Source organism: Sphingobium jiangsuense (assembly GCF_014196495.1).
Taxonomy (GTDB): Bacteria; Pseudomonadota; Alphaproteobacteria; order Sphingomonadales; family Sphingomonadaceae; genus Sphingobium; species Sphingobium jiangsuense.
Window position 1 is genome coordinate 1 of sequence record NZ_JACIDT010000006.1, and the last position, 54426, is coordinate 54426.

Here is a 54426-nt window from a genome sequence, read left to right on the forward strand (position 1 = left end):
AGGTGGCGGAGCTGCGGTTCGCGTTGATTGATGACATTCTTGCTGCCCGTGAATGGAGACGCAAATGACCGATGACCTGAAAGCGCGGCTGCGGGAGATCGCGCGCGAACATGGTGTTGCTGGGTTCGGCAGAAGTCATGCGATCCTCGAAGCCGCCGACCGCATCGAGGCCCTTGAGGCAGCGGTAACACTCGCCCTGCCTGTCATAGAGCGCGAACTTTTCGTCATGCTCGATTCCTGCTGTGCAAAGGATGACGCGGGCCGACTGATCCGCTCGACGCTGGAATACCCCAGCGATGATGTCACCCAGATGGAGGCAGCGATAGCCGCCTGCCGCAATGCGCTCGCAGGAGGTGGGGATGAGTAAAATCCACGACGATTGCTATATCGTCATGTCTCAATACGGCATCCAGCGCATGACAAAGCGCCCTGGAAAACTCGCGCGAGGCGAGGTGTCCGTGCGTGTCCGCCTCACATTGCCTGAATCTGTGTTCGACGAACCTGCGTTCAGCGCTCATGTCAGCGTGCCGGAAAGCGCCGTAATCAAGCGCGAGGCTGACGTTGAGGTCGTAGCGCCAGATGGAGGTGGGGATGAGTGAGAAGCGCTATGAATGCATGATCTACGACTGCGATTTTCCTACGCAAACCGCGCGCTTTCGGATGCCGTCAGATTTTCTTGTCGCTGGCGGCATTTATGAAATCCGGCGACTCAGATCATCGACTGATGATGATCGCGCGGTTTGGGCTGGATTACCGGACCCGCCAGAATATGAGGAGGGCCGCCCCGATGCAGATTGACCGGGAAATATGGCGTGACCGCTGTCACCCGGCAGATGGTGGGCAGGTCCGATATATGGCGCAATCAGGAGGCTATGTGATGGTCCGGCGACCGCGCGCCATGCCGTTCGTCATGCCGGAGAAGAAATGGCGCAACCTGCCTCTATGGATCGACGCCGGAAAGGGGGATGGATAGCATGGGCATTCAGTTCAGCACATGGCCGCGTCTCATGAAGCGGCAGACCGCCTGCGCTTATGTGGACATGTCCGCCGCTGAATTCGAGCGCGAGATTGCAGCCGGTCGCTTGCCCATGCCTGTAGACATGGGGCGCGGGCCGCGTTGGAGCCGGGAAGAGATAGACCGCTTCATCGAGCGGCTGACCGGGGAGGCCGATGTCACGACAGCCAACGATTGGCGGGCACAAACAAAGCTATACGGCAATGGCTAGAATCATCCAATATGTGAAGCGGACGAAGGCAAAAGGCCGCTTCTACTATTATTTCGACACCGGGCAGGTGGATGAGAAAGGCAAGCGCATCTGGAAGCGCCTGCCCGATCCGTCCGACCGCTCCTTTGGGAGCATCTATGCTGCGCTACTGGGACACCGCAGCCGCCGCGAAAATGTCGAGGCGCTGCTGACGGTCAAGAAACTGGTCGACCTGTATTTTGCCAGCCCGCAGTTCAATGACCGGAAACCCGCGACCCAGAAAATCTATCGGATCTACCTTGCCGAATTTGTGGACCAACTTGGCGTGGCCCCAGCCGAACAGATCGAACGTAAAGATATCGTCCTGCTGCTGGACAAGATGGCTGACCGGCCAGCCGCAGCGAACATGGTCCTGAAGTCATCCCGCGCCTGTTATGCATGGGCGAGGAAGCGCGGCCATATCACCAACAATCCCTTTCAGGATATAACGCCGTTTGATTTGGGCGAGCATCAGCCGTGGCCGGAGGAAGCGTTGCAGGCTGCGTTAAGCACTGATGATGCTCTTGTGAGGCTCGCCACACATCTGCTCTATTATACAGCGCAGCGGATCGGCGATGTCTGCCGCCTAACGTGGCGCGACGTAGGCGGTGACGATATTATCCTCACGCAGGAAAAAACGGGTGCCACATTGCGCATCCCGATCCACGAATCCTTAGCCGCCGAACTGGCGCAGCACCCGAAGAGTCTTGGCTGCATTCTGGATAATGGGCCGGAGCGGTCGAGGGTCGATCGCGTGCGGAAAGCCCTGCAGGCATTTTGCATCCAAAATGGGGTTAAAATCGTGCCGCATGGCCTGCGCAAAAACGCGGTCAATGCGCTCCTAGAAGCAGGATGCAGCGCAGCCGAGACGGCGGCCATCAGCGGCCAATCCTTGCAGATGGTCGAGCACTACGCGCGCCGCCGGAGCCAATCGAAATTGGGTAAAGCCGCCATCCTGAAATGGCAGGGGAACAGCAAATGAACTTTCAAACTTTGGAAAACTTCGCCTGCACACCGCAGAAAACCGCGCCTATATATAACGTGGCGTTAAATCTTTTCGGGCAAAGCACGGCCGGTCATGACGCGTATCTTGCACATTCTCGATCACAGCCTGCCGCTGCACAGCGGCTACACCTTCCGCACCCGCGCGATATTGCGGGCGCAGGTCGCCAAGGGGTGGGAGGTCCGGGGCATTACCGGCCACCGCCACACCGCGCCGGGGCCGGAGGAGGAGAGCATCGACGGCCTCACCTTCCATCGCACCACGGCCGCGCGTCGCGGCGGCATGGCGGCGCTGCGCGAATGGCGGGAAATCGCCGATCATGAGGCGGCGATCGAGGCGCTGGTGCGGCGCTGGCGGCCCGATATCCTCCACGCCCATTCCCCGGTGCTCAACGCGATCGCCGCGCAGCGGGTCGCCCGGCGGCACGGCATTCCGCTGCTCTACGAGATCCGCGCCTTCTGGGAGGATGCGGCGGTCGGCAACGGCACCGGCACGGAAGGCGACCTGCGCTATCGCGCGACGCGGTGGCTGGAAAGCCGGGCGGTGCGGCGGGCCGATGCGGTGGCGGTGATCTGCGAGGGGCTGAAGGGCGATCTGGTCGCGCGCGGCGTCGATCCGGCGAAGATCGTCGTTTCCCCCAATGGCGTCGACATGGAGATGTTCGGCACCCCCGTTCCGCCCGATCCCGCGCTGCGCGCGCAACTGGATCTGGACGAGGATGTCGAGGTGATCGGCTTCATCGGCAGTTTTTACGATTATGAAGGGCTGGACGACCTGATCGCCGCCATGCCGATGCTCGCCGCCCGGCGTCCGCGCGCGCGGCTGCTGCTGGTGGGCGGCGGCCCGCGCGAGCAGGATCTGCGCGCGCAGGCGGCGGCGTCCCCGGCGGCGGGCGCGATCCGCTTCGTCGGGCGGGTGCCGCACGATCAGGTGGAGTGCTATTACAGCCTGATCGACATATTGGCCTATCCCCGCAAATCCATGCGCCTGACCGATCTGGTCACGCCGCTGAAGCCGCTGGAGGCGATGGCGCAGGGGCGGCTGGTGGCGGCGTCCTCGGTCGGCGGTCATCGCGAGTTGATAGAGGACGGCGTCACGGCTACCCTGTTCGCGCCGGATGACCCGGCCTCCATCGCGGAGGCGCTCGGCCGCCTGCTGGACGACCGCGGCATCTGGGACGAGCGCCGGTCGGCGGCGCGGGCTTTTGTCGAGCGGGAGCGGAACTGGGCATCCAACATCAGGCGTTATGAACCTGTTTACCAAAATCTGCTTGAAAGGGCGCATGGTACGAAAAAATCCGGTGGATGAGAAATAGGATTGTTCAGGTGAAAAGACGCGATGCCAATCTGATATTGATCGCGCTTGCCGCCCTCGGCGGCGGGATCGTGGCCTATATCCTTCCGCTTTCGCTGTTCGAACTGGCGCTGGCGACCAGCGGCCTTTCCGAACGGTTCCCGGCCTTTGCCCCGCCGCTGGGCGACACGGCGCGGCTGCTGCTGACGCTGGCCGCGGCCAGCGCCTGCGCGGTGGTGATCGCGCTGGTCCTGCCCTGGGGCGCCGCTGGCGGCCGGTCGGCGGGCAGGCGCCGGGAAAGGGGCGCGAGTTTCCTTTTCGCCCGGCTGGCGTCGCTGACCAGGGGAAAGAAGGCGGAGGCGCCCGCCAGCCTGGAACATCGGCTCGACACGCCGCTGCTGACCGACGCGCCGGTGTTGCGCCGGTCCGATTCCCATCCCGATGCGCCCGCGCGGCAGCCCCTGTTCGCGCGTCGCGATCTGGGCGAGGAGGCGCTGCCTTCGGTCGAGGAGGCCGCCATGGCTGCCCCGCAGCAGGAGGAACCGGCGCCGGAAGCGGAGCCGCCCGTTGCGCCGATCCGCCCGGACGCGTGGCGGCGGCCGGAGGGTGAAGAGGAGGAGCAGGCGGACATCGCCCCGCCGCGCGCGCCCGAACCGCTGCCGTGGAACCTCATCGAGCAGGAAATGAGCCGCATCCTGAACGGCGGACGCCCCCGCGCCGAAAGCCCGGAGGCAGACGAGGAAGACGCGCCCGCCGCGACCGCCATCTATGCCGGCGACGACGAGGCGGAATTCCCGCCTTCTGCTCCGCCCGCGTCGCTGCCGACCATCCAGCAACTGGTGGACCGGCTGGAGCGCGGACTGCATCGCAAGAAGCTGGCGCGGGCGGGCGAGGGACGGCAAGGCGGCGAGCAGGCGGGGCATGACGGTTCGTCCGTTGGGTCGGGGCCGGCAGCGGGGCCGGCGGGCGAGGATTTGCAGCGTGCGCTGGCGGCGCTGCGGGCCGCCGCCAGAGCCGGCTGATCCCTACCAGTCCTCGATGGTGAGGATGGACAGCCGCATCACGGTTTCCGAGCCATCGGCGGCGGGGCGACGCTCGTCGGCGCAGGCATCGGCGACGATGTGACCGGTGATCGAGAATTCCGCGTCCGGCAGGCGGCCGGCCAGCGTCGCGGCGCGCGCGGCGTTGTCCGGTCCCTTCAGCCTCAGCACGACGACATGCCGCGCGCCCACGAAAGTGGCGCTGGCCCATGGGCGGGAGGATGTGGCGATAACGGATGAATCTGTCCCGGCGAGGTCCAGAAGCTGTGCTATCACCCTTGTATGCGGGTCTTTCCTCGGCGGCCGGGGCCATTCGCGCGACCGCAATCTGTGGCGCTGGCGGGTGGCGGGGACCGTGACGGCGTTGCTTGGTTTCGGGTGGGTCATTGGCTGATGGCTCCGCGTTGGAAGATGGACATGAAATGTTCCAGCCTGCGAATCATCCGGGCGCTCGGTTCCCTGCCGTTTCTGATGTCGAACACCAGGCGCGGGTCGCGCGCGGCGTCCCGCCCGAACCGGGTAGGAGCCATGCCGGTGTCTCTCAGAAATTTTTCGATTCGCCTCAAAATTGACATGCGGAACACTCCTTCAGGGTCTTGGGGTGAGGAAGGAAATAGGAAGAACGGGATAGGAATAATCCTATATTTCCTCCGAAATCCTACATGTCGAGGAGAAGTCCTATCATTGTGGAGCAGATATGGATGAGGATTCCCCGCGTGAAATTCTCGCGAGCCTGATTGCGGAGCATGGCACCAACTATGGCGCCCTTTCCCGCTTGCTGGGAAGAAATTCCGCTTATATTCAACAGTTTATAAAGCGCGGTACGCCGCGCAGGCTCGATGAGCGCGACCGGCGGGTGCTGGCGGAGTTTTTCGGCGTGGACGAAGGCCTGCTCGGCGCGCCGGAGCGGCGGAGCGCTGTCGCTCCCTCCCGCGCAAGGGCCCCGGAAAGGCCGGTTTCCGCCGCCACCGCGCAGGTTCCGAAGCTGGCGCTGGAAGCCTCGGCGGGCACCGGCGCGATCGCCGGGGAAGAGTGGCCGTCCGATGTGATCGGCTTCGACCGGCAATGGCTGAAACGGCTGGGCCTGCACCCGGAAAATCTCTCCATTATCGATGTAAAAGGCGAATCCATGGCGCCGACGCTCAACAATGGCGACACGATCATGGTCGATCGCGGCGACGGCGTGGACCGGCTGCGCGACGGCATCTACGTGCTGCGGCTCGACACCATGCTGATGGTCAAGCGCGTCGCCCTTTCCCCGCGCAAGGGGCGCAAGGCGCTCACCATTTCCAGCGACAACCCGCATTTCCCGTCCTGGGAGGATGTCGACCGCAAGCTGGTCGATATCGTCGGGCGCGTGGTCTGGGCCTCGCGCGTGCTTTCCTGAACGCGCTGCCTCTTGCAAGGCGCGCGCCGCTCCTCCACATCAGCGCGCATGAGCAACGACCAGACCGCCCCTGTCCCTCCGTCCGTCCCCCCGCTGCGCGCCGCCATCATCCCGGTGACCCCGCTCCAGCAGAATTGCACGCTTTTCTGGTGCACCAGCACCGGCAAGGGCGCCTTCGTCGATCCCGGCGGCGATCTCGACCGGCTGAAGAAGGCGGCGGCCGACCAAGGCGTGACGATCGAGAAGATACTCGTCACCCACGGCCATATCGACCATTGCGGGCAGGCCGGGATATTGGCCGGGGAACTCGGCGTGCCGATCGAAGGGCCGCAGGAGGACGACCGCTTCTGGATCGCCCGGCTGGAGGATGACGGCCGCCGCTACGGCATCGAGGGCCGCCCGTTCGAGCCGCAGCGCTGGCTGCACGACGGCGACACGGTGACGGTGGGCGACCTGGTGCTGGACGTGATCCACTGCCCCGGCCACACGCCCGGCCATGTCGTCTTCCATCATGCGCCCTCGCGGCTAGCGATCGTCGGCGACGTGCTGTTCCAGGGATCGATCGGCCGCACCGATTTCCCGCTCGGCAATCATCAGGACCTGATCGACGCGATCACGCAGAAGCTGTGGCCGCTGGGCGACGACGTCGCCTTTGTGCCCGGCCACGGCCCGATGAGCAATTTCGGCCATGAACGCGCGAGCAATCCGTTCGTCGGCGACAGGGCGCTCGCGTCCGGGCAATGATCGGGCGGCCAGTGATCGGGCAAGCCGCCGGCGGTCGAAGAGAAAGGCCAAGGAAAGACTTGCTTGTCCGCGAAAAAGCGCTATAGGCGCAGGACTTCGCGATAACCGGGACGTTCCGATGGAGCATGCGGTTTGCGTTGGCGCCCGCCGCTCATGTCGGGGCCAGCGTCGGGCCGGTCCGAATATCGTTTTGGGTTTGATTTTATTTAACGGATACAGGTGCCGAGATGGCTGTTCCCAAGCGGAAAACGACTCCCTCCAAGCGCGGCATGCGCCGCAGCCACGATTCGCTGAAGGTCGAGGCCTATCAGGAATGCTCCAACTGCGGCGAACTGAAGCGCCCGCATCACCTGTGCAATGCCTGCGGCCACTATAATGGCCGTGAAGTCATCGCCGTCGGGGCCTGATCGACTTCTATACATAGGGGAACAGGGTGAACAGCAGGCCGCATATCGCCATTGACGCGATGGGCGGCGACGAGGGCGTGCGCGTGATGATGGCGGGCATCGCGGAAGCTCGTCGTCGCCATGATGGCCTGCGCTTCAAGCTGTTCGGAGACGAGGCGCGGATCAAGGCCGCGCTCGACAACCACCCCAATCTGCGCGCCGCTTCGGAGATCCTCCATTGCGACGGAGTGGTCGACGGCAATGAAAAGCCGGCGGTCGCGATCCGCAAGGCCAAGTCCACATCGATGGGTCTTGCCATTCAGGCGGTCAAGAAAGGCGACGCCGGCGCCGCTGTTTCGGCGGGCAATACCGGCGCGCTGATGGCGATGGCCAAGCTGGCGCTGCGCACCATGCCGGGCATCGACCGGCCCGCGCTCGCCGCGCTGCTGCCGACGCTGGGCGCCAATGACGTGGTGATGCTCGATCTGGGCGCCAACACCGAATGCGACACCCGCAACCTCGTCCAGTTCGCCGTCATGGGGGCGGCCTATGCGCGCGTCGCGATGGACCTTGAACGGCCGCGCGTGCGCCTGCTCAACATCGGCACCGAAGAGTTGAAGGGCACCGACGAGATCCGCGAGGCCGCCGCGATCCTGCGCGGCCATGCCGATCTGGCGATGAGCTTCGACGGCTTCACCGAGGGCGACAAGCTGGCGAGCGGCGAGGCGGACGTGATCGTCAGCGACGGCTTTTCCGGCAATGTCGCGCTGAAGACGGCGGAGGGCACCGCGCGCTTCGTCACCGACCTGCTGCGCCGCGCCTTCACCAGCTCTGTGCGCTCGAAGATCGGCTTCCTGATTTCCAAACCGGCGATGCATCTGCTGCGCCATCATCTCGACCCCAATGTCCATAATGGCGCGGTCTTCCTTGGCCTCAACGGCGTGGTGGTGAAGAGCCACGGCGGCGCCAATGCGACCGGCGTCGCCAATGCAGTGCATGTGGCCGCTCGCCTGGTTGAGGAAAACATCACCGAGCGCATCGCGAGCGACATCGCCCGCATCAACACATTCGGTAAAGCGGAGGCGGTTGCACAATGATTCGGCGCGCTGTTGTTCTGGGCACCGGCTCGGCATTGCCCGCCCGCGCCGTCAGCAATGACGAACTGGCTGGCCAGGTCGACACCAGCGACGAATGGATCCGGGAACGCACGGGCATCCGCACCCGCTACATCGCCGGGGAGGGAGAGACGACCTCGACGCTCGCCACCGGCGCGGCGCGGCAGGCGCTCGACGCGGCCGGGCTGGAGGCGTCGGACATCGACCTCATCATCCTGGCGACGGCGACGCCGGACCAGACCTTTCCCGCCACCGCGACCAAGGTGCAGGCGGATCTGGGCATTGCCGATTGCGTGGCGTTCGACGTCGCGGCGGTGTGTTCCGGTTTCCTCTACGCGGTGACGGTCGCGGACAGCATGATCCGGTCCGGCGCGGCCAATCGCGCGCTGGTGATCGGCTCGGAAACCTTCAGCCGCATATTGGACTGGGAAGATCGCGGCACCTGCGTGCTGTTCGGCGACGGCGCGGGCGCGATGGTGCTGGCCGCCGAGGAGAGCGAAAACGGCGAGCGCGGCATATTGGCCGCGAAGCTGCACGCGGACGGGCGCCACAACCAGCTGCTCTATGTCGACGGCGGCCCTTCGACCACCGGCACCGTGGGCAAGCTGCGGATGAAGGGGCAGGAGGTGTTCCGTCACGCCGTCGTCAATCTGGCGTCGGTGTTGCAGGAAGTGCTCGCGCTGGCGGACATGACCGCGGCCGATATCGACTGGGTCGTCCCGCATCAGGCCAATGCCCGCATCCTTGAGGGCACCGCGCGCAAGCTGGGGCTGGCGCGGGAAAAGGTCGTGATGACGGTGGACCAGCACGCGAACACGTCCGCGGCCTCCGTCCCGCTCGCCTTCGATCTGGCGGTGCGCGACGGGCGCATCAAGCGGGGTGATGTGGTGGTGATGGAGGCGATGGGCGGCGGGTTTACCTGGGGCGCCTGTCTGCTCCGCTACTAGGAGAAATGTAAAATCCGGTCAATTTGTGCCTATGTGGTTCGCCGGGGCCTGGTGGAGGCCCCTGAAAACCTTGCAACTTGATCGTTGTTCGGGAATGTGGGCCCAAGTGGACCGAATTAGTGAGAGGTGGGGTGGTGTATGGCGGAAATTGGCACGTTGACGAGGGCGGACCTGGCCGAGACGATGAATGCGAGGATAGGTCTCTCTCGCGCTGAATCGGCCAAGCTGGTGGAGCAGATCATCGACCTGATGTGCGACGCGCTGGCCGATGGCGAGAATGTCAAGATTTCCGGCTTCGGCACCTTCGTGCTGCGCGACAAGAACCGCCGCATCGGCCGCAATCCCAAGACGGGCGTGGAAGTTCCCATCGAGGCGCGGCGCGTGCTGACCTTCCGGCCCAGCCAGATCATGCGGGAACAGGTCGCCCGCGACTGAGTTTTCGGGCAGGCGGCGTCCCGCGCTGATACGCCATGGCGCTATTAGTGTTGACCGATCCATGGGGATAGGTGCAACATGATCGCCATGGCAAAGCAGGACGGCGCCTTTCTGACTATCGGTGAACTGGCCGAAGAACTGGGCGTACCCCATCATATATTACGCTATTGGGAAAGCCGCTTTCCGGCGCTGCGTCCGTTGCAGCGCGCAGGAAACCGGCGCTATTATCGTCCCGACGATGTTGAACTGGCCCGCGCCATTCATCGCCTGCTTAATGTGGAAGGCTATACCGTGAAGGGCGCGCAGCAGGCGCTTGCCGCAAAGGGGGCGCCGCAGCGGGCTGCGGAGCTTTCGCTGCCGCCGGAGGATGCCGGGCCGGAGAGTGCGGCGGAGGCGGATATGCTGCCACCCACGCGCATCGCCGCCAATGCGCAGGTGCTGGGCAGGCTGACAGCTATTCAGGAAAAGCTCCGCACCGCGCTCGACACCAAGGGGTGAGCGGGGCGTATGCATGAGGCGCGGATAGTCGCGTCACGGTTGATCGAAAGTCCGTTTTGGGGTGGAGAGCGGACTTCCGCCTTTACCGTCACCCCAGTGAAGGCTGGGGTCGCAGGCCATGCCGCGCGCCGCCTCGTGAGATGCCAGCCTTCGCTGGCATGACGGGATAGGAATGGCAAGGATTGGTTGAAAGCCATCATCCGTTTGCGGCTATACCCAGCCACCACCGCCACCCCCTCAATGATCCGGGCCAAACCTGGGGTCGAGGTCGCGTGGGCGGGTCAGGGTGTCGAGACGCGCGCCGGCGCCGGGGACGAGCGTTTCCCAGCCGTCGCCCGGCCAGCTCATCTGCGCGAGGCAGGCGGTGGGGAATTTCGCCTCGACGATATCGCGCAGCGGCGACGTGCCGTCATCGGCGACCAGATCGAGGATCAGGTCCTCCAGCCCCGGATTATGGCCGACCAGCATCAGATGATCGACCGACGCGGCGGTTTCGTGGATGACGTCGAGCAGCGTGGAGAAGGAGGCGAGGTAGATGCGCTGGTCCCATACCGGCTCGATCACACGGCCCAGCCCCTCGAAAAAGCTGTCCAGCGTCTGCGTCACCCGCGCGGCGGGGGAAGCGATCAGGCGATCCGCCTTCAGCCCCATCGCCTTTGCCCTGCTGCCCATCGCGCGCGCGGCCTTGCGGCCCTTTTCGTTGAGCGGGCGGTCGAAATCGCGGGCGACCGCATCATCCCATGACGATTTCGCGTGACGCAACAAGGTGAGGGTTTTCATATCTGCTTCATTCCCGATTCCCCCGTCTGATGCACCAACGGGGTTGCAAATCCAAGTCGTTCGCTGACCGAAATTACCGCCTCGTCCAGCGTCATCCGGCGGATGGGGACATTGGCGGGGAAGGCGCTGAGCAGGCGGCTGGGCATCGCCGCGGACAGGATGACGAAGCTGCCCCGGTCGTCGGCGCGGCGGATCAGCCGCCCGAACGCCTGCGCCAGGCGCGCGCGGATGAGGGCGTCGTCATAGGCGTTGCCGCCGCCTTGCCCCTGCGCGGCGAGCTTGCGGGCGGCGTGCAGCACGGTGGGCTTGGACCACGGCACGCCCTCCATCACCAGCAGGCGCAGTGAATGGCCCGGCACGTCCACCCCGTCGCGCAGCGCATCGGTGCCGAGCAGCGACGCGCGCATGTCGTCGCGGAAGATATCGACCAGCGTGCCGGTGTCGATCGGATCGACATGCTGCGCATAGAGCGGCAGCGAGGCGCGGGCGAGCCGGTCGGCGATGCGCGCATGCACCGCGCGCAGGCGGCGGATCGCGGTGAACAGGCCCAGCGTGCCGCCCTGCGCCGCCTCGATCAGCCGCGCATAAGCCGCCGCCAGCGCGCCGATATCGCCGCGTTTGATGTCGGTGACGATCAGCACCTCGGCCTGCGACGCATAGTCGAACGGGCTGGCCGCCTCGAACCGGATCGGCGCGGCGCCGACATGCGGCGCGCCGCTGCGCGCTTCGGCGGTCGGCCAGTGTCCGTCGCCGCCGCGCAGCGTGGCGGAGGTGAGGACGACGCCATGGGCGGGCTTCAGCACCGTTTGCGCGAAGGGGCGGGTCGGGTCGAGCCAGTGGCGATGCAGGCCGATATCATATTCGCGCCCCTCATAGCGATCGACCGCCAGCCAATCGACGAAATCCGGGTCGTTGGGCCCGCCGATCCGCGCCAGCATCGCGAGCCAGCCGGACACCAGATCGGCCCGCCAGCCCAGCGAGGCGATCGCGCCCTCTATCCGCGCGCGGGCGGGGCCGTCCATCCAGTCGGGCCCTTCGGCAAGGATCGCCTCCAGCCTTTTGCCCAGATGGTTGAGCGGGCGCAGCAGCGCGTCGAGCGCCTGCGCGGCCTCCATCGCCGCCTCGACCAGATCGCCGTCGGGTTCGGCCAACTCGGTTTCGAGGCCATAGCCGGCATCGACATCGGCCTTGCCGTCCTCGGCGCGGGCGAAGACGTGGGACCGGCATGCGGCAAGCAACTTTTCCAGCGGACCGAAAGGCTCGCCGCCGGTCACGCGCTTCAGCCAATCGTCGGACGGGAGCGAGGTCGCGGCCTCGCGCGCCTGCTCGATCGCCCGCGCCCCTTCGCCGTCATAGCTTGTCACGTCGGCGAGGCGGGCGGCAAGGCCCCGGCGACGGCCGCGCGAGCTTCCCTCCGGCCCGATCACCCAGCGGCGCAGCTCGATCGCCTCCTGCCCGGTCAGCGCGAGGGCGAAGGTGGAATCGGCGGCGTCGAAGATATGATGGCCTTCGTCGAAGATCATGCGGGTGGGGATATTGCCGCTCTCCCGTCCGCGCGCGGCGTTGATCATCACCAGCGCATGATTGGCGATGACGATATCGGCATGGGCCGACGCGCGCACGCCATGCTCGATGAAGCATTTGCGATAATGCGGGCACCCGGCATAGATGCACTCGCCGCGCCGGTCGGTCAGCGCAGTCGAGCCGTTGCGGCGGAACAGCGTCGGCAGCCAGCCGGGCAGGTCGCCGCCCACCATGTCGCCGTCCTTGCTGTAGGAAGCCCAGCGCGCGGCCAGTTGCGCGAGGATCGCGGCGCGCCCGGTAAAGCCGCCTTGCAGCGCATCCTCCAGATTCAGCAGGCAGAGATAATTTTCCCGCCCCTTGCGCACCACGACGCGGCCCGTCCGCTTCCCTGTGGGGGGATCGGGCAGGCGCAGGGTTTCGGCGTCGAGCTGCCGTTGCAACGCCTTGGTATAGGTGGAAATCCACACGGTGCCGCCGGATTGCTCGGCCCAGAGCGAGGCGGGTGCGAGATAGCCCAGCGTCTTGCCGATGCCGGTGCCTGCCTCGGCCAGCACCATATTGGGCCGGTCGCGATGCTGGCGCGGGGCGAAGCCGGCGCCGACGGCGAGCGCATAGTCGCGCTGGCCGGGCCGGGTTTCCGCATTGGCGCCGGTCAGGCCGGAGAGGCGCTCCCCTATCTCCTCGGGCGTCAGCGCGACCGGGCGCGGGGCGGGGCGGGGCGCTTCCTCCTCCCATTCGGGCAGGCGGGAAAAGAGCCAGCGTTCGCCCTGCTCTGGCCGGGGGATTGCGGAAGCGACCAGCGGCGCCCACGACCAGCGCAGCCGGTGGAGCGATTGCGCAGCGGTCCATGCGCCTTCGCGCTCCGGCCAGGGGGCATCGCCCGCGACCTGCTCCAGCAGCAGCCGGGTAGCCTCGCTCAGCAGCGCGGGCACGTCCTGCTCGCGCTGCGGCGGGGAAAGGCCGACCGCTTCGGCCAGCCCCTTGGGCGTGGGCACGAGGAAACGGGCGGGGAAAAGGAAGGCCCACAGTTCCAGCAGGTCGAGCCCGGACAGATCGCCATAGCCCAGCCGCTGCCCGGTCAGCGGCGCGTTGAGCAGCAGCACCGGCGTTTCGGCGGCGCGGGCGACGGCTTCCCCCCGCGAAACGGCGCGGGTGCTTTCGCCGTCATGAAGCCAGACGCCGGCATGGCTGGCATGCAGCGCGGGAAGGGGAGGAAGAGCGATCACGCCCCCGCTCTAGACGCTATCCGGCTCCGATGGAACCGGATTAGAGCGCGGATGACCCGCTTTGCCGCTCCGGCCTATTTTCGCGATGTGGGGGAATGCGATCAGCCGATGCCCCGGCGGCCGAAGCCTCCGGCGGGGCGCAGGGGCCGCGCCAGCGGCGACGGGATGCCCGCTTCCCGGCGGCGGGGCGGAGCGGCGGCGGGCGCCTGTTGCTCAGCACGGGCCTGCGCCAGCCTGTCGTGCAGCGGGCCGTCATGCAGCTCCAGCGGGAAGCGCGCGCCGAAGCGGTCCTCCTCGGCCCACATCACCGTCGCATAGACGACCTGCCCCGCATATTCGATCTGGAACGGCGATCCCTTGGGCAGCGTCGTGCCGATGATCAGCGCGCCCTGCTCGGTCAGGTTGGCCAGCGAGGCTTCGGCCGGGCTGGAAAGAACGCTGGTGATCGTCACCGGAATATCGACCGCGATGCGGCCCGCCCGGCGATCATGGGCGGCGGCGGAGGCATGGGGAAGGGCGTGTGTCATGGTTAGCCCGATATAGCCCGTCGGGGTTAATCGCCGGTAAAGCATGATGAACGCGTTCCGGCCGCGCTTATTATCGGATAGGATCAGTTTTGGCTTAAAATCCCGGCACGCGCCCGCTAGAGCGGTGGCCCGATCAGAGTGAATCGGTCGCCGCTCTAATTTTGTTTTCCGCATTCTGCGAGCCGTCGGCTGTTCCAGCCAACTTCAGAATGCTCTAAGGGGGGGCGCAGAAATTCAAGACAAGAGAAAAGTTCCGATCATGACCGTTGCCACCGTTTCCACCCCCGAACTGCGCGAAGCCGCCCTGGCCTCCAAGGCCTGGCCCTTTGAGGAAGCGCGCAAGGTCGTGAAACGGTTGGGCGGGACGGTGCCCGAAAAAGGCTATGCCTTGTTCGAAACCGGCTATGGCCCGTCGGGCCTGCCGCATATCGGCACCTTCAACGAGGTGTTGCGCACCACCATGGTCCGCCGCGCGTTCGAGGCGATGTCGGACGTGCCGACCCGGCTTATCGCCTTTTCCGACGACATGGACGGCCTGCGCAAGGTGCCCGACAACGTCCCGAATCAGGCGATGCTGCGCGGGCATCTGGGCAAGCCGCTGACCGCCATTCCCGACCCGTTCGGCAAGTTCGAAAGCTTCGCCCATCACAACAACGCGATGCTGCGGGAATTCCTCGACCGCTTCGGCTTCGACTATGAATTCCGCTCCTCGACCGAGCAATATCGCTCCGGCGCGTTCGACGATGCGCTGCGCGGCGTGCTCCGCCACTATCAGGCGATCATGGATATCATGCTGCCGACGCTGCGGGCCGAGCGCGCGGCGACCTATTCCCCGGTGCTGCCGGTCAGCCCGAAATCCGGCATCGTGCTTCAGGTGCCGGTCGAGGTGGTGGACGCCGAAAAGGGCCTGATCCGCTTCGAGGACGAAGGCGAGACGATCGAGCATTGCATATTGTCGGGCGGCGCCAAGCTGCAATGGAAGGTCGACTGGGCGATGCGCTGGGTCGCGCTCGGCGTCGATTACGAGATGTACGGCAAGGACCTGACCGACAGCGGCGTGCAGTCCGGCAAGATCGCGCAGGTGCTGGGCGGCCGCAAGCCGGAAGGGCTGATCTACGAACTCTTCCTCGATGCGAAGGGCGAGAAGATATCCAAGTCCAAGGGCAACGGCCTTTCCCTTGAGGAATGGCTGACCTATGGCAGCGAGGAAAGCCTTGCCTTCTATGCCTATCGCGAGCCGAAAAGCGCCAAGCAGCTGCATATCGGCGTCATTCCGCGCGCGGTCGACGAATATGAGCAGTTCCGCGGCAATTATGCCGGGCAGCCGCTCGACAAGAAGCTGGGTAACCCCGTCCACCATATCCACAATGGCGCGGTCCCGGCCGAGGCGCTGCCGGTCAGCTACGGCCTGCTGCTGAACCTTGTCGGCGTGATGGGCGCGGATGCGACCGCCGATCAGGTCTGGGCCTATCTCGCCAATTATGTGCCCAACGCCTCGTCCGACACCTATCCGCAGCTTGCGGGCCTTGTCGGCAATGCGCTCGCCTATAATCGCGATTTCATCGCTCCGACGCTGAAGCGGCGCGCGCCCGACGAAAATGAGGCGGCGGCGCTGCGGGAGCTGGACGCGCAACTGGCGGCGCTGCCGGACGATGCCTCCGCCGAGGAGATCCAGAACATCGTCTACACCATCGGCAAGGACCCGCATTACGGGTTCGAGCAGCTGCGCGACTGGTTCAAGGCGCTGTACCAGACCCTGCTGGGCGCCGATCAGGGCCCGCGCATGGGCAGCTTCATCGCGCTTTACGGGGTGGAAAACAGCCGCCGCCTGATCGCGCAGGCGCTCGACAAGGCAGGCTGAGCGGTCCCTCTCGCGGCGCAGGCCGGCATCTCAGGAGACGGCGTGCGACATGGCCTAAAACCCCAGCCTGCGCCGGGGTGACGGTGTAGAAGATAGCCATCAACGAAAACCCTCCCCGAAGCGCGAGGCGCCGGGGAGGGCAATCTGTTCGGATATCCGCTTACCAGAAGAAGCCGCGATGCACTTCCATCACGCGGCCGGTGCGGATGTTGACCAGCAGCACGTCGTCATAATGGCGGACCCAGCGCAGGTTGGATGCGACCGGACGCAGGCGGTAGCGTTGCGGGTCGGCTATGTAATAGCGGGGCGCGTAATAGCTGGCGCCGATGCGCGCGCCCGTATTCCAGCGCTGATAGCGGAACGGGGCCTTCCAGTTGCCTCGTGCATAGACGGAACGGTGGCTCTGCCGATATTCGCGCAGCTCGCGGTCATAATCGCGCCGCGCGTCGCGCACGTCACGCCGCTCCTCGCGGATGTCGCGGCGATCGCCCTGGCGATAGGCCCGGTTGAGATCCCGCTGTTCCTTCTGCAGATCCTTCCTGGCGTCCCGCACGTCGCGCGCGCTCTGGGCGGACGCGGCGACCGGGATCGCGGCGACCGGAACGACGACGGTGGCCATCAGTACCGACAGGATCATCTTGCGCATAAAACACTCCATAACAGTCATCAAATGATCGACCGTCCCCGTGTCGTGTCGATGATGCCATTATGGGCGAGTCGGCCTGAACCGGTTGAAAATGGCCGATTCAGTCAAATGAAAGATTTGAAGGCGCCTATTCCGGCCGCGCCTTCCATGGCCGCTCGCGGAACCATTGGGTCAGCACATATTTCGCGCCCGCCGCCACCGGCTGGGCGGAATGGAGGCTTTCCTGATTGGGGGCGCCGTCCTCGCGCAGATTGTTCCACATCAGCAGCCGCCCTTCCAGCGGGGGAACGGAAAGGCCCGCATGGGGAAAACAGGTTTCGCCGCCCGCCTCCACGCTGTTCAGATAGATCATCGCCGTCCAGCAGCGCTGCCCGCCCTGCGCGCGCATATGCGGCCAGTAGTCGGTGTTGACGGGGAAGAAATCCCAATGGAACTTATATTCCTGGCCGACCTGGTAACGCTGGCCCTGGATGGTTTCCCCCCAGGCCCGGTCCAGCCCCATCAGCGCGCAGATGCGCGCGACGATCGCGTCGAGCGGCGGTTCCCCCGGATCCATGGAGCAGCTGTCGCTGGTGCGGTAATCCGCCTCCGCCGTCCCGGAAAAGAGCGAGGAGGGCCGGGCGCCCGCATCGATGACCGCGCGCAGCTGCGCGCATTCCGCCGGGCTGACGAAATCGTCGCGCATATAAAGGGTCAGGCATTCGCTTTCCATGCGGGCGACCATCGGGTTGCGGGAAAGCTTGGCGGCTACCTTCCTGCCGATCTGCGCGCGATGACGCGACGGCTGGTCGCCATCGTCCGTATTGGCGTCGATATCGGTGGCGGGGGCGGGCTTGCGGCGGAACATCGCGCGCAGGAGTAGCGCGATCGCGCGTCCCTTCGCAAGCGGGCAAAGAAAAGTCCGGGACGCGAAGCGCGCCCCGGACCATCGTTCCGGTCAGCGTGGGAGCCTTACCAGAAGAAATCGTAGATCACGTCCACCACATAGCCGGTGCGGATGTCGACCAGCAGCGCGTCGTCATAATAGCGGACCCAGCGCAGCGAGCCGTGGACCGGCGGCAGGCGGTAATAATAGGGATCGTTGATCCAGTAGCTGCTGCTGTACAGGCCGCTCCAGATCGATATGCCGATCGAGAAGCGGCTATAGCCGTAGCTCCAGCCGCGCGGCGCGGTGTAACGATAGCGGTAGCGGTCCCGGTTGCGGTCGCGATAGCGCTGCCAGTCGTAGCGCTGGTCGCGGCGCCAGTCGCGATCCCAGTTGTAGCGCGCCGACGCCCGGTTGCGGTCCCGCGCGTCCCAGCCGAAACCGGGGCGATTATTGTTCCGCCAGTCGGCCCGGTCGCGATCCCGCCGGTCCTCGCGCCAGTCTGCCCGGTTGCGGTCCCGATCCCGGTCGCGGCGGTCGTCGTTGCGCCAGTCGTTCCTGTTGTCGTTCCTGTTATCCGGGCGGTTCTGGACCCAGCCCTGCGGACGGTCGGGACGATCCGGGCGGTTGACCCGGTCGGGACGGGTGGCCCGATCAGGGCGATCGGGTCGATTGACGCCGGCGGCCGGGCGATTGTCGTTCGGCCGGTTCTGCGTCCAGCCGGGCCGCTCCCCCCTGTTCGGGATCCTGGTCTGGCCCTCGTTCTGGCGCGGGAAGGCGCGGTTCTCGCCGGTCGCCGCACGCTCGCGAACGCGCTCCGTCCTCCCTGCCCCGAAGCGGGGGGTGGACTGGTCGCGCGGCTGGGCCATGCGAGGGCGCTCGGCCCTTTCCATACGCTGCGCAACGCCGGGGTTGGCGCGCGGCTCGCTGCGCTGGGCCGGCGCCGGGCGATTGGCCGGGGCGCTCCAGCGCTGGGCGGGACGTTCGCGTTCCTGCGCGGACAGCACCGCCGGGTTGGCGCCCAGCAAGGTGGCGCCGATCAGCCCGGCAATAAGGAACTCCTTCTTCATCATGATGCCTTTCTGGCTTCGAACGGGAGGCAATCCTCCCTGCATGATGACGGTCTATCATCCCGCGCATGACGTGTTTCTGAACTGCGGGTTCAGCTGTCAGACAGAATTGCAATATGATGAAATGGCGCGCCGCGAAAGGCGCTATTGGCCGCGCAGCGCGGGAACGGCGCGGGCGGCGTCTTCCGGTGTGATGCCGGGGGGAGGGGCGGCGGCGATTCGTTCCTGCCCTTCCATGATCCGCGCCGCCCGGCGGATGGCCGCGCGGATGCGGGGGTAGGTGCCGCAGCGGCAGATATTGGTGATCGCCGCGTCGATCTGCTCGTCCGAAGGCGCGCGGTTCTTGCGCAGCAGGACGGACGCGGCCATGATCATGCCCGACTGGCAATAGCCGCATTGGGGCAGGTTTTCCGCCACCCACGCCTGTTGCACCGGGTTGCTGCGGTCGGTCGAGAGCGCCTCTATCGTGGTGACGAAGCGTCCTTCGCACTGGGCGAGGGAGATGCGGCAGGACCGGACGGCCTCGCCATCGATATCGACCGTGCAGGCGCCGCAATCGCCGGTGCCGCACCCATATTTGGTGCCGGTCAGGTTGGAGGCGTCGCGCAGCGCCCACAGCAGCGGCGTGTCCGGTTCCATCCGGTACTGGACCGGGCGATCGTTGACGGTGAACTTGGTCATGGCGCGCCCTGTATGGCAGCGGCGGCGCGCCGCGAAAAGCGCTTTTCCGTGCCCCGGCGCGCCGGATCGGGCGCTTTCCGCTTGATGTTTGCCGATTTCGTTGATAGGGCGCGCCCAGCACGGCGCAGGTTCAGGCTTGCGGCGACCTGTTTCTGTCATTTGAACGATTTGGGTTGAGGGTGCGAAGGAAGAAAACGCCTTTCGCCCGGCCCTTGATAGATTGGAGTTGTACGGCCTTATGCAAATCATCGTCCGCGACAATAATGTCGACCAGGCGCTGCGCGCGCTCAAGAAGAAGCTGCAGCGCGAGGGCGTCTATCGGGAGATGAAGCTGCGCCGTCATTACGAGAAGCCGTCTGAAAAGCGCGCCCGTGAAAAGGCTGCCGCGGTGCGCCGCGCCCGCAAGCTGGAGCGCAAGCGCATGGAGCGCGACGGCGTCCGGTGACAGGGCAGCTCCGGCGCGGCGGCTCGTCCGGCGCCCGGAACTGAATCCGGCCGGTTGCGGCCGGGCTCCCGATCGGGTTCCGCCGGAAGGCACGGCGTCGGAGCGATGCCGCCTGCTCCGGCGTTCCGCTTCGGCGCTCTTCATGCTGGCCCATTGTCCTTCCAGCCGTTCTTGAAAGAGGCGTTTCCATGTCCGTTACCGCCGTACCGCTTCGTCCGATTGCCAAGGGGTCGCTGACGCGGCTGTGGATTGGCGTGGGGGCCGTGGCCCTCGCCGCCGCCGGTCTGTCCTGGGTCGGGACGCAGGCCGTCACGCCATCGCCCGCCGCCTTCCTCCATCGCAATGCCGATGCGCCGGGCGTGGTCACGACCGAAAGCGGCTTGCAGTACAAGGTCATCCGCGAAGGCGAGGGCGCCAGCCCCAAGGGCAGCGATGTCGCGCTGGTTTCCTATCGCGGCACGCTGACCGACGGCACGGTGTTCGACCAGAGCGAGCAGGCCGCGATGCCGATCGACGGCGTGGTGCCCGGTTTTTCCGAGGCGCTGCAACTGATGAAGAAGGGCGGCGAATATCAGCTCTTCCTGCCGCCGCATCTGGCCTATGGCGACAAGGTGCCCGAAGGCGCGCCCATTCCGCCCAATGCGGTGCTGATCTTCGACGTGAAGCTGCTCGATTTCAAATCGCGCGAGGAAATCATGCAGATGCAGCAGGAAATGCAGCAGTTGCAGGGCGCCCCGGTCCCCGGCGGCGCGGGCGAATAAGCCTTTCCCATTTTATTGAAACGAAACAGGCCGGTAGTGATACCGGCCTGTTTCGTTGTGGGTGGTGCGCGGCGGTGTTGAGATATTGGGATAGGTCGTGAACAGGATAGGTGAATGACGGCTTTCGGCCAGAAGCGGACGTAGAAGATTGGTTTCACGCGGAGGCGCGGAGACGCGGAGAGATAGTAGCGCGAAGCGCTTTCCCTCGTCATTCACCCCGGCAACCGACGCAAGGAGAATGAAATGGGGCCTGCGGCCCGGAACGTCCTTCTCCGCGCCTTCGCGTCTCCGCGTGAACTTTCTACTCCAGCACGATATGTCCGCCAACCATCCAAAACCGCCATCCTACCGCGTCATGCCAGCGCAGGCTGGCATCTCAGGAGGCGGCGCGTCATGGTTTGCGACCGCAGCCTGCACCGGGATGACGAATACAGGAAAGTGGCTCCTCTAGCCCAAAATCTCGACTCGCGCTTGCGGCCGATTCCGTCAGCGCGCGTCCGGCAATGCCTCCACGGGCCGCTCGATAATCTCCCATTTGCCGCTGGGCACGCGGGTGCGGGCGGGGTGCAAGCTGCTGCCCGCGCGGCCGGAACGCAGCGACGTCCACCAGCTCAGCGGGTTCAGCGTTGTCGAGCCGTCGACCGAAAAGGTGATGAACTCCGCCCGCCCGCCGATCGATTCGAACGGAACCGGCCCGCCAAGCCCCTTTTGCGCGAAGGACACCCGGCTGTCGGCGCTGTTGTCGCGATTGTCGCCCATCAGGAACAGATGGCCCGCCGGAATGCGCATCGGCCCGTACCAGTCCGTCTCGCGCGGCCCCACATCGACGATCGTGTAATGGCGGCCATTGGGCAGGATTTCCTCCCGCACCGGCAATTCGCAATAGGGCTTGCCGTCCTCGCCATAGGTCAGCGCGCCGGGGAACTGGTCCGCCGGGCAGGGGGCATTGCCGTCGACGGGCACCATCAGCGGCGGCAGCGTTCTTTGCGGCACCGGAATGCCGTTCAGCACGACCTGTCCGGCGCGGATCTCGACAAGGTCGCCCGGCAGGCCGATCACCCGCTTGATATAATCCTCCCGGCTGTCCTGCGGCGTCACGATGACGATGTCGCCGCGCTCCGGCAGGCGGCCCCAGATCCGCCCGCGCAGGAACGGAAGGGGGTGAAAGCTGGGCGAGACATAGGACCAGCCATAGGGATATTTGCTGACGATCAGCCGGTCGCCCTTCAGCAGCGCGGGCATCATCGATTCCGAGGGAATGTAGAAGGGCTTGGCGACGAAGCTGTGAAAGGCGAGCACGCCGAGCAGCAGGACGAGGAGGCTGCGCAGTTCCACCCACCAGTTGATCGTCCGCGCCGCCGGTTTTCCCGATTGCCCGGCGCCCTCCGCGCCGCCCGCGGCCTCTTCGTTCCGCACCGCGTCCGCCGGCGGTTCCGGGCGCGAGGCGGGGGAGGGCGGAGGGGAAGGGGGCGGGCTGGTCATCACTCTTCTTTTCGAGCCGGGGCTTTTCGAGCAAGGGGCTTTGCGGGCAAGGGCGCGTTACAGCGGCCGCGCTTCCAATATCACGAATGCCTGTGCCCATGGATGATCGTCGGTGAGCGTCAGATGAACGACGATCCGGTGCCCCGGCGGGGTGATCGCCTCCAGCCGCGCCAGCGCGCCGCCGGTCAGCGCCAGCGTCGGCGCGCCGGACGGGGCGTTGACGACGCCGATATCCTTCAGGAACACACCCTGGCTGAAGCCGGTGCCGACCGCCTTCGAAAAGGCTTCCTTGGCGGCGAAGCGCTTGGCGAGGGTGGCGGCCTTGGTGAACGGGCGGCGCGCGGCCTTGGTGCGCTCCACATCGGTGAAGACGCGCTGTTCGAAGCGCTCGCCATGGCGTTCGAGCGTGCTCGTGATCCGCTCTATGTTGCAGAGGTCGGAGCCGAGCCCGATAATCATCCGCGCGCGGCCGTCATATGGTCGCGCATCGTCGCGATGGCGTCGGCCAGCCCGGTGAAGATCGCCTCGCCGATCAGGAAATGGCCGATGTTCAGCTCGCGAATCTGGGGGATGGCGGCGATCGGCCCGACATTGTTGAAGCTGAGACCGTGGCCAGCATGCGGCTCTATGCCGTTGCGCGCGGCCAGCGCGGCCGCCTCGCCGATGCGGCGCAGCTCGTCTGCGCGTTCGGGGCCCGTCACATGCGCATAGCGGCCGGTGTGGAACTCCACCACCGGCGCCTTCAGCCGGATGGCGGCGTCGATCTGGCGCGTATCCGGCTCTATGAACAGGCTGACGCGCACGCCGGCTTCCGCCAGCGCCGCGACCATCGGCGCGAGCGCGTCGAACTGCCCGGCGGCGTCGAGGCCGCCCTCGGTCGTGCGCTCCTCCCGCTTTTCGGGCACGATGCAGGCGGCATGCGGCCGGTGGCGCAGCGCGATTTCCAGCATTTCCGGCGTCGCGGCCATTTCGAGGTTGAGCGGCACGGTCAGCGCGGCCATCAGGCTGGCGATATCCTCGTCGCGGATATGGCGCCTGTCCTCGCGCAGATGGGCGGTGATGCCGTCCGCCCCCGCGTCCACCGCCAGCAGCGCGGCCTTCACCGGATCGGGATGGTCGCCGCCCCGCGCGTTGCGGATCGTCGCGACATGATCGATGTTGACGCCCAGGCGCAGCGGGGGGAGGCCGCCCATCGCCTCAGTTCTTCCGGCTGCCGGGCTTGATCGCCGGGATGGCGGCGAGCTCCTCGGGAAGCGCGTCGGCCTCGTAGACCGGGAAGTTCAGCGTGACCAGCGGATAGAAGGGCACGCCGAGGTCCGCCTGCCCCGCCGAGCGGTCGACCAGCGCCGCCTCGGCGAGGACGATGCCGCCCTCGGCCCGCACCGCGTCCATCGCCTGGCGCGAGGAAAGCCCGGTGGTGACGACGTCCTCGACCAGCAGCACCTTCTGCCCCGGCTCGATCGCGAAGCCGCGCCGCAGCATGAATTCGCCTTCCGGGCGCTCCAGAAACAGCGCGTCGACGCCGAGCGCGCGGCCCATTTCATGGCCGATGATGATGCCGCCCATCGCGGGCGAAACGACAAGGTCGATCTCCGACCGCAGCTCTCGCGGCAGCTTCTGCGCGAGGGCGAAGGCCAGCTTCGCCGCCCGTTCCGCGTTCATCAGCACGCGCGCGCATTGCAGATAATTGGAGCTGTGGCGCCCCGATGACAGGATGAAATGCCCCTCCAGCAGCGCGGCGGCGGCGCGGAATTCGGCCAATACCTCGTCGTCAGTCATGAAATCTGTTCCATTGCGATAATCGAAAGCGCCAGATAGGAGGGTTGAGCGGTGCTTGCAACCTGCAATGAAAACGGCTTATTGCGGCTTGAGGCAGGCGGAAACCCTGCTTATAACGCTGCGTCGAGCAACACTCTGCCATAGGACCGAAGGCAAGAGAGGCCAGTGAGGGGAACGGGGATTAGAACGCATATGAATATCGCGAAAACGCTTGTCATGGCAGGGTTGCTGGCCTTTGCGCCGGCGGTCGTGGCTTCGCCCGCCGCCTTTGCGCAGGACAGCGCGACGGCCATTGGAAACGCGGCTGATTCGGCGCCGGCGACCGCGCCTGCCGAAGCCGCCAATGCCGTCGCACCGGCGGAAACGGCCGCCGCGCCTGCCGCCGCCGTGCCCGCTCCGCCCCGGCTGAAGCCGACCGAGGGCGTCGGCATGCCTCGTCCCGGCGAGATCACGCTGCAGGAACAGTTCACCGATACCGGCCGCCAGGCGCGGTGGATTCACGATGCGGTGTTGCTGCCGGTCATCACCGTCATCTGCCTGATCGTGCTGGCGCTGATGCTCTTCATCATCGCCCGCTATCGCCGGGGAGCCAATCCGACTCCCTCGCGGACGTCGCACAATACCCTGCTGGAAATCGTGTGGACGGTGGCGCCGATTCTCGTTCTGGTGGTGATCGCGGTTCCCTCGATCAGCCTCATCGCCGAACAGTACCGGCCCGCGCCCAAGGAAGCCCTGACCGTCAAGGTGACGGGCTATCAGTGGTATTGGGGCTATGAATATCCCGATCAGGGCATCGGCGAATTCGTTTCCAACATGCTGCCGCCCGAAAAGGCGGTGGAAAACGGGGAGCCTTATCTGCTGGCCGCGGACAATCGCCTCGTCCTGCCCGCCGGACGTCCGATCAAGCTCATCATCACCGCCGCCGACGTGATCCACAGCTTCGCGGTCCCGTCGCTGTGGGTGAAGATGGATGCGGTGCCCGGACGGCTGAACGAAAAGGCGTTCACCATCGAGAAGCCCGGCGTCTATTACGGCCAGTGCTCGGAATTGTGCGGGGCGCGCCATGCGTTCATGCCGATCGCGATCGAAGCGCTGCCTCCTGCGGAATTCGATGCATGGGTCCGCTCGCAGGGCGGTGACCCGGCGGGCAACGCCAATGGCGAGGCCCCGCAGACCGCCGCCGCTGCCGCACCGGCTCCGGCTGCTCCCCGCATTTGACGCAAGGATCGAAGATCATGACGACAATAGCAGCAGATCCGCACGACGTTCACGCGCACGACCATCATGACGCCGACCACAAGCCCGGCTTTTTCGCGCGCTGGTTCATGTCGACCAACCACAAGGACATCGGCACCCTCTATCTGATCTTCGCGATCTGCGCGGGGGTGATCGGCGGCGCCATTTCCGGGCTGATGCGCCACGAACTGGCGCAGCCGGGCATCCAGTATCTCCACAGCTGGGCGATGCTGATGGACGGCCCGGACGCGACGCTCGACCAGGCCTATCATCTCTGGAACGTGCTGATCACCGCGCACGGCCTCATCATGGTGTTCTTCATGGTGATGCCGGCGATCATCGGCGGCTTCGGCAACTGGTTCGTGCCGATCATGATCGGCGCGCCGGACATGGCGTTCCCGCGCATGAACAATATCAGCTTCTGGCTGCTCATCCCGGCCTTTCTGCTGTTGCTGGGATCGACGCTGGTGCCGGGCGGGACCGGCAACGGCGCGGGCACGGGGTGGACGGTCTATGCGCCGCTTTCCACCAGCGGCTCGCCGGGGCCGGCGGTCGATCTCGCGATCCTGTCGCTGCACATTGCGGGCGCCAGCTCGATCCTGGGGGCGATCAACTTCATCACCACCATCTTCAACATGCGCGCGCCGGGCATGACGCTGCACAAGATGCCGCTGTTCGTCTGGTCCGTGCTGGTGACCGCGTTTCTGCTGCTGCTCTCGCTGCCCGTGCTGGCCGCGGCGATCACCATGCTGCTGACCGACCGCAACTTCGGCACCGTCTTCTATGACGGCCTGCGCGGCGGCGACCCGGAACTGTACCAGCATCTGTTCTGGTTCTTCGGCCACCCCGAAGTCTATATCATGATCCTGCCGGGCTTCGGCATCGTCAGCCAGATCGTGTCGACCTTCAGCCGCAAGCCCGTCTTCGGCTATCTCGGCATGGCCTATGCGATGGTCGCGATCGGCGTTGTCGGCTTCGTCGTGTGGGCGCACCATATGTTCACCACCGGCATGTCCGTGAACGTGAAGATGTACTTCACCGCCGCCACCATGGTGATCGCGGTGCCGACCGGCATCAAGATCTTCTCGTGGATCGCGACGATGTGGGGCGGCTCGCTGACGTTCAAGACCCCGATGGTCTGGGCGCTGGGCTTCATCTTCATGTTCACCGTCGGCGGCGTGACCGGCGTGGTGCTGGCCAATGGCGGCATCGACGACGCGCTGCACGACACCTATTATGTGGTGGCGCACTTCCACTATGTGCTGTCGCTGGGCGCGGTGTTCGCGCTGTTCGCGGGCTTCTACTACTGGTTCCCGAAGTTCAGCGGCCGCATGTACAATGAGGTGCTGGGGCAGCTGCATTTCTGGGTGTTCTTCATCGGCGTGAACATCCTGTTCTTCCCGATGCATTTCCTCGGTCTGTCGGGCATGCCGCGCCGCTACCCCGATTATCCCGAAGCCTTCGCCTTCTGGAACCAGATCGCGACCCATGGCTATGATATCATGGCGGTCGGCGTACTGATCTTCTTCATCAACGTCTTCTGGTCGCTGTTCGCGGGACCCAAGGCGGCCGCCAATCCCTGGGGTGAAGGGGCGACCACGCTGGAATGGACGCTGTCCAGCCCGCCGCCCTATCACCAGTTCGAAACGCTGCCGCAGATTGACTGAGCGGTGAAACAGGAGGAAGGACGGGTATGCGCCCGTCCTTCCCCATGAGGTTTGTTCCGATATGAAATCCGTCGTCCTGTCCCGACAGGCACATTCCATCTCCGCCCCCGCGCAAGCCGGGGCCGTCGCCGACTGGCGCGATTTCGTCGCGCTGACCAAGCCGCGCGTGATGACGCTGGTGGTGTTCACCGGCCTGTGCGGCCTGCTGGCGGCACCGGGGCACATTCATCCGGTGCTCGCCTTCACCGCCATCCTCTGCATCGCGCTGGGCGCCGGCGCTGCGGGCGCGCTGAACCAGTGGGTGGAGGCCGACACCGACGCGCTGATGAAGCGCACCGCCAGCCGCCCGCTGCCCGCCGGGCGGATGGAGCGGCAGTCGGCGCTGCATTTCGGCGTCGGGCTGTCCTGCTTCTCGGTGATCCTGCTGGGCCTTGCGACCAACTGGGTCGCGGCGGCGATCCTCGCCGTGTCGATCCTATATTATGTCATCGTCTATACCGTCTGGCTGAAGCCGCGCACCGCGCAGAATATCGTGATCGGCGGCGCGGCGGGCGCTTTTCCGCCGGTGATCGGCTGGGCGGCGGTGACGGGCGACGTCTCCGCGCTGCCGATCGCGCTCTTCTGCCTGATCTTCTTCTGGACGCCGCCGCATTTCTGGGCGCTCTCGCTCTTCGTGCGGACCGACTACGCCAAGGCGGGCATTCCGATGCTGCCGGTCGTCGCCGGGGAACTGGCGACGCGGCGGCAGATCTGGGCCTATACCGCGATCATGGCGGTGGCGGCGTTCGCGCCCGTGCTGCTGCGGCTCACCGGCGTGGTCTACGGCACGGTGGCGCTGGCCGCGACCGGCCTTTTTGCCTATTATGCGTTTCGCGTGCTGCGCAGCCGGCAAAGCGATCCGGCGCTGATGAAGGCGGAACGGCGGCTGTTCGGCTATTCCGTGCTCTATCTCTTCGTCATGTTCGCGGCGGTGGTCGCCGACCGGTGGGTGGCGGCATGAGCGGCTCCGATCCCGAAACCGGCCCGGATGCGCCGATGCAGCAGCGTCCGCCGCTCGACGAAAAGCTGGTGCGCCGGCGGCAGCGCAGCCGCGCGCTGGTGACAGGCCTGGTGCTGGGCGCGCTGGCGATCCTGTTCTATGCTATCGCCATCGCCAAGATGACGGGCGCGGGAGGATAACCATGAATTCGCCATCGATTCCGGCTTCGAGCGATCTGGCGCGGCGCAACCGCCGCGTGCTCGTCATGGCGGCGCTGGTCGCCCTGGGCAGCCTCGGGCTGGGCTTTGCCGCCGTGCCGCTCTACCGCATCTTCTGCCAGACCACCGGGTTCGGCGGAACGACGCAGCGGGCCGATGAAACGGTGGTCGTGAAGCCGGTGGCCGGGCGCACCATGTCGGTCCGCTTCGATTCCAACGTCGCGCCGGGCATGCCGTGGGAATTCTATCCCGAACATCCGACCGACACGGTGGAGATCGGCGCGCGCGACATGGCGATCTTCATCGCGAAGAATGTCAGCGACAAGCCGGTGACCGGGACGGCGGTGTTCAACGTGACGCCGACGCAGGCCGGGGCCTATTTCACGAAAATCCAGTGCTTCTGCTTTACCGAGCAGACTCTCCAGCCGGGGGAGCAGATGCGCATGCCGGTGATCTATTATGTCGATCCGAAGATATTGGACGACCCGGACAACAAGGATACGCAGCAGATTACGCTCAGCTACACTTTCAATCCGGTTGAGCCGAAGTGAAAGCCGCGTTAGGAACGATCAACACTCGCATGAGGTGACAGGGAAGAGGGACGATGGCAGGGGCAAAAAATCACGATTATCATATCCTTCCACCCAGCGCCTGGCCGCTGATGGGGGCCGTTTCCGCCTTTTTCCTGGCGGTGGGGGCGGTAATATGGATGCACGCCGACCAGATGGGCGGCTCCGGTCCCGCCGTGTTCGGCCTCGGCCTGGCCGGGGTGCTGGCGACCATGTATTTCTGGTGGACCGACGTGGTGAAGGAAGCGCGGGCGGGCGACCATACGCCGGTGGTGCAGCTGCACCTTCGCTATGGCATGATCCTGTTCATCGCCTCCGAGGTGATGTTCTTCGTCGGCTGGTTCTGGGCCTTTTTCGATTTCTCGCTGTTCCCGTCGGAACTCGACCCCATCAACGGGTTGTTCCCGTCCAAGGGCGTCGAGGTGCTGAACGCGTTCGAGCTGCCGCTGCTCAACACGCTGATCCTGCTCTGTTCCGGCACGACCGTGACCTGGGCGCATCACGCGCTGATCCACGGCGATCGCGAGGGACTGAAGAAGGGGCTGTGGGCCACGATCCTGCTGGGCCTGCTCTTTTCCTCGATCCAGGCCTATGAATATGCCCATGCGCCGTTCCCGTTCGGCGAGACGCCGTACAGCTCGGCCTTCTACATGGCGACCGGCTTCCACGGTTTCCACGTGATCGTGGGCACCATCTTCCTCGCGGTCTGCCTGATTCGCGCTTATCAGGGCGATTTCACCCCGCGTCAGCATTTCGGCTTCGAGGCCGCGGCCTGGTACTGGCATTTCGTCGACGTGGTGTGGCTGTTCCTGTTCGCCTCCATCTATGTATGGGGTGGCTGGGGCGCGCCCGTCCATGGCGGCTGAGGCCAGCCGGCAGGGATGAACGATCCCGCAGACAGGGAAGGGGCGGACGAAGCGCCCCTTCTGGTCGCCGCCGCAAAGGGCCTGTGTCCCCGGTGCGGCGCGGCCACATTGTTCGCGACGATGGTGGGGTTCGCCCCCCGGTGCCGGGCCTGCGGGCTGGACTATGAGCAGTTCAACGTGGGGGACGGCCCCGCCGCCTTCCTGACGATGATCGTCGGCGCGCTGGTGCTGCTGCTGGCGCTGGTCGTCGAATTCTCCATCCGGCCGCCGCTCTGGCTGCATGTCATCATCTGGCCGGTGCTGACCGTGATCTGCGTCACCGGCGCCCTGCGCCTGGCCAAGGGCGCGCTGCTGATCCTCGAATATCGCAACAAGGCGCGCGAAGGCGTGTTGACCGATCGCAAGCAGGGATCCGGGCCGACCGGCGACCGGGAAGGCTGACGCATGGTCGTCCTGCCCCGGCGCTGGCCCCTGCTGCCCACGCTGCTGGTCGCGCTGGCGGCGCTGGCGATGGTCGGGCTGGGCATCTGGCAGCTTCAGCGCCATCATGAAAAGCGCGCGGTGATCGCGCTGCTCCGTTCCAATATCGGCAAGCCGCCGGTCGCCTTTCCCAGGCTGGGGCCGGTGCCGCCGGAAATGCTGTTCCGGTCCTCCTCGCTCCATTGCCTGCGGGTCGAAGGCTGGACGGTCGAGGCGGGCAAGGCGGCGGATGGCTCTTCCGGCTTCCGCAGCATCGCCCATTGCAGCACCGGGGCCGAAGGGCCGGGCGCGCTGGTGCAGGTCGGCATCGGCGCGCGCCCCGACCTCCGCCCGCAATGGACCGGCGGGACGATCAGCGGCCATATCGTCGAGGAGCCGGATCACCGCTCGCTGCTGGCGCATCTGACCGGTCCGGAGCAGGTGTTGCGCCCGATGCTGGTGGCCAGCACCTCGCCCGACCCGCAACTCAAGGCCTCGGCGCCGCCGAGCATCGAGTCCATTCCCGACAATCATTTCGGCTATGCGATCCAGTGGTTCCTGTTCGCGGGCATCGCGGTGCTGATCTACGTCCTCGCGCTGGTCCGACGGGAAGGGACCCGGCGGGAAGGGCGTTCGGCAGGCGATTCTTAGCGCTTGCCCGTGCGGCGCTGGCAAGCTAGGCGGCTCAGCATGAAATATGTAAGCACCAGGGGCAGCGCGCCGGCGCTGGGTTTCGAGGATGTAACGCTTGCGGGCCTGGCCAGCGACGGCGGGTTGTACGTGCCCGAAAGCTGGCCCGCCTTCACGCGCGAGGACATCGCGGCGATGGCCGGGCTGTCCTATGTCGACACCGCCGTCGCGGTGATGCGGCCCTTCATCGGCGGCGCGCTCAGCGACGAGGAACTGCGCGAGCTGTGCGCCGCCGCCTATGGCCGGTTCAGCCATCGCGCGGTGACGCCGCTGGTGCAGCTCGACCACCGGCAATGGATGCTGGAACTGTTCCACGGCCCGACGCTGGCGTTCAAGGATGTCGCGCTGCAACTGCTCGGTTTGCTGTTCGAGAAATTCCTGTCGCGGCGTGAGGATCATCTCACCATCGTCGGCGCGACCTCCGGTGATACCGGCTCGGCGGCGATCGACGCGGTGGCGGGCCGGGCGAAGGTCGACATCTTCATGTTGCACCCCGATGGCCGGGTCAGCGACGTGCAGCGCCGCCAGATGACGACGGTGCTCGCGCCCAATGTCCACAATATCGCGATCGACGGCAGCTTCGACGATGCGCAGGCGCTGGTGAAGGCGATGTTCAACGACGCGGATTTCTCCGCGCGCTTCAACCTGTCGGCGGTGAACAGCATCAACTGGGCGCGGCTGATGGCGCAGGTCGTCTATTATTTCTACGCCGCCGTGCGCCTCGGCGCGCCGGACCGCCCGGTCGCCTTTTCCGTGCCGACCGGCAATTTCGGCGACGTGTTCGCCGGCTATGTCGCGTCGAAAATGGGCCTGCCGGTGGCGCGGCTGATCGTCGCGACCAATGTGAACGACATCCTTCATCGCGCGCTGGCCGAGGGCGACTATAGCCAGGGCACCGTCATCCCGACCGCGACGCCGAGCATGGACATTCAGGTCAGCAGCAATTTCGAGCGGCTGCTGTTCGACGTGGGCGGGCGCGACGGCATCGCGCTCGCCGAGCAGATGCGCGGGTTCGAAGCGACGAAGGCGATGCGCCTCACCAACGCGCAGCGGGAAGGGGCGTCCGCGCTCTTCACCTCGCACCGCGTCGATGCGGACCGCATGAACCTCGCGCTGCGTTGGGCCTATGAGGGCGCAGGGCAGGTGATCGATCCGCACAGCGCGGTCGGCCTCGCCGCGGCGCTGGCTGCCGACGATTTGCCCGCCGATGTGCCGGTGGTCACGCTGGCGACCGCCCATGCGGCGAAATTCCGCGACGCGGTGGAGCGCGCCATCGGCCTGCGCCCCGGCCTGCCGAGCCGCATCGGCACGCTGTTCGATCGCGAGGAAAGCTATGCGCGGCTGCCCGCCAGCTTCGAGGCGGTGACGGCCTATGTCGCCGAACGCGCGACCCCGCGCGGCTGATCCGGGACGGGCCGGTGGAGCTTTCGACCCTCATCGGCGAACCCTGGGCCGATTACGGCCTGATCGATAGCGGCCATGGGCGCAAGCTGGAGCGCTACGGCCGTTATCGCTTCATCCGCCCGGAGCCGCAGGCGATGTGGGCGCCCGCGTCACAGGATTGGCAATCCGACGCCGAGTTCATCCCCGGCGCCGATGAAGATGGCGGCGGGCGCTGGTATTACGACACCAAGGGGCTGCCGCAAAGCTGGGAGCTGGCGTGGGACGATGTGCGCTTCCATTCCAGTTGCACGCCCTTTCGCCATCTCGGCTTCTTCCCGGACATGGCGCCGGTGTGGAACTGGATGCGCGGGCAGGTGCGCGGGATGGACGCGCCGCATTGCATGAACCTCTTCGGTTATACCGGCGTCGGCACGCTGGCGATGGCCTCGCAGGGCGTACAGATGGTGCATGTCGATGCGTCGAAGAAATCGGTCGCGGCCGCCCGCGCCAATGCGGAGCTTTCCGGCCTCGCCGACAGGCCGGTGCGCTGGATCGTCGATGACGCGTCGAAATTCGTCGCGCGCGAGGTGCGACGGGGCCGCCGCTATGACGGCATATTGCTCGACCCGCCCAAATATGGGCGCGGGCCGGATGGCGAGGTCTGGCGTTTGGAGGAGGATCTTCCCGGCCTGATCGCCAATTGCCGGGCGCTGCTCGATGCCGACAGCCGTTTCCTGTTCCTCACCGTCTATGCGGTGCGCATGTCGGCGCTGGCGATCGGCGAATTGCTGCGGCAGGCGTTCGCGGACCTGCCGGGCAAGGTCGAGGCAGGCGAACTGGCCGTGCGCGAAGAAGCGCGGGGGTTGTTGCTGCCCACGGCCATCTGGGCGCGCTGGTCATTAGGATCGACCGGCATTCAGCGCTGACGGCCTGCAAATGGCGGCTTTTCGCGCTTCCGGTGCTCACGGACCTTAAGTCCGCTGCGCTCCGGTCACGAAAATCCACCATGTTGGCCTGCGGCCGTCTGCGACTCCGTCTCGTCATCATCTGAATGGCGATCGGTCCTAGGCGCATCGACATCGCCCAGGAGAACTTACCCACCCTAAGTTTTATTCCCGGCCCGCCCGCAGCGCCGCCCCGGCCGCGATCGGGGTGATGGCGACCAGCAGCAGGGAAATCGCCGAGAGGAATTTGAGCGCCGCGCCGCTTCCCGGATGCAGCGACCCCGCGCCGAAGATCAGGATCGGTACCGCGAGCGGCAGGATGAGCAGCCCCGCGAGCGCGCCAGCGCCGCGCAGCCCCGCGACAAGCGAGGCGGTCAGCACGCCGAGCGCGGCGAGGGCGGGGGTGCCGATCAGCAGGCCGAGCTCCAGCCGCATGATCGCCGCGCCGTCCAGCTTCAGCAGCGCGGCGGCGGGCAGCAGTGCCAGCATCAGCGGCGGCCCGAAGCCCAGCCAGTGCGCGATCAGCTTGACCAGCGCGATCATCTCGTCGGAAATGCCGCGCATCAGCAGCTGGTCGAAGATGCCGGAATCCCGGTCGGGTGCAATCAGCCGCTCGACCGGGAGCAGCGCCGCGAGCAGCGCCGCGATCCACAACATGCCGCCGCCCGTCGCGGCGAGCAGGCGCGCGTCGGGGCCGACCGCGAAGGGATAGAGGCTCGCGACCAGGAGCAGGAAGACGACCGGCATCCATAGCCCGCCGCCCTGCCAGGCAAGCCGCAGATCGCGCCGGACGAGGGGCAGGAACCAGCGTGTCATCGCCGGTCCAGCTCCACCACCGTCCCGAACTGGTGGGAGAGGTCGAAATGGGAGGCGGCGATAATGCCTCCCCCCGCGGCAAGATGGGCCGCCATCGCGTCTCCCAGCCCGCGCAGCGACGCGGCGTCGAGCCCGTTGCCCGGCTCGTCGAGCAGCCAGAGCCGCGCTCCGCTCGCCATGGTGCGGGCGAGGATGGCGCGCTTGCGCTGCCCGGTGGAGAGCATGCGCACCGGGATGTCGGCCAGCTCGCGCAGGCGGAAATGATGAAGCGCAAAGTCGAGCCTCTCGCGGTCCACGCCGTCCATCCGCGCCCAGAAGGCGAGCGCCTGCTCCAGCCGGTTGTCGGGATCGAGCGCCAGATGCTCGTCGGCAAGGGCGATCGGCGCGTGCCGGTCGATCGTGCCGTGCAGGCACGGGATGAGCCCGCCCAGCACGCGCAGCAGGCTCGATTTGCCCGCGCCGTTGGGCCCGCGCACGAGCAGGCTCTGGCCCGCGCCGATGGTGAGGGTCACGCCCGCGAAGATCATCCGCCCGCCCCGCTGGCAAGCGATGTTCCGTGCGTCGAGCAGGGGCGGGACCGCCGCCGGGTCGCTCACAGCGTCGCGCCGTTATAATGATGCCAGGCGAGCAGGGCGGCGGCGCTGCGATGCGGGCGCCAGCGCTCGGCGATCTCGCGTATCTGGCGTTCGTCCGGGCGGTCGGGCAGGCCCAGCAGTTCGCCGATGGCGATGCGCACGGCAAGATCGCCCGCCGGCCAGATGTCCGGCCGGCCCTCGGCGAAGAGCAGGTAGATTTCCGCCGACCAGCGCCCGATGCCCTTGATGCGGACGAGGGTGGCGATGGCTTCCTCGTCATCGGCGGGCAGGGCGTGGAGGTCTATCGCGCCGGAGACGACCAGTTCGGCAAGGCTGCGCGCATAGCCCTGCTTCTGTCGGGAAAGCCCGCAGGCCCGCAGCGCTTCCTCGGATTGGTCGAGCAGCCGGTCGGGCGGGCAGCCGGTGTCGAGCAGCGCCTCCAGCCGGTTCCACACCGAGGCGGCGGCGGCGACGCTGACCTGCTGGCCGACGATGGTGCGCAGCAGCGTTTCATAGCCGGGCGCGCGCACGCGGGTTTCGGGATAGCCGAGCCGCTCGATCGCCGCGCCGAGCGCGGGCTCGATAGCGCAGAGCCGGTCGAGATCGGCACGGAGGGCTTGGGTGGTGTGGACCATCGGAAGGCTGTTATCGCGTCCGCCCCGCTTCCGCCAGTCCTTCCGTGGTTTTGGGAGCAGGGTGGGGTAAGCTGTTCATCCGCGACAGGCCCGCCTGTCAGGTTATTGCTCCATAACGGCTGAAACGGTCGCCACCGGAATGATGGTGGACGAAATGACGTTCACGAATTTCTGGATATCCGCCAGCGGTGCGTTCGACACATAGAGCACATCCTTGTTGCGGATAGGGAAGCTCTGGGCAACGAAGAACATCGCCGGGTCCTTCATATTTATGCGATAGATGACGGGCACCTTGCCGTCCGGGGTAAGCCTTGCCCGCTGACGAGTCGCGGGGTCGAGCGCGGTCGGATCTTCCAGACGGAACAGGAACACGCCCTTCACATCCGCACGGAAATCCTGCAACCCAGCAACCCGGCCCAGCGCCTGCGCCAGGGTGATGCCGGTACCCTCATAATTGATCTCGGCGTTGGAACCCACCGCGCCGAGCGCCGTGAAGCTGTAGGGCTGGAACAATGCCGTCACCACATCATCCGGCTGGAGCCGGATATTCTGGCGCGGATCCTTGATGACCGCTTCCAGCGGCATGGTCGAGGTGTGGGTGCCGCGCGTAACCTGTATCGTCGTCTTGCCGACCGGCTGCTTTACGCCGCCGACGCTTGCCAGCACATCGAGCAGTCGCTCGCCGCGCGCCGTCAGGGCCACGCGCCCGCTGTTCGCCACATCGCCGACGACGGTGACGTTGGTCGTCGCGTTGCGCAGCACGCGCACGATCGTCTGCGGCTGATGCGCCTTGCCGAGCAGCCGCTGGTTGATTTCCCGCGCGATCTGCTGCGTCGTACGCCCCGCCGCGTTGACCCGGCCCACAAAGGGGATGGTCACCTGACCCTCGCTGTCGACCATCTGTTCGGGCAAGGAGGCGCCACGCGCGGTGGAGCCGGATGCGGAGCCCAGCCGCTGATCGCCGCCAATCCCCGAAGTGCCGAACAGCGCGGCGGGAGGCGCTTCCCAGATCGAGATGTCCAGCACGTCGCCCTTGCCGACGATCGAGCCGACCGGATAGCCATCGCCCAGGCTCTCGGCGAAATAAGCGGTGCTGCTGGTTGCTATAAGCTGGCGGGCGACGGCATCCGTCACATCGATGATTTCGATACTGGCATTCGCCACCGGCTGCTGCTGGGCGCGATCGACGGCGCGGGCGGACGGTCCGGCGGACGGCATGACCGCGCACCCCGTGAGCGACAACAGGCACAGATTAACGGCGCCCAAGCCAATCGATACACGAAACAACCGACTATTCCTCAAGAGCAACATCCTCGAACCCAGTGGAAACGCGGCCTGGCCGCATCGCCCAGATACCGCCGGGGTCTTGCCCTATCAGCAAGCGGCGATCAACCTTGTCCCGGCGAAAGGCGAAATTGACGCGCTGTCTCCTGCCGCCGGATCAAGGCGTATGTGAACGTCCTCTAGAGCCTTTTCCAGCAAGGGAAAACGCTCTGTTTCCGCGTCGGTCGCATTTTCCGCGTCATTGGCCGTACTCGCCCGCACCGGTGGAAAGGCACCTAGCGGATTTTCCGAACCGCATCGATAATTCTGTCAGTAATTTCAGAATCTTGATGTGGGCCTATGGGCAGGCTGAACACTTCGGCAGCAAGTTTCTCGGCAATGGGCAGAGGGCTGCGCAGCGGCAGGTCGTTATAGGCCGGCTGTTGCGAGGGAGCGAGCGGGTAATGAATCTGCGTCGGTACGCCCATCTCGTCCAGCCGTTCCATGTCTGCGGCACGGTTTTGCGATCTGACCACGAACTGATGCCAGACCGGCTCGGCCCAATCCGGCACTTCGGGCAGGATCAGGCCGGTGTCCGCCAGTTCGGCGATATAACGCTCCGCAATCGCGCGGCGGCGGTCATTCCATTGGTCGAGGACCGGCAGTTTCACCTTGAGGATCGCCGCCTGCAACGGATCGAGCCGGCTGTTCCTGCCGCGAACTTCATTATGATATTTCCGGCGCGATCCATAATTGCCGAGTATGCGGATCTTGTCGGCCAGCCCGGCGTCGTCGGTGGTGACGGCGCCGCCGTCGCCCATGGCGCCGAGATTCTTCGCCGGATAAAAACTCCAGCAGACGGCATCGCCATGGGCGCCGATCCGGCGTCCGCGATATCGCGCACCCTGCGCCTGAGCCGCATCCTCGATGAGATAGAGACCCCTGGCGCGGGTGACGGCGGCGATGCCGTCGAGATCGGCGGATTGGCCATAGAGGTGCACCGCGATCACCGCGCGGGTATGGGGCGTGATCGCGTCGGCAAGCCGGGACGGGTCGATATTGTGCGTGGTAGGGACCGGTTCGACCGGCACCGGCATCGCCCCGACTTCCGATACGGCCAGCCAGGTCGCGATGAAGGTATTGGAAGGGACGAGCACTTCGTCGCCCGGACCGATGTCCAGCGCTCGCAGCGCGAGCACGAGCGCGTCGAGTCCGTTGGCTACGCCGATAGCGTGCTTCGCCTCGCAATATCCGGCGAAGTCGGCCTCGAAGGCCTCGACTTCCTCGCCCTGAATATACCAGCCGCTGGCCATGACCCGCGCGACGGCGCCATCGATCTCTTCCTTCAACTCGCGATATGCCGCGGCAAGATCAAAGAAGGGGATGTTCATGCGCTCGTCCTGACATTTTCCATGAAACCCGCATAATCGCGGAAATAATCGGCTTCGTCATAAACCTCCGAGGCCATGACCATGCAGACGGAACCCGACGAGAAATTGTCCAGTTCCCGCCAGATCATCGGGCAGATGACCAGTCCCTCGAAGGGCCGGTTGAGGGTGAAGGCCTTCTTCTCGGTGCCGTCGTCCAGCAACACGTCGAAGCTGCCCGAAATCGCCACCATCAGCTGCCACAGCGCCTTGTGGCCATGGCCGCCCCGCGATGCCCCGCCCGGCACGTCATAGAGATAATATACCCGGCGGATATCGAACGGGATGTGGCGGCCTCCCTCGATGAAGGTGAGGTTGCCGCGCACGTCGGTGATCTTGGGCAGGTCGATGATCCTGCAATCGCTCAGCGCCATCAGCCTGCCTTATATGCTGGTGGAACGAAGTACATCACGGTTTCGTAGATCGATTCGGTGTAATGCCGCAGGAATATCTCGTAATCCTCGTTGATTTCCAATACCTTGGCGGGGATGGTCCATATGTCGCTGGGGCGGTGATAGACCGCGATGGCGAGCGCCGGGCGATGCTCGGCGATAAGGCCGCGCGCGCCTTCAAGGGCCATCAATTCGGCGCCCTCTATGTCCATCTTGATGAAGGTGGGCGCCTCTTTCACAAGATCGTCGATCCGGCGGATTTGAATCTCGATCTCGCCGTCGTCACGGATCGATGACGCCGACCCATCGGAAGAGAAACGCAGCGTCGTCTCTTCATTTCCGGCGCCATAGGGCAGCAGGTGAATATTGGAGAATCGCGACAGCCGTTCCTTGCAGCGCTCGCGATTGGAGGCTTCGGGCTCGAAGATGTAGACCGCGTGATAATCGGGTGCGAGACGGATGAATTCCTCCGAAGTGTATCCGTCAAACCCCCCGACATCGACGAACACCGGCTTGCCCACGGAAAGCTTGAAAAACGGTTCGAAATACTGCTCGGTCTGCCTTTCGGCGAAACCATCGAGGCAATGGAGATCGTAACTGTAGCGGAAGCCCATGAGCTTGCGCAGTATCTCGCGCGATTCCTCGTCCGCGAGCCGGTCGAACAGCCAGTCGATCCGGTCGCGATTCTCATCGAATTCCTGCTGGAAGCCTTCGTTGAAAACGGCTTCGGGCAGATCCAGCCCGCCCCAGCGGTGAAGGGCGAAATAGTCGATGTTGCGAATGCCGCGCTCATCGAGCAGCTTGCGGACGGTCAGCGGGCGGCCACCGGATACAGCGAGCACCATGGCATCGGCGGGCAGGTCGTCTGTGCGCACCACGGGGCGGCCTTCATAGTCCTGATCGGACGTGAAATCGTCCACGAAGCCGGCCACGTCCAGCTTGGCCGCCACGGCGGCCGCATAGACATTCCGGCCCATGACGAACCGCTTTGCGGCAGGACAGGCCAGGAAATCCCTGCAAAGGTCGCGCCCGCGCCTCGCATCCGCTTCGTTCCATTCTCGCTGCACAGATTCTGAATTCATGGCTTCCGATTTCCCATTGCCGGACCTGTTTCCGACATGCCCTGAAGCGGGCCTGTCCTGATATCGCCCTTCCGCCTAATTGCGCCCGTTTAATTGTGGAAGAGCATATGTGCTTTCGTGGCAGAGATTTGTTCGGGTGTCGTTTCGGGATCGCCCCTGAGGAAGAGAATGCCCGCCTTGTCGAAAGGCGCCGCCTCCAGCTTCTGGCCGCTGTCCTTGAGCGGCACATATATTTTTTCCGGGCCGCCGTCGCCTCCGTCGGCGCCCAGGTACACCGCGAAGAAGGCTTGGGGATCGGCAACCGACAATACCCGGCGTTCTATCCTCATCGGGGAAGGCCCATCGGCGGCGGGAGGCTGCGGCTTGCGGCCGAGGAAGCCCGCCACATATTGCGCTTCATAATTATATCCGAATGAGAATTTGAAATGATGACCATAGAGGTCGCCGGGGCAGCGGCGCATGCATTCGATGATCCAGAATGCGTGTTCCGAGGCGATGAACTGGGTGTGGAGGAGGCCGTCGCACAGGCCCAGCGCTTCGACCACGCGCTCCATGGCGCGTTGCACGGCGTCGCGTATTTCGGCCGTCAGCCGGGTCGGGAACTGGCTGCGATCGACCTGATAGCGATATACTTCGCAAAACTCGTCCACGAACTGGTGCCAGATTATCCTGCCGTCCGCGATGAAGGCCGTGTGACTATGCAACGCGCCTTCCACGAATTGCTCGACGACCGCCCGTTTGCCGCGCGACATGTCCATCGCACGCGCGATCGCCTCATCCAGTTCGGCGGCCGAATGGATCAGTTCGACCCCCCGCCCGCTGAAGCTATCGACGGGCTTTACCAAGGCCGGGCCGTCCAGTTGCGCGGAAACCTCCTGGGTTCCGCTATCGGGCGTCACCTCGCCATAGATGCGCGGCGCGGGGACGCCGATTTCCCGGCAGAAACGGCGGAACCGGTCCTTGGTGTGAAGGATCTCGGTGACTTCCGGGCTGTCAAATCCGGGCAGCCCCAGAACGTTGGCCACGGCCGCCCCGGCGACATAGGAATAATCGTTGCAGGAAGGCACGATATGGTCGAAGCCATGCTCCTTGCATATGCGCAGCAGGTTTTCGCTGTCTGAATAATCCTCATGGATCGAATGCTCGACAAAGCTGTGGCAGGGATCCGCCTCATATTTGCCGATCACGGAAACATCGGCACCCAGGCGCTTCAATTCGTACAGGAAAGGCATCGCGCTGAAGCTGCTGCCGATCAAAAGAACTTTCACTTCACGTTGACCTTCTCTTGCTGGACGATCCCGATTGACGGGCGGACCTTCGTCCTCTTTTCATGGGCGACCTCGATCGCCTTGCGCACCGCCTGTTTGAGCAGGCGAATGCTGATACGGAAATCGCGGTTATAGACCGAGGCGCCGCCATGGCGCGTCTGCGGGCCGAGCACGAAGATCAGGTCATGCCCAAGCGCGGTCATGAGATTGGCGAAATAGTAGAAGGTTGCCTTTTCATAATGCGGGGTCAGGATGACCGCGATGCAACCGGGCTCGCGGAATACGAGATTGGCAAGTGCCGCGCCGATCGGCGAGACCACGATCTCCACGTCCTGAACCGCCATTACCTGGCCTTCGAAGCTATGGTCGGCGATATCGATGCCGGTGAAACCCATCTCCTCCAGCACCTGCTCTACGGCATCGGCGTTGCGCAACAGTCTGCCATTGCCCGTCGACACAGGCTGTCGCCGCAGGAAGATGCGCTTGTTCTTCTCTCGGGGCGGATCATATGACTCTTCGGCGTCGGGGGAGAGGAAATCCTGCAGCGTCCGCTCGCGCAGTTTCGCCAGCGCCTGTGCGGAAAAGTGAAATTGCTCCGGCCTGGGCGGGGCCAACTCGCCGGTCGCGAAGAATTTGCGGGTTTCCGGCGGCGTCATGCTCGGCGGACTCATATATATCAGCCTGCCGACCCGCACCTTCTGATAAGGCAGTACGTCGATGATGCGGCGCCTCGAAACGTTCAGGAAATCAAGCGCATCCAGCAGCTTTTCGTGGACAGGATGATCGACCAGCAGCGGAACGCCCTCGAACTCCGGCAACTCCTCGATCAGCGTGAAACGGGTCAGCACCTCGGTGATCCAATGGGCATAGTTGCCGTTGCACTGTCCCAACAGGCTGATCGCGCGATCCACCTGCAATATGGCTGCGCGTGGAAAGATATGCACCTTGCCCGCATCCGGATCGACGCGGCCCCGGTTCTCTATCTCCATCATGAAGGCGTCCAGGGCCGGATCGATGATCCCCGGATAGAGGGCCTTACCATCCTTGATGATGAACTCCGTCCGGCCGACGACCGTGACATCATCCAGTTCAAACAGGTTGATCTCAGGCGACGGCTCGCTGCCGTCATAGCCGGAAACGTCGCAAAGTTCTTCCGCGCGGATGAAGATTGGCGGATTGCCTTGCGTCCGCTCGGCCGGGATCAGTTTTCTTACGGGAAGGGATTGCGTCGCAGCATGGCTTTCGAGTTCGACCAGCGGATAGGTCTCGGTCATGGCACGTTCCAGAACAAAACGCCGGGCGCGGCGCCATTGTCCCTTCGCACGGGCCATCAATTCCTTGGGCGACACAGATACCCCTTTCACTTCATCAAACCGCGCGCCATTGCCTTCGGCAAGTATCGCGCGGCAGTCACCCTCTGCAACAGGGGCACACCTTTGCCCAATAAGAGTCTGCAAATCAACCGCACATCGCCGCGCCGCGCTGCGGCCCGCGCCGTTGGGCGCATCGTCGGTCGCAGGGCCCGCATTGCGCCCGCCTTTCCCAACAAATCGAAGGCCTTGGCTTGAATTGCGGCCAGCTGTGCATGATTTTCGATGACCACCGCATCCCAGTGGAAATGCCTGCGGGCATCCGCGGGCACATATCGCGCCACGACCTCCGCGATGAGGGTGAATTGCCTTACGGGATCTCGATGCACATTGCTCGCATGGACCCGGTACAGCCAGATGCTGCTCTCATCGAAGCGGAAGGCACGGCCGGTTTCGCTCAGGTAGCGGAACAGGCGCAGGACGAAGGCAAAATCGTCGGCCAGCATCTCCGTGTCGAACCCGCCAAATGCGTCCACGTCGCTGCGCCGGAGAACCATGGCTTGCAGGAATATCCGCGAAACCGTGCGATAGAGATGCTGCCGGAGCACCATGTCCGCATCGCCGCTTCGCAGCGCCGTCAACAGGCCGGCCTCATGACAGGGTGGCGCCGTGCGCGCGGGGTCCTGCATCAGATAGACCATGCGCGGGATCACAAGCGCGAGGCCGGGGGTCGTTTCCAAAGCCGCGATGGCGCGCTCGATTCCGTCGGTAGGGCCGAAAAGATCATCGCCGGACATCAGCACAAGATAGTCGCCGGTCGATTCATCGATCAGGCGCTGGGAATAATCGGAGGTCCTTCCGCCATTCGGCGGCTGGCGCAGAAGTGTGATGTTGCCGGTTTTCCGCGCGATGTCCGCTACCACATCGGGCGTGGCATCCGTCGATCCGCCGTCGAGCACCCAGATATGATACCGCTTCAGCGCCGAACGCACTATGCTTTCGATGCAGGCCCCGATATAATTTTCATGATTATGCGTGAGGATGAGGACCGCGACCTGAGGCGCTTCGACGGGTAGGCTTGTCATGGCAGGCGGACGCAGGGTTTCATGGGTCAAGCCTCTTTAGGGAGCAGGCTGTTGCGCGCGAGGGCCGAAAAAAGCCTGGCTTGTTTCCACGTCATCGGGGCCGAACGCAGACGACGGGCCAATAGTTTCCACGCATAGGCCCTGTGTCCCCTGAGAGCCAGCCGCAGGATGAGATCGGCGCCGTCGATACCGTGCAACGTGCTTGCCGGCATCGCGGCGACCATCTCCTTCAACTCCTCAACGGGGAGCGTATCCGGCAGGTTGAACAGTCCATGGAATCCGAAGCTTTCGCGCGGATTGCCCGACCGCTCGCTGGAAAAGGCATTGGCAAGGGCGGGATCGGCGAAGCAAATGCCGTGCCGTTGTTCCAGTTGACTGCGCCAGGTCCTGCAAATGGCGGTGTCTTCCGGGTGCAGGGGAGGATAGCCATCGCTCGCGACTATGTCGAGCAGCCTGCGGGAACGAAGGGAAAAGCCGCCATTTCCTACCGTCATGCCGTCGTCGAATTGGGGCCACGGTGCGCCGATATAGTCGAAGTCGAGGAAAGCCGGGTTCCAGCGTCGATGATCGAGCACATAGCCGTCCCATTGGACCACCAGGACGAAGGGCCGGGTGGCATGACGGTTCAGTTCCTTGATCATGAAATGGGAATAGGCTTCCTTGCTGCGCAAGGGGGCGATCGGTTGCCAGCGTATGGCCGACCTTGGCGCCAGTTGCGGTTCAATGTCGGAAAGAAGCGCGACATCACCGAAAACGATGTTGCGGCAGGAGCGTTCCAACGCGGCAACCGTCTGCTCAATCGCGACACTTGATACCGCGCATAGCATTATATCAGGTAATTCAAGCACTTAATCTCATATTCCTGATTTGCAGCGATGCCGGCCATGGTGATCGAGGAGCTTGGGCCATGGTTGGATATAGTCGTGGTTTCAAGACGTTCCGGCCAGCGGGTAGGCATATCTCCGAAAAACGCCCTCTGGTCGAGCCGCCTGAGCAGTTGATAGCAGTCCGCAAGTTTGTCAAGATTGCTAGTCCACTCCATCCAAATCGGGTAATGAGCCGTTCGAAACTGCTTTTCTGCGATTCAAAGGGAGACATTCAATGCCGACGAACAGGGCTGGATGCGGTCATCCACCGAAGCGATCTTTTCCACCGTCGCCCTGTTCAATAGGGGCGACGTGAAGATTCGACTATTTCGCGTCCGATCGTCTGATGATCTGTTCTATGTCCGATTCTTTGAAAATCATATATTGATATCTCGATCAGAAGGTAAAGTTTGAATGTTCAAGATACGTCATCGTACAGAAAAAGAAAATATTATTTTTTCGGGGGCATTTTCGGACGCAAAGACCGCGACATTGACGCCATTTGACAATATGCCGGATTATAAGACCATCAGTAAATTTTCGGAAAAGAAAATAAACAAGGTCAAACAAAATAAATTTTCCGGTGATGAGGAATTCATTAAATTATATAACAAATACATACCAAAGAACATTACGGTGGAAGAGCCTGAAATCAGGGTGAATCACATCTATGAGGCGATCCCCGTTCCTGCCAGCAATATCATCCTGAAGGGGGATGTCGCCGGCCATCATTCCTTTTTCGATCCTTCGGTCGACGTATGCATGGCCGAACGGTTCAACGATATCCTGATCGATCCGCGCAGCAAGAAAATGGCCTACCGCTTCAGCGGCCAGCCCGTGCGTATGTCGGAAGCCCTGTCTCTGCACGGGCAATGCGCCGGGAATTATGCGCATTTCCTGTGCGAAGTCCTGCCAAGGCTGTTGATCTTCGATAATGCGGGGATTTCCAAAAGCGCGCCGATCTTACTCGACGATGGCTGGCTGCATCCCAATCATATCAAGCTCGTGAAAATCTTCAATCGCGAGCGCCGGGAAATAATCCGTGTCGGCAGAAACCATCCCGCCTTTGTGCATCATCTTTTCGATGTATCGCCGACGGCCTATGCGCCGCCGGAGTATCGATGGTTCGTTGAGGGCAAGGAAATGCAGGCGACGCCGTCGGATGTGTACAGGTTCAGCAAGCCGGCGCTCGATCTGGTGAGAAATTTCGATCTCGATCGCAAGCTCATGGATTCCCCTTATGGCGAAAAGATATTCCTGAGCCGCAAGGTCAATGAGCATTCGACGGGAAGGGATCTCCCCAGCAAGGCGCATCTGGAGAAAATCGCCAGCCTCCACGGGTTCGAGGTCGTCAATACCAGCGAGATGGGGGTGCTGGAACAGATCGCCCTTTTCAGGGCCGCCAAGGTGGTCGTGGCGCCCATAGGTGCCTCAATGGCGAACCTCATCTTCACGCCGCCGGGATGCAAGATTATCTGCCTCTCCCCCATATATAAAAATGCCAATTATTATTATTTCTCAAAGCTGATGTCTGTCCTCGGCCACGATCTCACCTATATTGTGGGGCCGCAGATCGATGGCCCAAGCCACCATCCGTTCCATAAGAACTATCATATCGATTGCGACGATTTTTACGAGCAATTGGCGCAGCTTGCATAGAGTTGGCGCACTATTCAGGTTTAGGTTGTGCGGCGCGGGGCGGAGATGGCGCGGTCTCGCGCTTCCCGCACAGCCGATGACGATATGCCAATGACGATATGATTGCGCGATGCGACCTTTCCCGCGTCTTGTTCCAGGAACCTGTCCATGCCCGCACGCCCGACACGCCGCATTTGTCTTTTTGCAGGGCATGACAGCAAGGGCGTCGTTCACGATTATGTCGTTCATCTGATCGAAGGGCTGTCGCGTTTTTCGGACGTCCATTATTTCAGCGACAATGATCTTGCCGACGCCGAGCGGGAAAAGCTGGCCGGGATAGCTACTATTTGTGGCGGCCACCGCCATGGCCGCTATGATTTCGGATCATGGGCGAAGATGATCGAAAGGTTGGGCTGGGAGACGATAGGTGAGTTCGACGAGCTCATTCTGGCCAATGACAGTTGCTATGGCCCTTTTACGGACCTTGCGGCGATATGCGACGATATGGCTGCGTGCTCCTGCGACTTCTGGGGCATGACCGGCAGCCGCGAGATCGCCTTTCACATCCAGAGCTATTTCATTGTTTTCAAGCGAAGGGTGATTGCCGACCCGGATTTTCGGCAATTCTGGACTACTATAAGGCAGGAATCCCGATATGAGGACATCGTCGAAAAATATGAAATCGGTCTGTCCCGGTTGCTTGCCGGGAAGGGGTTCGTGCCCTCGACCCATTTGCGCTCGAAACTGAACGAAAATCTGACGATCTTTCCGCTGACCACCGTGCGCGATCGTGGCATGCCGTTCGTGAAGGTGAAATGCTTCAGGGATCCATATATCGGATCGCGCGAGAGGATTTCTCTCCTTTTCCGCTTCTTGCGGGAAAACCATGCTCCTGTCGCCCGGCTCATCGGGCGCCATCAGGAGGCAGGTTTCCTCTCCCGCGCCATCATCGACCAAAATCGGGAGCCGCCGGTCTATTTCAACCTTGGCTTCGTGCGGATGCGGTCGATCCGCGGCAGCCGGTTGAAGATAATCCTGTTCGACAAATGGCGAATCATCATTCGGTTGCCGCTGGCATGGATGAAGAAGCTGTCGCGATGGAGATGCCTTCATGTTCGTCTTTGAAGCGGTCGATCGTCCGGTCGCGCCTCTGCGTCGTTCCAGGGAAGGTCGCTGGCGCGACCGACGGCGCGCCTTGACCGCATTGGGCTTATCCCATATTCGGGCCCTCCGAAATAAGCGATGGAGCTGGCGTGCCCAACCCGATCAAGTTAATCAAGACCCGCCGCTTTTCCGATCCGCGCGGCTGGTTTCGGGAGAACTTCGTCGAAAATCGCTGGGCGGACCAACTGGAAGCCGATCTGCATTTCGTTCAGGATAATCAGAGCTATTCGGCCCGGCCCGGCACGTTGCGCGGCATCCATTTTCAGCTGCCGCCCCATGCGCAGGCGAAGCTGGTGTGGTGCCTGCGCGGCAGCATCTACGATGTGGCGGTCGATCTTCGATCGGGATCGCCTACCTACGGACACTATGTATCTGCCGAGCTTTCCGCCGAAAACGGCATGCAGCAGTTCATTCCGGTCGGTTTTGGCCATGGCTTCGTCACGCTGGAGCCGGACACCGAAGTCGCCTACAAGGTAAGCGACTATTATGCGCCGGAATGCGAAGCCGGCCTGCGGTGGGATTGCCCTGAACTCGGCATAGACTGGCCGCTTCCGTCGTCCGGTCCGTTACTGTCGTCCAAGGACGAAGCTTTGCCTGGCCTTGCCGGGTTCAGCAGCCCTTTTCCCTATGATGGCAACCCGCTCGTTGCCATTGGCGACTGAGCTTCATCGCAATCTGTTAGTCGGAGTTTGATCCCCATGCGCGTTCTGGTTACCGGAGGAGCAGGTTTCATCGGTTCCGCACTCGTTCGTCACCTGATCGGTCAGACGGGGCACGAAGTGCTGAACCTGGACAAGCTGACCTATGCCGGCGTCTTGACGTCTCTGGAGCCGGTCGAGAAGGACCCCCGATATCGTTTCGTCCAGGGCGATATCGCCGATGCGAACCTGGTCGGTCGGCTGCTGGCCGAATTCCAGCCGGACGTGATCGCCCATCTCGCCGCCGAGAGCCATGTCGACCGCTCGATCGACGGTCCCGATATGTTCATCCATACCAATATCGTCGGTACCTTCACCCTGTTGCAGCAGGCTCTCGATTATTGGAGCGCCTTGCCGGGCGAACGCAAGGCTCGCTTCCGGTTTCACCATATCTCGACGGACGAGGTGTATGGATCTCTGGGGCACGAGGGATATTTTACCGAGACCACGCCTTATGATCCGCGTTCCCCCTATTCGTCGTCGAAGGCGGCGTCGGACCATCTCGTCCGGGCATGGCATCATACTTACGGGCTGCCCGTGCTGGTCACCAACTGCTCCAACAATTACGGGCCTTATCACTTCCCCGAAAAGCTCATCCCGCTGATTATCATTCGTGCGCTCGCCGGGGAGGCGCTGCCGGTTTATGGCAACGGCAGCAACGTCCGGGACTGGCTGTTCGTGGAGGATCACGCCCGTGCGCTGACGACCGTGTTTGAAAGCGGCAGGTCGGGGGAAACATACAATATCGGCGGCAATTCGGAACGGCGGAATATAGACGTGGTGCAGACGATCTGCGCAACGCTGGACACGCTACGCCCGCGCGCGGACGGGGCCTCCTACGCCACGCAGATCGAGTTCGTCCCGGATCGGCCAGGCCATGATCAGCGCTATGCCATCGATGCCAGCAAGATCCGCGCCGAATTCGGCTGGGAACCGGCGGTTCGCTTCGAGGACGGCATCCACCAGACCGTGCGCTGGTATCTCGATCGGAAGGACTGGTGGCAGCCGATCCTCGATCGCAAATATGATACCGCCCGGCTCGGACGGAAAGCGGGCTGACATGCCAGATGCCCCGCGGCATCGGCGGATGCGATTTTCCGAGATCGTTAGGGAACCGGCAGGTTCGAACAAGGTGGAGAGTGTCAAGGCATGAAGGGTATCATCCTGGCGGGCGGTTCCGGCACGCGATTGCATCCCATGACAGCGGTGACGTCCAAGCAGCTAATGCCGATCTACGACAAGCCGATGATCTATTATCCGCTGTCGACGCTGATGCTGGCGGGCATTCGCGAAGTGCTCATCATCTCCACGCCGCGCGATCTTCCCTTGTTCGAGGCTTTGCTCGGCGACGGGGCGCAGTGGGGCATTGAAATCAGCTATGCATGCCAACCCAGTCCTGATGGCCTTGCGCAGGCCTATATCATCGGGGCGGATTTCGTGCACGGCGGCCCGTCGGCGTTGATCCTCGGCGATAATATTTTCTACGGAAACGCGATCACCGAGCGGCTCCTTAGCGCAATGTCCCGGCCTGTGGGTGCTTCAGTCTTCGCCTATCATGTGACCGACCCGGAACGATATGGCGTGGTCGAGTTCGATGCCGGGATGCACGCGGTTTCGATCGAGGAGAAACCGGCCGTTCCGCGCTCTCACTGGGCGGTGACGGGGCTGTATTTCTACGATGAGCAGGTGGTCGACATAGCCGCTAATCTGAAACCGTCGGCGCGTGGTGAACTGGAGATCACAGACGTCAACAAGGCCTATCTCGACCGGAACCAGTTGTCGGTGGAACTGCTGGGGCGCGGCTATGCCTGGCTCGACACCGGCACGCCCGACAGCCTGCTGGAGGCGGCCGAATTCGTCCGCACCCTGGAAAAGAGGCAGGGTTTCAAGATCGCATGCCCGGAAGAAATCGCCTATCGGCAGGGGTTCATCACAGCCGCCGATTTTGAACGGCTCGCCACCTTGCATGGCAAATCATCCTATGGCGATTATCTGCGCCAGGTCGCGGGCGAGTGAATGCCGGACCTCTGATAGAATAAGGGGTGCGCCGGCTTCAGGCCGTCATCAGCGAGCCGTGAAAATCGAGCGCCTGCTCGACGTCGGAAAAATGGTGCAGAATGCCATCGACCAGTACGCAGGCGCGCTGGCAATGGGCGCGAATATAGTTTTCGTCGTGGGAAACGATGATCAGCGCCCGGTCTCCGCGCCTTTCGAACAGTTCGACATGGCACTTGGTCTGAAAGCGGGCATCGCCCACGGCGGCCACTTCGTCGATGAGATAGCAGTCGAACTCGATCATCATCGAAATGGCGAAAGCGAGGCGCGCGCGCATGCCGGAAGAGTAAATCTTGACCGGCTCGCGCAGATAAGGTCCCAGTTCGGTGAACTCCTCGATGAAGCCGACCTTGTCGCTGAAATCGACGCCGTAGATGCGGCAAATAAAGCGCATATTGTCATAGCCGGTGAGAGCACCCTGGAACGCGCCGGTGAAGGCGAGCGGCCAGGATACGCGCATGCTGCGCTCGACAAGGCCGGATGAAGGTTGCTCGACACCGCTGACGAGGCGGATCATCGTCGATTTGCCCGCGCCATTCCGGCCGAGAATGCCGACTTTCTCACCGGGGGCGAGGGTAAAGTTCACGCCCCTCAATACCTCAACCGGTCCGCTTCGGGTCGGGTAGAATTTGTGGACGTCGTTGAGGACGATCATTCGACCACATACTCCCGGCTGATCTTCCGTTCGAACGCGAGCGCAAGCACGGTCAATATCATGCACACCAGGGCCATGAAGGACGGGTCATAATGCGTCGTGACCCGGCTGCCGAAGAAGCCGTCCCGGATCATTTCGGTTCCATGGACCATCGGAAGCCAGAGAATGACCTTCTGAAATTCCGGCGGCAGGGAATCGACCATGAATGCAGCGCCGGACATCGGGAACAGCAGATAAGCGGCGGGGTGCCAGATCTTTTCGACCATTTCCGATACTTCTGACCACGCCCCCAGCAGGATCGCCAGTGACGCGCCGAACCAGGCGGTGAGCAACCAGCCCCCCAGCACCTTGAAAACATCCTCCGGGAGCGGAATCCACTCGATCATGATGAAGATGATGCCCAGGATTACGAAGGAGATGGTCGCGCCCGCCGCTTCGAGCAGAAGGCGCGACAGGAAGATGTCCATGATCTTCACGTTGCGGTGGTACATCAGCACCGAATTCGGCGCGATGGCGGCAACGCAGCGGCCCGGCATGTTGCGCCAGAGCAGAACGGCGGAATAGCCGGTCAGCGCGAAGGCCGTAATCGGCAGGTCGGAGCCATGATGCATTCCGGCCAGCGTCCAGAGCGCGGTGACCCCCAGCGTGAACATCATCGGTTCCACGAACAGCCACAGGAAGCCGATATTGTGCCGCCCGTAGCGAGTCATGATCTCGCGCAGGATCAGCGCCCACAAGACATCGCACTGGATCCGGGCGGAAGAGCGGAATGTGAAACCTGAGGGCTGGTCCGACATCAGATCAATCCCGATGTTCGCGCACGCCGGCAAGCAGCATCGACAAAATGCCGAATGCGATCAGGCCCAGCACGAAGGTCGTCAGAATTCCGCGAATTCTCTTGGGCTCGACAGCGGTGTCGGGCAGGCTGGGCTGGGCGATCCGCTCGATATAGGCCTGCTGCTTGCGCGCCTCGCTGCGCGCGTCGGCGAGCGATGCGAACATCGCCGCCATCTGCTTGTCGGCAAACTGGCTCTCGAGGGAGAGCCGCTGATACTCCACGGCCACGTCGGACAGCGATTCCTTGCTGCCGGCAATCTCTTTGGTCCGGCGCTCTATTTCCCGCTGCAGCGATTGGACGGTGGTTTCCAGCACCGGTATCTGCGGATTGCTGGGCGTGAAATTGCGCAACTGGCTCAACTGGGTGTTGGTCGTAATCAACTGGTCCTGCAGCTTGGAAATCATCTGCATCTGGATCAGGGCCTGCCGCTCCGGGTCGATGATGCCCGACCGGTTGCGATACCGCGCAAGGGCCTGCGCGGCGGTCTGGGCTTTTTGCTTGGCCTCGGCAAGCTCCGCCTCGGCCACCCGGATCAGGTCGTTGCGGGCGCGCTGGTTAAGGCGGTTGACCGTCGCTTCGGTAAGCTGGAGCAGTTGCTCGTTGAGCCTGTGCGCATCCTCCTTCGTATAGGCGCGCACAGTAAGGGTGCTTATCGAGGATGTCGGGTCATAGTTGATGGCGATCTTTTTCAGGTAAAATTGGTAAAGATCCTCGAAAGAAGCGAAGAAACCGGTGGGGTTGAACCGGTCGACCGGGGAAATGAGGTTATGCGTATAGGCTTTCCTGAACTCTTCATTCCTGTTCAGCTGACGGAGGGCATCGCGCGACCGGACATAGGACTGGGCGGCATACATCTCGTCACTGCCATTAGAAAAGCCCGCGGTCTTGAGCAGGCTTCCGAAGGGAGAGCCGGATGGTTTATCCGGCCGGCGAACTACGAAGGCAGCTTCCGAAATATATATATCGGAAGCGATGAAGCCAAAATAAAGTATTGCAATCGCCGTTGGAGCAATGACTGTCGCAAGGAAGATTTTGTTGGCGTTTCTGATCTTTGCAAAAAGATTTTGCATTTTGAATTCGTCTTTCCCAAATCTTCCTGTTATATATCGTGGCGACATATTAACCTATGTTCTTGTGGAACGATACATGGGGCTATCAACGTCGCGAATCGTCATTAGCCGATCTTGCGGACGGATGCGAGGGGCGGGGCAAGGCGTTCGCGGACCTTGGCTCTTTGGTGCGCCTGGCCGAGGGCTTTTCCGGCATCAAAGCCTGCATGCGCGCGATGAAGCGACGCTCTTTCGCGCCGAATGAGGAGAGCCGCCCGAATGGAACCGATCCGCGCGCGGTTCATTGCGATGTGGAATTTGCAAGGCTCCGGGCTATATAGGGCCTCCTATCGCAGTCTTGCTCGAATTGTTGCAGTCGAAGGAGAAGGTTTTTGGCAATTGATACCAATGACGGGCAGACGCAGGCGCCGCTGAAGGTCGCGGTGATCGGGACCGGATTGATCGGCCGTAAGCATATCGGGCTGATTGCCGAAAACCCGAAGCTGGTGGTGGCCGCAACGGTCAACCCGAACGGCGCGCCGGCCGACATTGCGGCGCTCGGCATTCCCAATTTCTCCAGCTGCGAGGAGATGGTGCGGACGATAGAAATTGGCGGCGCGATCGTTGCCAGCCCGAACGAGACGCATGCGGATATCGCCGTGGAACTGATCCGCGCGGGCATTCCCGTTCTAGTCGAGAAGCCGATCGCGGGGACCGTCGAGCAGGGCCAGCGCATCATTGCTGCCGCGCAGGAGCATGACGTGCCCGTCCTGATGGGGCATCATCGCCGGTATAATCCGATATTGGCCGAAATGAAGGAGATCGCGCACAGCGATCGTCTTGGCGCGCTCGTCGGTTTCAGCGGCGTCTGGTCTGTCTACAAGCCGGATCCCTATTATGGCGCGGCTTGGCGAACGGGCGCAACGGGTGGGCCGATCATGATCAATCTCATTCATGAGATCGACTATCTGCAAGCCATGTTCGGCCGGATCGCTTCGGTTGGCGCGATGCAGGCGCCCAAGCGCCGCGTTCATTCCAGCGAGGAGGCGGTTGGCGTCCTGCTGCGTTTCGAGCAAGGGATTATCGGGACGGTCATATTGAGCGACAGCGCCGCTTCCCCATGGACCTGGGAACAGGCCACCGGCGAAAACGATCCCACTTTCCCTCAGAATCGGCAGAATCCCTATCGCTTCCTGTTCGAGCGCGGTGCGGTGGAGTTCCCAGGGCTGAAGATATGGAGCCAGCCCGAACCGGATTGGAGCGCCTTGTTCGAGATCGAGGACCGCAACCGGCTCGTCGAGCCGATGCGCGATGCTTTCGCGCGGCAGATCGACCATTTCCACGATGTCGCGCGAGGAACGGCGGCCCCGATAGTCACCGCACGCGACGGACTGGAAGCGCTGAACGCGGCTATCACCGTGCGGCAGGCCATTGCGGGCAACGGTTTTCTCGACGTTCCTCCGCTCGGCTGAAGGAAGGCAGGAAGGCGCATGAGGATAGAGGCAAAGTTGAAATTCCAACTTTGCCTCTGTTGAAATGGTCCTTGACATTAACGCGAAAACCAAGGAAATGCGCGCTATCGCGGGTGTAGCTCAATGGTAGAGCAGAAGCTTCCCAAGCTTACGACGAGGGTTCGATTCCCTTCACCCGCTCCAGCCTTTACCGGCGTCGTCGCGCGGTCCTGTCGTCGGCCGGGAACGCTTTGACAGGGAATATGGCCATCGCCCGTCCCGATCGTATCGCTCGCACATAGATGCCGTCTCCTCTTCTTCTCGATGTGAGCCGCCTGATATGGCGGACCTGGCGCGGGCAGTTGCCGACCGGGATCGATCGTGCCTGCCTCGCCTATGTCAGCCATTATCGCGCTCGCGCCCACGCTGTCGTGCAGCGGGGCGGCTTCACCAGGATTCTCGATGACGAGGCGTCGGCCGCGCTGTTCTCTCTGCTGCTGGAGCCGCCGCGGGATTTCCGTTTCCGGCTCGTTCGACTGGCGATGGGGCAGATGGTGGCGTCGGACAATCACACCGGTCGGCAGACGGATGGGCTGATCTATCTCAATGTCGGGCATACCGGGCTGGATCGTGCCGGGCATCGGGCGTGGGTCAGGCGCACCGGCGTTCGCGCGCTTTATTATCTGCACGATCTCATCCCGATCACCCATCCGCAATATGCGCGCGAGGGCGAAGCCGAAAAGCATGCCGTTCGCATGGAGACGATGCTGTCCTGCGGCGCGGGAATCGTGGCCAACAGCCGGGACAGCCTCGCCGCGCTGGCGGACTTTGCGGCGCAAAGGGGCATGGTGTTGCCGCCCGCACTGTGCGTTCCGCTGGGCGTGGAGCCCTTTGCCATTACGCGGGAGCCTGGGCCGCCGCCGTTTGAGGGACCCTATTTCATTACCGTGGGGACGCTGGAGGGGCGCAAGAATCACAAGACCCTTCTGGCCGTCTGGCGCCGGTTGGTCGCGTGGATGGGAGAGGGCAGCCCGAAGCTGGTGATCGTTGGGCAAAGGGGCTGGGCCGCCGACGACCTGTTTCGGATGCTGGATGAGGATGAAACGCTGCGGCCGCATGTGATCGAACTGGGTCGATGCGGCGATAGCGAGCTGCTGGCCTGCCTTTCTCACGCGCGCGCGCTGCTTTTCCCCAGCTTCGTCGAAGGGCAGGGGCTGCCGCTGACCGAGGCGCTGGCCATGGGCACGCCGGTTATCGCCAGTGCCCTCGACGTGTTTCGCGAGACGGCCGGGGACATACCCGATTATCTCGATCCGCAGGACGAGGAAGGCTGGCTGCGCGCCGTGCTCGATTACAGCGCCGCCGACAGCCCGCGCCGGGCGCGACAGGTCGAGCGCATGGCCGGTTTC

61 protein-coding genes and 1 tRNA gene (1 of these 62 only partly in view) are annotated in these 54426 nt (G+C 63.8%); 35 read left to right on the forward strand and 27 right to left on the reverse strand.

Annotated elements, in window-relative coordinates; all coding sequences use genetic code 11:
- The first annotated feature begins 64 nt into the window (after positions 1-64).
- From GGR43_RS09495 to GGR43_RS09525, 7 genes are all read left to right on the forward strand, one after another.
- A complete protein-coding gene (locus GGR43_RS09495; protein WP_188071752.1) occupies positions 65-367 on the forward strand; it encodes a hypothetical protein in 303 nt (100 codons plus the stop codon).
- Positions 360-599: a hypothetical protein gene (locus GGR43_RS09500; protein WP_188071753.1), complete on the forward strand. Its 240-nt coding sequence runs from the start codon at positions 360-362 to the stop codon at positions 597-599. Before GGR43_RS09495 ends, GGR43_RS09500 begins: the two co-directional genes overlap by 8 nt.
- Positions 592-798, forward strand: coding sequence for a hypothetical protein (locus GGR43_RS09505; RefSeq protein WP_188071754.1), 207 nt, complete (start codon positions 592-594; stop codon positions 796-798). Before GGR43_RS09500 ends, GGR43_RS09505 begins: the two co-directional genes overlap by 8 nt.
- A gap of 176 nt (positions 799-974) precedes the next feature.
- Positions 975-1226: a helix-turn-helix transcriptional regulator gene (locus GGR43_RS09510; RefSeq protein ID WP_188071755.1), complete on the forward strand. Its 252-nt coding sequence runs from the start codon at positions 975-977 to the stop codon at positions 1224-1226.
- The gene (locus GGR43_RS09515) at positions 1219-2226 is read left to right on the forward strand and encodes a site-specific integrase (protein ID WP_188071756.1); all 1008 of its coding nucleotides are present in this window, start codon (positions 1219-1221) and stop codon (positions 2224-2226) included. Before GGR43_RS09510 ends, GGR43_RS09515 begins: the two co-directional genes overlap by 8 nt.
- A gap of 96 nt (positions 2227-2322) precedes the next feature.
- Positions 2323-3555 carry a TIGR04063 family PEP-CTERM/XrtA system glycosyltransferase gene (locus GGR43_RS09520; RefSeq protein ID WP_188071757.1) on the forward strand — a complete coding sequence of 411 codons (1233 nt, stop codon included), beginning with the start codon at positions 2323-2325 and terminating at the stop codon, positions 3553-3555.
- 17 nt (positions 3556-3572) lie between these two features.
- Positions 3573-4562, forward strand: coding sequence for a hypothetical protein (locus GGR43_RS09525; protein WP_188071758.1), 990 nt, complete (start codon positions 3573-3575; stop codon positions 4560-4562).
- A gap of 3 nt (positions 4563-4565) precedes the next feature.
- On the opposite strand, the gene GGR43_RS09530 is transcribed toward GGR43_RS09525, so the two are convergent.
- The gene (locus tag GGR43_RS09530; protein ID WP_188071759.1) at positions 4566-4856 is read right to left on the reverse strand and encodes a hypothetical protein; all 291 of its coding nucleotides are present in this window, start codon (positions 4854-4856) and stop codon (positions 4566-4568) included.
- Positions 4857-4963: 107 nt separating this feature from the next.
- Positions 4964-5155, reverse strand: a complete 192-nt coding sequence (locus tag GGR43_RS09535; protein ID WP_188071760.1) for a hypothetical protein — start codon at positions 5153-5155, stop codon at positions 4964-4966.
- A 122-nt stretch (positions 5156-5277) separates the two neighbouring features.
- Here GGR43_RS09535 and GGR43_RS09540 point away from each other — a divergent pair, with 122 nt between their 5' ends.
- From GGR43_RS09540 to GGR43_RS09570, 7 genes are all read left to right on the forward strand, one after another.
- Complete coding sequence (locus GGR43_RS09540; RefSeq protein WP_188071761.1) at positions 5278-5967, forward strand: S24 family peptidase; 690 nt, start codon at positions 5278-5280, stop codon at positions 5965-5967.
- A gap of 48 nt (positions 5968-6015) precedes the next feature.
- A complete protein-coding gene (locus tag GGR43_RS09545) occupies positions 6016-6711 on the forward strand; it encodes an MBL fold metallo-hydrolase (protein WP_281392462.1) in 696 nt (231 codons plus the stop codon).
- A gap of 227 nt (positions 6712-6938) precedes the next feature.
- The gene (gene rpmF / locus GGR43_RS09550) at positions 6939-7118 is read left to right on the forward strand and encodes a 50S ribosomal protein L32 (protein ID WP_188071762.1); all 180 of its coding nucleotides are present in this window, start codon (positions 6939-6941) and stop codon (positions 7116-7118) included.
- A gap of 26 nt (positions 7119-7144) precedes the next feature.
- Positions 7145-8194: a phosphate acyltransferase PlsX gene (gene plsX / locus GGR43_RS09555; RefSeq protein ID WP_188071763.1), complete on the forward strand. Its 1050-nt coding sequence runs from the start codon at positions 7145-7147 to the stop codon at positions 8192-8194.
- Positions 8191-9159, forward strand: a complete 969-nt coding sequence (locus tag GGR43_RS09560; protein ID WP_188071764.1) for a beta-ketoacyl-ACP synthase III — start codon at positions 8191-8193, stop codon at positions 9157-9159. Before plsX ends, GGR43_RS09560 begins: the two co-directional genes overlap by 4 nt.
- Before the next feature lie 138 nt (positions 9160-9297).
- Positions 9298-9594, forward strand: coding sequence for an integration host factor subunit alpha (locus tag GGR43_RS09565; RefSeq protein WP_188071765.1), 297 nt, complete (start codon positions 9298-9300; stop codon positions 9592-9594).
- A gap of 87 nt (positions 9595-9681) precedes the next feature.
- A complete protein-coding gene (locus tag GGR43_RS09570) occupies positions 9682-10092 on the forward strand; it encodes a MerR family transcriptional regulator (RefSeq protein WP_188071951.1) in 411 nt (136 codons plus the stop codon).
- 237 nt (positions 10093-10329) lie between these two features.
- On the opposite strand, the gene GGR43_RS09575 is transcribed toward GGR43_RS09570, so the two are convergent.
- The 3 genes from GGR43_RS09575 to GGR43_RS09585 form a co-directional block, all read right to left on the reverse strand.
- Entirely contained in the window at positions 10330-10872 is a 543-nt protein-coding gene (locus tag GGR43_RS09575) for a SixA phosphatase family protein (protein WP_188071766.1), read from the reverse strand.
- Positions 10869-13622: an ATP-dependent DNA helicase gene (locus GGR43_RS09580; protein WP_188071767.1), complete on the reverse strand. Its 2754-nt coding sequence runs from the start codon at positions 13620-13622 to the stop codon at positions 10869-10871. Before GGR43_RS09580 ends, GGR43_RS09575 begins: the two co-directional genes overlap by 4 nt.
- 101 nt (positions 13623-13723) lie before the next feature.
- Positions 13724-14149: a PilZ domain-containing protein gene (locus GGR43_RS09585; RefSeq protein WP_188071768.1), complete on the reverse strand. Its 426-nt coding sequence runs from the start codon at positions 14147-14149 to the stop codon at positions 13724-13726.
- A gap of 259 nt (positions 14150-14408) precedes the next feature.
- Between GGR43_RS09585 and GGR43_RS09590 the strand changes: the two genes are divergently transcribed.
- Positions 14409-16010 carry a lysine--tRNA ligase gene (locus GGR43_RS09590; protein WP_188071769.1) on the forward strand — a complete coding sequence of 534 codons (1602 nt, stop codon included), beginning with the start codon at positions 14409-14411 and terminating at the stop codon, positions 16008-16010.
- Positions 16011-16170: 160 nt separating this feature from the next.
- Here GGR43_RS09590 and GGR43_RS09595 read toward each other — a convergent pair whose 3' ends face one another.
- The 4 genes from GGR43_RS09595 to GGR43_RS09610 all read right to left on the reverse strand — a co-directional run bounded on the left by GGR43_RS09595 (position 16171) and on the right by GGR43_RS09610 (position 19272).
- Positions 16171-16656, reverse strand: a complete 486-nt coding sequence (locus GGR43_RS09595; RefSeq protein ID WP_188071770.1) for an RcnB family protein — start codon at positions 16654-16656, stop codon at positions 16171-16173.
- A 127-nt stretch (positions 16657-16783) separates the two neighbouring features.
- Positions 16784-17503: a prolyl hydroxylase family protein gene (locus GGR43_RS09600; protein ID WP_188071771.1), complete on the reverse strand. Its 720-nt coding sequence runs from the start codon at positions 17501-17503 to the stop codon at positions 16784-16786.
- A 104-nt stretch (positions 17504-17607) separates the two neighbouring features.
- Entirely contained in the window at positions 17608-18594 is a 987-nt protein-coding gene (locus tag GGR43_RS09605; RefSeq protein WP_343054473.1) for an RcnB family protein, read from the reverse strand.
- Positions 18595-18735: 141 nt separating this feature from the next.
- Positions 18736-19272 carry a (2Fe-2S)-binding protein gene (locus GGR43_RS09610; protein WP_188071772.1) on the reverse strand — a complete coding sequence of 179 codons (537 nt, stop codon included), beginning with the start codon at positions 19270-19272 and terminating at the stop codon, positions 18736-18738.
- A 238-nt stretch (positions 19273-19510) separates the two neighbouring features.
- Here GGR43_RS09610 and rpsU point away from each other — a divergent pair, with 238 nt between their 5' ends.
- Complete coding sequence (gene rpsU, locus GGR43_RS09615) at positions 19511-19717, forward strand: 30S ribosomal protein S21 (protein ID WP_188071773.1); 207 nt, start codon at positions 19511-19513, stop codon at positions 19715-19717.
- Between the two features lie 188 nt (positions 19718-19905).
- Positions 19906-20478 carry an FKBP-type peptidyl-prolyl cis-trans isomerase gene (locus GGR43_RS09620; protein ID WP_188071774.1) on the forward strand — a complete coding sequence of 191 codons (573 nt, stop codon included), beginning with the start codon at positions 19906-19908 and terminating at the stop codon, positions 20476-20478.
- A 486-nt stretch (positions 20479-20964) separates the two neighbouring features.
- Here GGR43_RS09620 and lepB read toward each other — a convergent pair whose 3' ends face one another.
- From lepB to pyrE, 4 genes are read right to left on the reverse strand one after another with little or no spacing between them, the layout of a single operon-like run.
- Positions 20965-21960 (reverse strand): signal peptidase I, encoded by a 996-nt coding sequence (gene lepB, locus GGR43_RS09625; RefSeq protein WP_188071775.1) that lies wholly within the window; start codon positions 21958-21960, stop codon positions 20965-20967.
- A 57-nt stretch (positions 21961-22017) separates the two neighbouring features.
- On the reverse strand, positions 22018-22419 hold the full coding sequence (gene acpS, locus GGR43_RS09630; protein WP_188071776.1) for a holo-ACP synthase: 402 nt from the start codon (positions 22417-22419) through the stop codon (positions 22018-22020).
- Entirely contained in the window at positions 22416-23153 is a 738-nt protein-coding gene (locus GGR43_RS09635) for a pyridoxine 5'-phosphate synthase (RefSeq protein ID WP_188071777.1), read from the reverse strand. The genes acpS and GGR43_RS09635 overlap by 4 nt, the downstream gene beginning before the upstream one ends.
- Before the next feature lie 4 nt (positions 23154-23157).
- Entirely contained in the window at positions 23158-23739 is a 582-nt protein-coding gene (gene pyrE / locus GGR43_RS09640) for an orotate phosphoribosyltransferase (RefSeq protein WP_188071778.1), read from the reverse strand.
- 192 nt (positions 23740-23931) lie between these two features.
- Between pyrE and coxB the strand changes: the two genes are divergently transcribed.
- The 10 genes from coxB to GGR43_RS09690 all read left to right on the forward strand — a co-directional run bounded on the left by coxB (position 23932) and on the right by GGR43_RS09690 (position 32732).
- Positions 23932-24957, forward strand: a complete 1026-nt coding sequence (gene coxB / locus GGR43_RS09645) for a cytochrome c oxidase subunit II (protein ID WP_188071779.1) — start codon at positions 23932-23934, stop codon at positions 24955-24957.
- Positions 24958-24974: 17 nt separating this feature from the next.
- Positions 24975-26642, forward strand: coding sequence for a cytochrome c oxidase subunit I (gene ctaD / locus GGR43_RS09650; protein ID WP_188071780.1), 1668 nt, complete (start codon positions 24975-24977; stop codon positions 26640-26642).
- A 61-nt stretch (positions 26643-26703) separates the two neighbouring features.
- Positions 26704-27642: a heme o synthase gene (locus GGR43_RS09655; protein WP_188071781.1), complete on the forward strand. Its 939-nt coding sequence runs from the start codon at positions 26704-26706 to the stop codon at positions 27640-27642.
- A complete protein-coding gene (locus tag GGR43_RS09660; protein WP_188071982.1) occupies positions 27639-27821 on the forward strand; it encodes a hypothetical protein in 183 nt (60 codons plus the stop codon). The genes GGR43_RS09655 and GGR43_RS09660 overlap by 4 nt, the downstream gene beginning before the upstream one ends.
- Positions 27822-27823: 2 nt before the next feature.
- Positions 27824-28390: a cytochrome c oxidase assembly protein gene (locus GGR43_RS09665; protein WP_188071782.1), complete on the forward strand. Its 567-nt coding sequence runs from the start codon at positions 27824-27826 to the stop codon at positions 28388-28390.
- Positions 28391-28443: 53 nt separating this feature from the next.
- Positions 28444-29274: a cytochrome c oxidase subunit 3 gene (locus GGR43_RS09670; protein WP_188071783.1), complete on the forward strand. Its 831-nt coding sequence runs from the start codon at positions 28444-28446 to the stop codon at positions 29272-29274.
- A 15-nt stretch (positions 29275-29289) separates the two neighbouring features.
- Entirely contained in the window at positions 29290-29715 is a 426-nt protein-coding gene (locus GGR43_RS09675) for a DUF983 domain-containing protein (RefSeq protein ID WP_188071784.1), read from the forward strand.
- A 3-nt stretch (positions 29716-29718) separates the two neighbouring features.
- The gene (locus tag GGR43_RS09680; RefSeq protein WP_188071785.1) at positions 29719-30384 is read left to right on the forward strand and encodes an SURF1 family protein; all 666 of its coding nucleotides are present in this window, start codon (positions 29719-29721) and stop codon (positions 30382-30384) included.
- A gap of 39 nt (positions 30385-30423) precedes the next feature.
- A complete protein-coding gene (thrC, locus tag GGR43_RS09685; protein WP_188071786.1) occupies positions 30424-31827 on the forward strand; it encodes a threonine synthase in 1404 nt (467 codons plus the stop codon).
- Between the two features lie 14 nt (positions 31828-31841).
- Positions 31842-32732, forward strand: a complete 891-nt coding sequence (locus GGR43_RS09690) for a class I SAM-dependent methyltransferase (protein WP_188071787.1) — start codon at positions 31842-31844, stop codon at positions 32730-32732.
- A gap of 183 nt (positions 32733-32915) precedes the next feature.
- Here the strand turns inward: GGR43_RS09690 and GGR43_RS09695 are convergent, their stop codons facing one another.
- The 11 genes from GGR43_RS09695 to GGR43_RS09745 form a co-directional block, all read right to left on the reverse strand.
- Positions 32916-33566, reverse strand: a complete 651-nt coding sequence (locus tag GGR43_RS09695; RefSeq protein WP_188071788.1) for a heme exporter protein CcmB — start codon at positions 33564-33566, stop codon at positions 32916-32918.
- Positions 33563-34162: a heme ABC exporter ATP-binding protein CcmA gene (gene ccmA / locus GGR43_RS09700; RefSeq protein WP_284277342.1), complete on the reverse strand. Its 600-nt coding sequence runs from the start codon at positions 34160-34162 to the stop codon at positions 33563-33565. Before ccmA ends, GGR43_RS09695 begins: the two co-directional genes overlap by 4 nt.
- Complete coding sequence (locus GGR43_RS09705) at positions 34159-34776, reverse strand: DNA-3-methyladenine glycosylase family protein (protein WP_188071789.1); 618 nt, start codon at positions 34774-34776, stop codon at positions 34159-34161. Before GGR43_RS09705 ends, ccmA begins: the two co-directional genes overlap by 4 nt.
- A 102-nt stretch (positions 34777-34878) precedes the next feature.
- Positions 34879-35994 carry a polysaccharide biosynthesis/export family protein gene (locus GGR43_RS09710; RefSeq protein WP_246343497.1) on the reverse strand — a complete coding sequence of 372 codons (1116 nt, stop codon included), beginning with the start codon at positions 35992-35994 and terminating at the stop codon, positions 34879-34881.
- 341 nt (positions 35995-36335) lie between these two features.
- The gene (locus GGR43_RS09715; RefSeq protein WP_188071791.1) at positions 36336-37430 is read right to left on the reverse strand and encodes a DegT/DnrJ/EryC1/StrS family aminotransferase; all 1095 of its coding nucleotides are present in this window, start codon (positions 37428-37430) and stop codon (positions 36336-36338) included.
- Entirely contained in the window at positions 37427-37840 is a 414-nt protein-coding gene (locus tag GGR43_RS09720) for a sugar 3,4-ketoisomerase (protein WP_188071792.1), read from the reverse strand. Before GGR43_RS09720 ends, GGR43_RS09715 begins: the two co-directional genes overlap by 4 nt.
- Positions 37840-38835 (reverse strand): FkbM family methyltransferase, encoded by a 996-nt coding sequence (locus GGR43_RS09725; protein ID WP_188071793.1) that lies wholly within the window; start codon positions 38833-38835, stop codon positions 37840-37842. Before GGR43_RS09725 ends, GGR43_RS09720 begins: the two co-directional genes overlap by 1 nt.
- 194 nt (positions 38836-39029) lie before the next feature.
- Positions 39030-40208, reverse strand: coding sequence for an ATP-grasp domain-containing protein (locus GGR43_RS09730; protein ID WP_188071794.1), 1179 nt, complete (start codon positions 40206-40208; stop codon positions 39030-39032).
- Positions 40205-41539 (reverse strand): glycosyltransferase family 61 protein, encoded by a 1335-nt coding sequence (locus GGR43_RS09735; RefSeq protein ID WP_188071795.1) that lies wholly within the window; start codon positions 41537-41539, stop codon positions 40205-40207. Before GGR43_RS09735 ends, GGR43_RS09730 begins: the two co-directional genes overlap by 4 nt.
- Positions 41540-41568: 29 nt before the next feature.
- The gene (locus GGR43_RS09740; protein WP_188071796.1) at positions 41569-42633 is read right to left on the reverse strand and encodes a glycosyltransferase family 2 protein; all 1065 of its coding nucleotides are present in this window, start codon (positions 42631-42633) and stop codon (positions 41569-41571) included.
- On the reverse strand, positions 42630-43451 hold the full coding sequence (locus tag GGR43_RS09745) for a DUF5672 family protein (RefSeq protein ID WP_223177384.1): 822 nt from the start codon (positions 43449-43451) through the stop codon (positions 42630-42632). The genes GGR43_RS09740 and GGR43_RS09745 overlap by 4 nt, the downstream gene beginning before the upstream one ends.
- A gap of 432 nt (positions 43452-43883) precedes the next feature.
- Here GGR43_RS09745 and GGR43_RS09750 point away from each other — a divergent pair, with 432 nt between their 5' ends.
- The 5 genes from GGR43_RS09750 to rfbA all read left to right on the forward strand — a co-directional run bounded on the left by GGR43_RS09750 (position 43884) and on the right by rfbA (position 48985).
- Positions 43884-45128, forward strand: coding sequence for a glycosyltransferase family 61 protein (locus GGR43_RS09750; protein ID WP_188071798.1), 1245 nt, complete (start codon positions 43884-43886; stop codon positions 45126-45128).
- 147 nt (positions 45129-45275) lie between these two features.
- Entirely contained in the window at positions 45276-46232 is a 957-nt protein-coding gene (locus tag GGR43_RS09755; RefSeq protein ID WP_188071799.1) for a rhamnan synthesis F family protein, read from the forward strand.
- Positions 46233-46360: 128 nt separating this feature from the next.
- On the forward strand, positions 46361-46933 hold the full coding sequence (gene rfbC / locus GGR43_RS09760) for a dTDP-4-dehydrorhamnose 3,5-epimerase (RefSeq protein ID WP_188071800.1): 573 nt from the start codon (positions 46361-46363) through the stop codon (positions 46931-46933).
- A gap of 36 nt (positions 46934-46969) precedes the next feature.
- Positions 46970-48028 carry a dTDP-glucose 4,6-dehydratase gene (gene rfbB, locus GGR43_RS09765; protein WP_188071954.1) on the forward strand — a complete coding sequence of 353 codons (1059 nt, stop codon included), beginning with the start codon at positions 46970-46972 and terminating at the stop codon, positions 48026-48028.
- Positions 48029-48118: 90 nt separating this feature from the next.
- Positions 48119-48985, forward strand: coding sequence for a glucose-1-phosphate thymidylyltransferase RfbA (rfbA, locus tag GGR43_RS09770; protein ID WP_188071801.1), 867 nt, complete (start codon positions 48119-48121; stop codon positions 48983-48985).
- A 37-nt stretch (positions 48986-49022) separates the two neighbouring features.
- Here the strand turns inward: rfbA and GGR43_RS09775 are convergent, their stop codons facing one another.
- Genes GGR43_RS09775 through GGR43_RS09785 form a run of 3 tightly spaced genes read right to left on the reverse strand, consistent with a single transcriptional unit; the run spans position 49023 to position 51587 of the window.
- Positions 49023-49679 (reverse strand): ABC transporter ATP-binding protein, encoded by a 657-nt coding sequence (locus GGR43_RS09775; protein WP_188071802.1) that lies wholly within the window; start codon positions 49677-49679, stop codon positions 49023-49025.
- Positions 49676-50476: an ABC transporter permease gene (locus tag GGR43_RS09780; RefSeq protein ID WP_188071803.1), complete on the reverse strand. Its 801-nt coding sequence runs from the start codon at positions 50474-50476 to the stop codon at positions 49676-49678. The genes GGR43_RS09775 and GGR43_RS09780 overlap by 4 nt, the downstream gene beginning before the upstream one ends.
- A gap of 4 nt (positions 50477-50480) precedes the next feature.
- Positions 50481-51587, reverse strand: a complete 1107-nt coding sequence (locus GGR43_RS09785; protein WP_188071804.1) for a KpsE/RkpR family capsule polysaccharide export protein — start codon at positions 51585-51587, stop codon at positions 50481-50483.
- A 371-nt stretch (positions 51588-51958) separates the two neighbouring features.
- Between GGR43_RS09785 and GGR43_RS09790 the strand changes: the two genes are divergently transcribed.
- The 3 genes from GGR43_RS09790 to GGR43_RS09800 form a co-directional block, all read left to right on the forward strand.
- Entirely contained in the window at positions 51959-53038 is a 1080-nt protein-coding gene (locus GGR43_RS09790; protein ID WP_188071805.1) for a Gfo/Idh/MocA family protein, read from the forward strand.
- Between the two features lie 109 nt (positions 53039-53147).
- Positions 53148-53221 (forward strand) — tRNA-Gly (locus tag GGR43_RS09795).
- A gap of 158 nt (positions 53222-53379) precedes the next feature.
- Positions 53380-54426: the 5' portion of a glycosyltransferase family 4 protein gene (locus tag GGR43_RS09800; RefSeq protein WP_246343499.1), read on the forward strand. 75 nt of this gene lie beyond the right edge of the window; 1047 of the gene's 1122 nt are visible here — the first part of the coding sequence; the start codon lies at positions 53380-53382; its stop codon lies off the right edge, out of view.

Excerpts from the sequence above, each read along its gene's own strand:
- GGR43_RS09675 (WP_188071784.1), top strand. The coding sequence starts at position 29,290 with ATGAACGATCCCGCAGACAGGGAAGGGGCGGACGAAGCGCCCCTTCTG.
- GGR43_RS09540 (WP_188071761.1), top strand. The coding sequence starts at position 5,278 with ATGGATGAGGATTCCCCGCGTGAAATTCTCGCGAGCCTGATTGCGGAG.
- GGR43_RS09735 (WP_188071795.1), bottom strand. The coding sequence starts at position 41,539 with ATGGCCCGTGCGAAGGGACAATGGCGCCGCGCCCGGCGTTTTGTTCTG.
- rpsU (WP_188071773.1), top strand. The coding sequence starts at position 19,511 with ATGCAAATCATCGTCCGCGACAATAATGTCGACCAGGCGCTGCGCGCG.
- GGR43_RS09670 (WP_188071783.1), top strand. The coding sequence starts at position 28,444 with ATGGCAGGGGCAAAAAATCACGATTATCATATCCTTCCACCCAGCGCC.
- GGR43_RS09610 (WP_188071772.1), bottom strand. The coding sequence starts at position 19,272 with ATGACCAAGTTCACCGTCAACGATCGCCCGGTCCAGTACCGGATGGAA.
- GGR43_RS09510 (WP_188071755.1), top strand. The coding sequence starts at position 975 with ATGGGCATTCAGTTCAGCACATGGCCGCGTCTCATGAAGCGGCAGACC.
- GGR43_RS09750 (WP_188071798.1), top strand. The coding sequence starts at position 43,884 with ATGTTCAAGATACGTCATCGTACAGAAAAAGAAAATATTATTTTTTCG.
- GGR43_RS09775 (WP_188071802.1), bottom strand. The coding sequence starts at position 49,679 with ATGATCGTCCTCAACGACGTCCACAAATTCTACCCGACCCGAAGCGGA.
- thrC (WP_188071786.1), top strand. The coding sequence starts at position 30,424 with ATGAAATATGTAAGCACCAGGGGCAGCGCGCCGGCGCTGGGTTTCGAG.
- rfbB (WP_188071954.1), top strand. The coding sequence starts at position 46,970 with ATGCGCGTTCTGGTTACCGGAGGAGCAGGTTTCATCGGTTCCGCACTC.
- GGR43_RS09560 (WP_188071764.1), top strand. The coding sequence starts at position 8,191 with ATGATTCGGCGCGCTGTTGTTCTGGGCACCGGCTCGGCATTGCCCGCC.
- GGR43_RS09535 (WP_188071760.1), bottom strand. The coding sequence starts at position 5,155 with ATGTCAATTTTGAGGCGAATCGAAAAATTTCTGAGAGACACCGGCATG.
- GGR43_RS09665 (WP_188071782.1), top strand. The coding sequence starts at position 27,824 with ATGAATTCGCCATCGATTCCGGCTTCGAGCGATCTGGCGCGGCGCAAC.
- GGR43_RS09565 (WP_188071765.1), top strand. The coding sequence starts at position 9,298 with ATGGCGGAAATTGGCACGTTGACGAGGGCGGACCTGGCCGAGACGATG.
- GGR43_RS09605 (WP_343054473.1), bottom strand. The coding sequence starts at position 18,594 with ATGATGAAGAAGGAGTTCCTTATTGCCGGGCTGATCGGCGCCACCTTG.
- GGR43_RS09715 (WP_188071791.1), bottom strand. The coding sequence starts at position 37,430 with ATGAACATCCCCTTCTTTGATCTTGCCGCGGCATATCGCGAGTTGAAG.
- rfbA (WP_188071801.1), top strand. The coding sequence starts at position 48,119 with ATGAAGGGTATCATCCTGGCGGGCGGTTCCGGCACGCGATTGCATCCC.
- GGR43_RS09505 (WP_188071754.1), top strand. The coding sequence starts at position 592 with ATGAGTGAGAAGCGCTATGAATGCATGATCTACGACTGCGATTTTCCT.
- GGR43_RS09570 (WP_188071951.1), top strand. The coding sequence starts at position 9,682 with ATGGCAAAGCAGGACGGCGCCTTTCTGACTATCGGTGAACTGGCCGAA.
- coxB (WP_188071779.1), top strand. The coding sequence starts at position 23,932 with ATGAATATCGCGAAAACGCTTGTCATGGCAGGGTTGCTGGCCTTTGCG.
- GGR43_RS09620 (WP_188071774.1), top strand. The coding sequence starts at position 19,906 with ATGTCCGTTACCGCCGTACCGCTTCGTCCGATTGCCAAGGGGTCGCTG.
- GGR43_RS09515 (WP_188071756.1), top strand. The coding sequence starts at position 1,219 with ATGGCTAGAATCATCCAATATGTGAAGCGGACGAAGGCAAAAGGCCGC.
- GGR43_RS09595 (WP_188071770.1), bottom strand. The coding sequence starts at position 16,656 with ATGCGCAAGATGATCCTGTCGGTACTGATGGCCACCGTCGTCGTTCCG.
- rpmF (WP_188071762.1), top strand. The coding sequence starts at position 6,939 with ATGGCTGTTCCCAAGCGGAAAACGACTCCCTCCAAGCGCGGCATGCGC.
- GGR43_RS09655 (WP_188071781.1), top strand. The coding sequence starts at position 26,704 with ATGAAATCCGTCGTCCTGTCCCGACAGGCACATTCCATCTCCGCCCCC.
- GGR43_RS09575 (WP_188071766.1), bottom strand. The coding sequence starts at position 10,872 with ATGAAAACCCTCACCTTGTTGCGTCACGCGAAATCGTCATGGGATGAT.
- GGR43_RS09660 (WP_188071982.1), top strand. The coding sequence starts at position 27,639 with ATGAGCGGCTCCGATCCCGAAACCGGCCCGGATGCGCCGATGCAGCAG.
- GGR43_RS09695 (WP_188071788.1), bottom strand. The coding sequence starts at position 33,566 with ATGACACGCTGGTTCCTGCCCCTCGTCCGGCGCGATCTGCGGCTTGCC.
- GGR43_RS09720 (WP_188071792.1), bottom strand. The coding sequence starts at position 37,840 with ATGGCGCTGAGCGATTGCAGGATCATCGACCTGCCCAAGATCACCGAC.
- pyrE (WP_188071778.1), bottom strand. The coding sequence starts at position 23,739 with ATGACTGACGACGAGGTATTGGCCGAATTCCGCGCCGCCGCCGCGCTG.
- GGR43_RS09725 (WP_188071793.1), bottom strand. The coding sequence starts at position 38,835 with ATGGGCCGGAATGTCTATGCGGCCGCCGTGGCGGCCAAGCTGGACGTG.
- GGR43_RS09495 (WP_188071752.1), top strand. The coding sequence starts at position 65 with ATGACCGATGACCTGAAAGCGCGGCTGCGGGAGATCGCGCGCGAACAT.
- GGR43_RS09585 (WP_188071768.1), bottom strand. The coding sequence starts at position 14,149 with ATGACACACGCCCTTCCCCATGCCTCCGCCGCCGCCCATGATCGCCGG.
- GGR43_RS09600 (WP_188071771.1), bottom strand. The coding sequence starts at position 17,503 with ATGTTCCGCCGCAAGCCCGCCCCCGCCACCGATATCGACGCCAATACG.
- GGR43_RS09520 (WP_188071757.1), top strand. The coding sequence starts at position 2,323 with ATGACGCGTATCTTGCACATTCTCGATCACAGCCTGCCGCTGCACAGC.
- GGR43_RS09780 (WP_188071803.1), bottom strand. The coding sequence starts at position 50,476 with ATGTCGGACCAGCCCTCAGGTTTCACATTCCGCTCTTCCGCCCGGATC.
- GGR43_RS09635 (WP_188071777.1), bottom strand. The coding sequence starts at position 23,153 with ATGGGCGGCCTCCCCCCGCTGCGCCTGGGCGTCAACATCGATCATGTC.
- acpS (WP_188071776.1), bottom strand. The coding sequence starts at position 22,419 with ATGATTATCGGGCTCGGCTCCGACCTCTGCAACATAGAGCGGATCACG.
- ctaD (WP_188071780.1), top strand. The coding sequence starts at position 24,975 with ATGACGACAATAGCAGCAGATCCGCACGACGTTCACGCGCACGACCAT.
- GGR43_RS09755 (WP_188071799.1), top strand. The coding sequence starts at position 45,276 with ATGCCCGCACGCCCGACACGCCGCATTTGTCTTTTTGCAGGGCATGAC.
- GGR43_RS09710 (WP_246343497.1), bottom strand. The coding sequence starts at position 35,994 with ATGCCGTCCGCCGGACCGTCCGCCCGCGCCGTCGATCGCGCCCAGCAG.
- GGR43_RS09545 (WP_281392462.1), top strand. The coding sequence starts at position 6,016 with ATGAGCAACGACCAGACCGCCCCTGTCCCTCCGTCCGTCCCCCCGCTG.
- GGR43_RS09590 (WP_188071769.1), top strand. The coding sequence starts at position 14,409 with ATGACCGTTGCCACCGTTTCCACCCCCGAACTGCGCGAAGCCGCCCTG.
- GGR43_RS09705 (WP_188071789.1), bottom strand. The coding sequence starts at position 34,776 with ATGGTCCACACCACCCAAGCCCTCCGTGCCGATCTCGACCGGCTCTGC.
- GGR43_RS09785 (WP_188071804.1), bottom strand. The coding sequence starts at position 51,587 with ATGCAAAATCTTTTTGCAAAGATCAGAAACGCCAACAAAATCTTCCTT.
- GGR43_RS09680 (WP_188071785.1), top strand. The coding sequence starts at position 29,719 with ATGGTCGTCCTGCCCCGGCGCTGGCCCCTGCTGCCCACGCTGCTGGTC.
- lepB (WP_188071775.1), bottom strand. The coding sequence starts at position 21,960 with ATGACCAGCCCGCCCCCTTCCCCTCCGCCCTCCCCCGCCTCGCGCCCG.
- GGR43_RS09500 (WP_188071753.1), top strand. The coding sequence starts at position 360 with ATGAGTAAAATCCACGACGATTGCTATATCGTCATGTCTCAATACGGC.